Source organism: Sphingomonas sp. ABOLG (assembly GCF_003950435.1).
GTDB classification, from domain to species: domain Bacteria; phylum Pseudomonadota; class Alphaproteobacteria; order Sphingomonadales; family Sphingomonadaceae; genus Sphingomonas; species Sphingomonas panaciterrae.
In genome coordinates, this window is sequence record NZ_QQWW01000001.1 from 168,111 (window position 1) to 223,590 (window position 55,480).

Below are 55,480 nucleotides of genomic sequence, written 5' to 3' on the forward strand. Positions count from 1 at the left end.
GCCGCCTTGATCCTGCGGAAGGACTGATCGCATGGGTGGGCATTGCTTCGTCGGCCGCAGCCGGAAGCGACCTTATGGCGGCTGCGCCGATCGTCATGACCAGCAACGACTGGCCAATGAAGATGATCGGCCGGATCGAGATGATCCGCGACGCGCTGGACGCTGTGGATACCAGCATCCGGCTGGTGCCCGACAAGCTCGGCGCGATCGACGTGTCGCTGCGCCGCGAGGGTGATGCGGTCGCGGTGCAGATGATCGCACAGAGCCCCGAAACCCGGCAGATCCTAGCCGAGGCACAGCCGCGGCTCGTCGAGCTTGCGGAGGCGCGCGGGCTGAAGCTGTCGGCGCATCTCGGCGATGGCAGCAGCACCGGGCAGCAGCATCAGCAGCAGCCACAGGCGCAGCGCACGCCGACCGGCGCGCCAGCCACATCCAACCGTTCGACCCATCTCGCCACCAGCGATGCCGGTGGCGGGGACGACGACCGAATCGCGTGAACACCAGGGACGTTTGACCAATGAGTGACAAGGAACAGGCCGAGGGCGCGCCCAAGAAGAAGGGCAAGCTGGGCAAGATCATTGTGATGGCAGTCGGCGGCCTCGTGCTGGTCGGCGGGGGGGTCGGTGCCGGCCTCTATGCGGCCGGATCCGGCCTCGTCGGCGCTGCACATGCGGAAGATCCGAACAAGCCCAAGCTGGTGCCCAAGGGTGCCCAGCCCGCGCCAGAGGGCGACGAAGGCGGGCATGGCGGTGGCGAGGAAAAGCCGACGCCGGAAGGCGCGGCGGGCCCCTACGCGTCCAATTATTACGCGTTGGAAAAGGAGTTTACCGCCAATCTCCAGGATTCGGTGCATTTCATCCAGGTCGGCATCGCCATCTCGACGCCGTATGATGAGAAGGTCATCCAGAACCTGAAGGCGAACGATATCGCGATCCGCTCCGCGATCCTGATGACGCTGGGCGACACCACCGAGGACCAGGTCTTTTCGTCCGCCGGGAAGATGGCGCTGGCCAAGCGGCTGGAGGGCGCAATCAACACGACGCTGAAGCAAAAGGAAGGCTTTGGCGGCGTTGGTAACGTCTACTTTACCAATTTCGTTGTTCAGTGAACGTGCATGGTTAACGCCACGTCCTCTCCTCCGCGCGAACGGCGCGAGCGATCCCGCGCACGGCCGGTTCAGGCCGGCGTGCTCGGGCAAGCAAAGCTCAATCCGTTCGGCGACCTGCACACGCTGCAGCATCTCTCGGCGCGTCTCGCCCGGGGGATGCGCGGCGTGTTCGAGCCGTTGCTGCGCGAAGAGGTGCGGGCCTGGGCGGAGCCGCTCGCGGTGCAGCGGTTCGCCGATTATCGCGCGGAGCGCCCTGACCGGCTGACTGCGTGGCTGCCGATGGGGATGGACGATCGCACCGCGCTGCTGGTGCTGGACGGCGAGTTCGTGCTGGAGCTGCTCGACCTGTTCTTCGGTGGCACGGGCGCCGCGCCGGCCGACATGCCGCGCGAATTCTCACCCGCGGCGGAGGCGATGGTCGCGCGGCTGGGCGACATGATCGCGCGCCCGCTGACCGCCGCCTGGGAGCCGCTGGCCCGCGTGTCATTCTCGATCGGGCGGTGCGAGGCCAATGCCTCAATGCTCGCCGATTTCGACGGCGATGACGCGATGATCGTCACCCGGTTCGGTATCGCGCCGGGACAGGACAAGCCGGCCTTTGTCGACATCGTCTATCCCGTCAGTGCTCTGAAGCCGCACGGCACCGCGCTGACCGGCAAGGTCGTGGCGAAGGCGGCGGCCGAGGATGCCCTGTGGCAGACGGCGCTGACCCGCGCGGCAATGAACATCCGCTTCCCGGTGCGCTCGGTCCTCGCGGAACCGACGATTCGCCTGTCCAAGCTGATGTCGCTTCAGCCCGGTGACGTGATCCCGATCAGCTTCGGCCAGGACGTGCCGGTGATGGTCGGCAACGATCGCCTCGGCACCGGCACGGTGGGGACGTCGAACGGCCATGCGGCGATCAAACTGACCTCGCTCGCTTCTCTCGAAGGATTGACCCAGTGAACGACATGAGCGGCGGCTTCCCGCCAAAGGACATGGGCGATGGCGCCCTCGCCGCGAATTTCCGCCTGCTGCAGGACGTCGACGTCAAGCTGACGGTCGAGATCGGCTCCACCCAGCTGACGCTGCGCGAGCTGCTGGCACTGGGTGAATCGAGCGTGATCGAGCTGGATCGGCAGGCGAACGAGTTGCTCGACGTGTTCGTCAACGGAACGCTGATCGGCCGGGGCGAAGTGGTGACGGTCGGTGACCGCTTCGGCGTGCGCATGACCGAGCTCGTCAATCCCGACAAGCGCGGCTGATCATCTGCGATGATGTGGTCCTATATCCTGAAGCTGATCGTGTTGCTGCCGCTCGTCTGCGGCCTGATGATCGGTTGCCTGTACCTGTGGCGGCGGCTGGAAAGCCGCATGCCCGGTCGTACCGACACGCGGCTCATCAACGTCAAGGAGACGATGATGATCTCGCCGGGGCTGCGGCTCGCGGTGGTGGAGTTCGAGGGCAAGCGGCTGCTGGTGTCGGTCGGCCGCGGCGGGGTGACGCTGGTCGATCGTGCCGACGCGCCGAGGACCTTTTCGTGAGCGTGACCCGCGTCGGCAACGGCCCGGCCCTGTTCCGCGATGTCGAGCACCGCCGCCCGGTGCCGTTCCCGTGGGGCAAGGTGCTGTTGATCGCCTTTGCCTTCCTGGTTGCGGTGCTGGTCGCCATGCCTGCGCTGGCACAGGGCGCGCCGGTCGCGCCGGCACCTGCCGCACCGGGAGCAGGGGATGCGGTGGATCGCGCGCTGGGGCAGCTTGGCGGCGGGCCGAACGGCTCGGGCTCGATGTCGCTGTCGCTGCAGGTCCTTATCATCATGGGCCTGCTCAGCATTCTGCCGGGCATCCTGCTGATGATGACCAGCTTCACCCGGATCATCATCGTGCTGTCGATCCTGCGCCAGGCGATGGGCCTGCAGCAGACGCCGCCCAACCAGGTGCTGATCGGCCTCAGCCTGTTCCTGTCGCTGTTCGTGATGGCGCCCGTGATCAGCCAGATCAACACCACTGCGATCCAGCCTTATGCCGCCGGGCAGATGGGCGGCACCGACCTGATCAAGACCGCCGGCGCACCGCTCCACGCGTTCATGGTGAAGCAGACGCGGGTGAAGGACGTGACGATGTTTGCCGAAATGGCGAAATCGGGCCCGTATGCGACGCCCAACGACATTCCCTATTCGGTGCTGCTGCCCGCGTTCGTAACCAGCGAATTGAAGACTGCGTTCCAGATCGGCTTCCTGATCTTCCTGCCCTTCCTGGTTATCGATCTGGTCGTTGCCACCGTGCTGATGGCGCTGGGCATGGCGATGCTCAGCCCGACGATCATCTCGTTGCCGTTCAAGCTGCTGTTGTTCGTGCTGGTCGATGGCTGGGCGCTAACGATGGGCAGTCTGGCCAACAGCTTCGCCACGTAGCGCGATCACGCAAGCCGCGCCGACCGAGCGCATGGTGCAGGTGAGAAGTCGGACATTCAGCATGGTAGACGCAGATTATTTCCTCACCGTGGCGAACCAGACGCTCTGGGTGCTGGCGCTCGCCGCGGCGCCGATCCTGATCCCTGCGCTGGTTTCCGGCCTGATCCTGGGCATGATCCAGGCTGCGACCTCGATCCAGGAACAGACGTTGAGCTTCGTGCCCAAGCTGATCGTGGTCGGCCTGTCGCTGGTGATCTTCGGCGCGATGATCCTGGGGCTGCTCAGCGATTTCACCGTCTCGATCTTCGAACGCATTCCCGACTTGGTTCGATAGGCCGGTGACGAGGGTTCTCGATCTGCACGCGGCGGCAATGGCCGGCGAGGCGGCGCGGCGATGCTAGGGCTGGGCCTGTCGATCGAGCCGCAATTGTGGGCGCTGATCTTCGTCATGGTGCGCGTCGGCGCGGCCTTTGTCGCGGCGCCGGTGTTCGGCAATGTCTCGGTTCCGGTACAGGTGCGCGTCGTCCTAGCGGGCGCGGTCGGCGTGCTGGTGCTGGGGATGCATGACGTGACACCGCCGCCGCAGGTGTTCGCGGTCGCGACCTTTCTGGCGATCGCGGCCGAGGCGCTGGTCGGGCTGGCGCTCGGCTTCATCCTCCAGATCGCCTTTGCGGCGCCGCTGATTGCCGGCGAAGTCATTGGCGGATCTATGGGCATCGGCTTTGCCAACATGGTCGATCCCAATACGGGCCGCTCCTCGCCCGCCATCGGCCAGTTTCTGTCGATCCTGCTGACGCTGCTGTTCCTGTCAGTCGACGGGCACCTCGTCCTCGTCGACACGGTGGCGCGCAGCTATACCGCGCTGCCGCCCGGTGCTGCCTGGCTCGCGCCCGCCCAGCTGCGCGATATTGCGCTGTTTGGCGGTTATGCGTTCTTTGCCGGCCTGCTCCTCGCGCTGCCGGTCGGCTTCCTTTTACTCTGCCTTAATCTGGTGGTCGGTATGATCTCGCGGTCGGCCCCGGCCCTGAACCTGTTCTCGATCGGTCTGCCGGCGAGCCTCGCTGTTGGCGTCATCGCGATGGCGGCGGCCTTCCCGGCGATGGGGGATTACATGCTGGTCGTCGTGCGCGAGGGCCTGGAAGCGGCACGGAGCCTGGTACTTGGCTGACGAGTTCGGCGAAAAGACAGAAGCCCCGACACCCAAGCGTCTGAAGGACGCGCGGAAAAAGGGTGACGTCCTCAAATCACGTGAGTTCGCAACGGCGCTCGTCGCGCTGGCGGGGGTGGCGTGGCTCGTCTTCTTCGGGCCGATGCTGATCACCGCGTGCAAGGGCGTGATGGCGGAAAGCTTCCAGTTCACGCGCGGCGACGTGGAGGATTTCCAGCCGTTTCGCCCGCTTGCCGCGGCCGGGTGGAAGCTGCTGCCTGCGTTCGGGACGCTCTTCGCGATCGTGATGGCGGCTGGCGTTGCCAGTTCCGCGGCACTCGGCTCGCTCCAGTTCAACGCCGGATTGCTGGCGCCCAAGGGCAATCGCATCAATCCCGCCTCCGGGCTGAAGCGCATTTTCGGCATGAATGGCTGGATCGAGCTGGGCAAGTCGCTGCTCAAGGTGGCGCTGCTGGGATCGATCGGCGTGTGGCTGCTGATGAGCAGTGCGCGCACGACGCTGGGGCTTGCCCGATCGGACCTTGGCGCTGCGGTTGATGCGCTGGGCGGTACGCTCACCACCTTGATGATCGTCATGTCCATGGGGCTGGTCGCGATCGCGCTGCTCGACGTACCGCTGCAGATGTTCCAGCGCATGAAGAAGCTGCGCATGTCGAAGCAGGAACAGAAGGACGAGCACAAGGAGAGCGAGGGCAATCCCGAGGTGAAGGCGCAGATCCGCTCGCGCCAGCACGCGATGCTGTCCCGCTCCACCCGCGGTGCGGTTGCCGAGGCGCATGTCGTGCTGACCAACCCGACGCATTTTGCGGTGGCGCTGCGTTACGATCGCGGACGCGACCAGGTGCCGGTGGTGGTCGCCAAGGGCCGCGGCGCGACCGCGCTGGCGATCCGCGAGCTGGCGAGCGAGATGGCGGTGCCGATCCTCGAATATCCGATGCTCGCGCGTGCGGTGTATTATACCAGCCGCGAGAACCAGGAAGTGCGCGATGACCTTTATATGGCGATCGCGACGGTGCTGGCGTTCGTCTTCAATCTGAACGCTGCCGCTGGCGGTGCGCCGCTGCCGCCGATCGACGTTCCGGTCGGCGCGCGCTTCGACGAGAATGGCGTCGCGCTGCACTAGGGCAGGGAACAGCCGCTGGTCCGGCGCAAAACGCTAAATCTTCGCGGCGCGCGGCCGTTTAATCCGACGTCATGACCACCGTCTCCAGCAGCGGCGCCACGCCGACCCCGACCCCGACGCCCAGCACGACGAGCGTGACCAAGTCGGCGGCGAGCGCGCTGCTGACCTCGCTCAACACCGGATCTGGCGTCGATACCGACACGCTGGTCACCAGTCTGGTTCAGGCGCAGTTCGCCGCCAAGAATGCGGCGATTACCGCCCGGACCGATAAACTGACCGCGCAATTGTCCGGCGTATCGACGCTGAAGAACATGATCACCGATTTCACCACGGCGCTCGAGACGCTGGTGAAGAGCGGGACGCTCCAGTCGCAGCCGGTCAGCTCCAGCCCGGGCGTGTTGACCGCCACACCGATCACCGGTGCGAAGCTGACGGGGTTCAGCGCCAGCATCGGGGTGGAGCGGCTGGCGACCGGCCAGGCGGCGGTGTCCAAGGCGAGCGTGGCCAGCAAGACCGAGGTCCTGGGATCGGGCACCTTCGTGCTGAAGGTCGGCAGTGCGGTGCTCGATCCTGTCACCGGCGAGATGACGAGTGTGGACGCGGTGGGCGATCCGATCGAGATCGAGGTGAAGGACGCGTCGATCACCACCATCGCCGCCGCGATCAACGCGCGCAAGGCGGGCGTCACTGCGTCCGTCGTCACCGATGCCGATGGCCGCGCCTATCTATCGCTGAAGGGGGACACGGGCAGCGCCAAGGCGTTCACGCTGGAAACGTCGATCGACCCGTCGACCAAGCTGTCGCAGTTCGCGGTCGGCCCGACCGGCAGCGGCATGCAGATCACCAGCACGGCCGGCAACGCCGTGCTGACGGTTGATGGCATTCGGGTGGAGCGCGCGTCCAACACCATCACGGACCTGGTCGAGGGCGTGAAGCTGGACCTGCTGTCGACCTCGACCGCGCCGGTGTCGCTCACCTCGTCCACGCCGACCGCGGCGCTGACCAACGCCGTCGAGGACTTCGTCTTCACCTACAATCAGGTGTTCGCCGAGTTGAAGAAGCAGACGGACCCGATCACGGGCGAACTGCGCAGCGACACCGGCGCCAAGAACATGCTGAGCAGCCTGAAGTCGCTGTCGCTGCGTGACCTCCTGCCGAACGCCGCGCCGGGTACGCCGCGCACGCTCGCCGAGATTGGAGTCGGGACCAACCGCGACGGCACCCTGTCGGTCAGCACCGACCGGCTGACGCAGGCGATCAACCAGTTTCCCGGCGCGCTGGAGGCGATGTTCTCCAACTCGTCCGACGGTACCGGCGCGCTTGCGGCGATGAACTCGATCAAGCTCAATGCCACCAGCACCCTCTATGGCCTGGGTGCGTCGACGACGCGCTACAATCAGGCGAAGAGCGACCTGGTCGATCAGCAGGACAAGCTGACGCTGCAGCAGGAAAAGATGACGACGCGGCTGACCCAGCAATTCGCGTCGATGAACGCGCGCGTTGCCGCCTACAAATCGACGCAGACGTTCATGGAAAACCAGATCAAGGCGTGGACCAAGAGCGATAATTGATGGCCTATGCGTCCGCCCTGTTGCGCGATCCGGCGCAGACGTACCGTCGCATCGACCTGGCCGGCCGTACCGCCAACGCGGATGGCCCCGCGCTGGTGCAGCTGCTCTACGACGAATTGTGCCAGGCGCTGCGCGTGGCGGCTTGGGCGGCGGAGAACCGCAAGTTCGCGGTCAAGAGCGAGCGGGTGACGCGCGCCACCGCGATCCTGTTCGCGTTGGAGGCGAACCTGGATTTCGAGCGTGGCGGCGAGGTGTCCGTGACGCTCGCCCGCCTTTATGGCGGCGCGCGAAAGCAGGTGATCGAGGCGAGCCTTGGCCAGGACGGCAAGCCGTTCCGCGACGTAGCGGATACCCTGTCGGAGATCGCAGAAGCGTGGCGGGCGGCACGCGCGGCCTGACCGGCAGGGGGTGGCCTAGCGCAGCCAGTGCCGTCCGGCGAACCAGGCGACGACCGCGATCGAGATTGCCGCGCACAGCGCGACGATAGCGTTGAAGGCCCAAGGCTCCTTGGCGAGCCACAGACCCTCCACGTTCATGCCGTATAGACCGGTGATGAACGTGAGCGGCAGGAACACCATCGCCGCGATCGAGATCATCAAGCTGCGCTGATCGAGCTGCTCGGCGCGCAGATCGGTCAGCGCCTCGTGCATCAGGCTTGATCGTTCGCGGATTGCCTCCACCTCCTCCGCCATCCGCGCGGCACGATCGGCGGCAGCGAGCAGGTGGGCGCGGTCATCGGGCTGCAACCAGTCGCCGTCCATCTTCGCCATCTGCTCCAGCGCGGCGCGCTGCGGGTTGAGGAAGCGCCGGTAATTGATCGCTTCCACCCGGACCCGCGTGACGTTGCGGCGGAGGGCGAACACCTTCTTGGCGTCGAGCTGCTGCTCGCAATCGTCGAGATCGTCGCCGAGATCGGCGACTACCGGGTCGAGATCGCCAGTGATGGCCGTTGCGAAGGCTGCGATCAGGTCACCGGGGTCGCGCACCCGGCCGCCCGCCACGTCGCGTTCGACCACGTCGGTCGCCAAGAGATGCTTTCGCGTGACCGAGATCACACGCCCCCTGGTGGCCCAGATCCGAACCGAGGCCAGCATGTCGGAGGAATCGAGCTCCTCGTCGGTGCGGCCGCGCAGGTTCAGGAAGGCGCCCTCGTCGATCGCATCGCACCGCGGACGCGTTTCCTGCGCCGTCAGCGGATCGACGATATAGTCGGGCAGCCTTGCCTCATCACGCAGCCACGCCTGCGCATGTTCCGCCGTATCAGTAAGGTGCACCCACACCATCGGGGCATCGCTGGCCAGCGCGTCGCGGACCGAAACCTTCTCCGCCTTGTCAGCACCGACGCGATAGCCAAAGCCGCTCACGCCATTCTCACATCGACGGTAAGGCCGGGAAGATCGATCGGCGGGACGGCGCACGGCAGCCGGTCGGCATCGGCGCGGGCACGATCGAGAATCGCCGACGGCACGTTCGCGCCGTGAGTCACCCGATCGGCATTGGCCAGCAGCCGCGCCTGGCGTAGCGTCAGATCGTCGGGTTCGGGGGAGGTGAGGACCATGCGCTCGACACGACGTTCCCCGCCATCGGAAGGTTCCCGCGTGGGTGGTAGTGCCTGATCATCGGCGAAGTCGCGCAGCACATCGAGCGTTCCGCCGGGCGCGAGTGCCGCAGCGATGGCCCGGCGCCGGGCGGTGGCATCCGGAAAGCGCCCGCGCCACACGCCGCGCGCCGCGTACAGGGCGTCCGCCAGCCGGCCAAGGTTCATCGGTAGCAGCGCCTCCAGCCGCTGGCGCAGCGCCGCCGCCAGCCCGGCCGATGCGCCGCCCGTCCCGATCGCCACCAGGACCGGGTTGCGATCGACGATCGCCGGCAGGGTGAAGTCGCACAGCTCGGGGCGATCCACCGCGTTGACCAGGATGCCGCGCGCCTTCAGCCGCGCGACGGCCGGCTCATCATCCACGACGATGGCCAGTCGCGGATCGTCGCCAGGCGATGCCGGACGCTCGTTCTCGGTCAGAATGACGGCGCCGGCACGCTCCAGCAGCCGCCTTTTGGCCGCTGCGGCCTCCCCATCGCCCACCAGAATCACCGCCCGGCCGTTCAGCCGGACGAAGATCGGCAGGCTGTGGAGCGTCACAGCCAGTCCGGCACGCGCTCGGCAGCGAGGATCGTCTCGGCCGAAATCCGGTCCGCCACGACGGCGTACCGATCGCCGTCGACCAGCACCTCGGGCACCAGCGGGCGCGAATTGTAGGTCGACGCCATGGTCGCGCCATAAGCGCCCGCCGTGCGGAAAACGGCCAGAGCGCCGGACTTTACCAGATCGATCTCGCGGTCGCGGGCGAACGTGTCACCCGTCTCGCATACGGGCCCCGCGATATTGGCGACCATCCGCTCACCCGTGGGATGAACGGCCGCGAAATCATGCCAGGCATCGTAGAGGGCCGGGCGGGCCAGATCGTTCATCGCCGCATCGACGATGACATAAGGGTTGGTGACACCCGGCTTCACCCAGATGACTTCGGTCAACAGCACGCCGGCATTGCCCGCGATGACACGGCCAGGCTCGAACATCAGCGTCACGTCCCAGTCGCGCGTGATGCGTGCGACCATCGCGCCGAAATCGGCCGGGTCGGGCGGCACGTCGCCGTCCTTGTAGGTGACGCCCAGGCCGCCACCGAGATCGACATGAGTGATCGTGTGCCCGGCGGCGCGCAGCTCGGCGACGAAGGCGCCGATCCGCTCAAAGGCCGCCTCGAGCGGTGCGAGGTTCAGCAGCTGCGAGCCGATGTGGATCGCGACGCCGCGCAGGTTCAGCCCGTCGAGCTGCGACAGCCGGCCGAAGATGCCCGCGGCCTCGTCGATCGCGACGCCGAACTTGTTCTCGCGCTTGCCGGTCGAGATCTTGGCGTGGGTGCCAGCGTCGACGTCTGGATTGACGCGCAGCACCGCGCTGGCCGTCTTGCCGCGCGCTGCCGCCAACTCTGCCAGGACGACGCCTTCCTCTTCCAGCTCGATATTGAACTGGCCGATGCCGGCCTCGATCCCCTTGACCAGCTCCGCACGTGTCTTGCCGACGCCGGAGAAGACGATGTCCTTTGCCGGCATCCCCGCGGCGAGCGCGCGCGCCATTTCACCGCCGGACACCACGTCGGCGCCATAGCCTTCACTCGCCAGTACCTTCAGCACGGCGATGTTCGGGTTCGCCTTGATGGCGTAGGCGAGATGGACCCTCGCCACGTCTTTCAGGCCATCACGGAAGCGGCGGGCCTGGGTGCGCAGGGTGTTGGCGGAATAGACATAGACCGGCGTGCCCACCTCTGCAGCAATGCGCGAGAGCGGGACGGCTTCACAGTGAAGCTCGCCGTTGACGAGTGCGAAATGATCCATTGCTTACCTTGGCGGGAGGTCGAATTCGTCGCTGCGGCGCTGTTCTGAATTGCGCAGCACTTCGTCGCTGCGGCCGGGACGGGCTTGCGGCGAGGGGGTGAGAAGGTCGGCCGGGGTTGGCGTGGCGGTCGCGCCATAAGGAGCGACGGGCAGATGTTCTCCCTCCGCCGGCCGCAACCCGCGCGACGAGCCACAGGCCGCCAGCAGGAGTGTGCCGGCGAGGAGAACGACTGCCTTCATGCCAATGCCTCGCGTGCTTCACGGATCGCGGCGCGCACATCGTCGGGTGCGGTGCCGCCGAAACTGGTTCGGCTGGCCACCGACGCATCGACCGACAGCACGTCATAGACGCGCGCGTCGATCCGCGGATCGATGGCGGTGAGATCCTCGATTGGCAGCTGGTCGAGCCGGACGCCCGTCGCTTCCGCCCGGGCGACCGCGCGGCCGGTGATGTGGTGCGCCTCGCGGAAGGGAATACCCGCCTCGCGCACCAGCCAGTCGGCAAGATCGGTGGCGGTGGCAAAGCCGCTTTCCGCCAGCGCGCGCATGCGATCGGTGCGGAAGGTCGCGCTTTCGACCATGCCGGTCATCGCCGCGAGGCAGAGGCCGAGCAGGTCGTGGCATTCGAACACCGGCGGCTTGTCGTCCTGCATGTCCTTTGAATAGGCCAGCGGGAGCCCCTTCATCGTCACCATCAGGCTGACGAGGCAGCCGGTGATCCGCCCAGCATGGCCGCGCACCAGCTCGGCCGCGTCGGGATTGCGCTTCTGCGGCATGATCGAGCTGCCGGTCGACCATTGGTCGCTGAGCGCGACGAAGCCGAACGGCTGCGAGGCCCAGAGGACGAACTCCTCCGCCAGCCGCGACAGGTGAAGCGCGCATTGCGCCGCGCAGGTCAGGTACTCGATTGCGAAATCGCGATCCGAGACGGCGTCGAGCGAGTTGCGCGTCGGCCCATCGAAGCCGAGCACCGCCGCGGTGGCATGACGATCCACCGGGAAGCCGGTGCCGGCAAGCGCGGCCGAGCCGAGCGGCGACAGGTTCATCCGCACCCGCGCGTCTGCAAAGCGGCTGACGTCGCGGCGCGCCATTTCGACATAGGCCATCAGATGATGGCCCAACGTCACCGGCTGCGCCGACTGAAGGTGCGTGAAGCCAGGCATCACGCTGGCTGCATGTTCCTCGGCGCGGTCGAGCAAGGCGCGCTGGAAGGCAGTGAGCGCGGCGAGCGTCTGATCGATCGCGTCGCGCACCCACAGGCGGAAATCGGTCGCCACCTGATCGTTACGGCTGCGCGCGGTGTGCAGCCGCCCGGCGGTGGGGCCGATCGCGTCGGCCAGCCGCGCCTCGGTCTGCATGTGGATGTCTTCGAGCGCGAGATCCTCGGCAACGCCAGCCTGTTCGTAATGTGCCTCGACCGTCTCGAGCCCGCGCGCGATCGCCGCGGCGTCATCGGCGCCGATGATGCCCTGTTTCGCGAGCATCGCGACATGCGCCTGGCTGCCGCGGATGTCCTGCCGCCACATTCGCTTGTCGAAGGGTATGGAGGCATTTATCTCGCGCATGACCGCGGCCGGCCCTTCGGCAAATCGTCCGCCCCACATCTGGTTGGAACCGCTCATGTCATCGCGCTCGGGAACTGTCTTTCTCCTTGCGGCTGCGCTCGCAGCCTCGGCTTGCGATAAGCAAACGCCCGCCGGTGAGCAAGCGAACGTCGCAGGGGCGAGCAACGCCAGTCCCGACGAAGTTTCCCCGGACGGAGCGGTCGGCAGCAAGTCAGCCGCCAGCGTCGCCGGTAAGATCGACCGCACGCATCAGGGCGAAGCAGCCCCGTCGGTGACCTTCTTCGATGCCGCGGGCAAGAAGACGAGCCTCGCCGATTTCCGCGGCAAGCCGGTGCTGCTGAACCTGTGGGCGACGTGGTGTGCGCCGTGCATCAAGGAGATGCCGAGTCTGAATGCCGCCGCCGCGATCGCCGGAGACAAGGTGCATGTGCTCGCGGTCAGCCAGGACATGCAGCGCGAGAAGGTCGCCCCCTTCTTCGCCGAGCAGCGGCTGACGCGGCTGGTGCCCTATGTCGATCCCGAGCTCGGCCTGAGCCTGGCCTACAAGGCGAACCTGCCGATGACGATCATGCTCGACGCTAACGGGCGCGAGCTGTGGCGGGTCAGTGGCGCGCGTGACTGGGCCGATGCGGAATCGACGGCGTTGATCGCGGCGAGCTGATCCGACCTGCGGTCAGGGCAGGAGCAGCGAGGCGTCACCGTAGGAATAGAAGCGGTAATCGTGCGCGATGGCATGCGCATAGGCCGCCTGCATCCGCTCCAGCCCCATCAGCGCCGATACCAGCATGAACAGGGTCGAGCGCGGGAGGTGGAAGTTGGTCAGGAGGCCGTCGATCCCGCGGAAGCGGTAGCCGGGCGTGATGAAGATCGATGTGTCGCCTTCGAACGGCCGGATCGTGCCGTCCGCATCGGTGGCGCTTTCGATCAGGCGAAGCGACGTGGTGCCTACGGCGATTACTCGCCCGCCGGACGCGCGGACCGCGTTCAACCGATCGGCGGTCGGCGCGTCGATCCTGCCCCATTCCGCATGCATCTGGTGATCGGCGGTGTCCTGCGCCTTCACCGGAAGGAAGGTGCCCGCGCCGACATGCAGCGTGAGCGTGGTGTGGGCGATCTTTGCTGCGTCCAGCGCCGCGATCAGGTCAGGCGTGAAATGCAGCGCGGCGGTGGGCGCGGCGACGGCGCCGGCTTCGCGCGCAAACATCGTCTGGTAATCATCGGCATCGCGCGCATCGGTGGGTCGCTTGGCCGCAATATAGGGTGGCAGCGGCATTCGGCCGGCACGTTCCAGCAGCAGTTCGACCGGCTCCTCGCCGGCGAAGTCGAGCGCGAAGCTTCCGTCCTGCGCGCGATCGCTCGCGGTGGCCGAAACGTCTGCGCCGAAATCGATCGTGTCGCCGGGGCGAAGCCGCTTGGCGTTGCGGATGAAGGCGCGCCAGCGACGCGGCCCCTCGCGCTTGTGCAGCGTGGCGCCGATCCGCGCCTCGCCGCGCGTTCCTTCGAGCTGGGCCGGGATCACGCGCGTATCGTTGAAGACCAGAATGTCGTTGGCGCGCAATTCGCTGGGCAGATCCGCCACGATCCGGTCGCGGGTTGCGGCGCCGTCTAGCACGAGCAGGCGCGCGGAATCGCGCGGTGCCGCCGGCCGAAGCGCGATCCGTTCCGGTGGAAGATCGAAATCAAAAAGGTCGACGTTCATATCTGGCGGCGCTGTCCAACATGGCGGGTGGCGGCGATCATGGCCGCCTGACGAGCCGCACGCCGGCGCGGCATGGCCGGCAGCAGCTTCGCCGCCCGCCTATGCCGGCCATCGGCCAGAAGGCAAGGGGCGGCGGCTCAGCTCAGGCTGCGGGCGCCGCGCACCAGCCGGCCGGGTGTGCGGCCGGTCCATTCGCCGCGGGCGAAGGTCGGCACGCCGGACTTCACCGTCCATTTGTAGCCGCGCGGCTGTTGCAGGAGGCGGGTGCCGCCGGCGGGCAGATCCTGCACGATCTCGGGCGGGGCGAGCGCGAGGTCGTCGAGCGCGATGACGTTCAGATCGGCGAGATAGCCGGGTGCCAGAACCCCGCGATCGTGCCAGCCGACGTGCGCGGCGTTCTTCTGCGTGTAGCCGTGGACCAGCGATTCGATCGGCGTGCTGAGGCCGGCCTTGTTGCCACGTGACCAGAGCGCGAGCGTGGTGGTGGGGAAGCTGCCGTCGCAGATCGTGCCGCAATGCGCGCCGCCGTCGGACAGGCCGTAGAGCACATGATTGCCGGTCATCATGCCGTGTACGTCGTCGAGGTTGCCGCGGGCATAGTTGATCAGCGGCATGTAGAGGAGGCGGCGGCCGCCTTCCTCCATCAGTGCGTCATAGACATAGGCGGCGGGATCGACGCCGGCGCGGGCGGCCTCGGCGGCGATCGACTGGCTTTCGTGCGGTTCGTAATCGACCGGATCGGTCATCCGGAACATGCGCGAAAAACCGCGTGTGATCAGCGCGAGAAAGCCTTCGCTGGCGTGGAAGCCGGCATGTTCGGCGAGGATTGCCGAGCGCACGTCCGGATCGGCCAGCGCCTCCAGCCGCGCGTCGACGCTGGCGCTTTGCGCGGCGATGCGGCGGTAGGTGGGGGCGACGACGAAGGGGTTGGTGGTGGAGGCGAAGGAGAGGATCGCGCCGATCGGGCGGGGGGCGACCTGTGCGCTGACGGGGAGGCCGTCGGCGACCATCTGATCGATCTCGCGATAGATGCTTTTCCACCGGTCGGGCGCGTCGTCGGTCTGCTGCACGGTGAAGGAGACTCGGCGGCCGCTGGTGGTGGCGAGGCGGCGGATCAGCTGGAGTTCGGCGGCGGCGAAATCATCGTCGGCGGTGAGATAAGCGTCGGAAATCAACTGGATGACGCCCTTCCCCGTCTGCCGCAGCGCGGCGGCGATGCCGAGCAGTTCGGGATCCTCCGCGGTCAGCGTGCCGATGTTGAGGCCATCGCGGCTGCGGTGCGCATGGGTGCGCGAGGTGGAGAAACCGAGCGCGCCGGCCTCCATCGCCTCGGCGGTGAGGGTGGCCATGCGATCGACCTCGCCCTGCGTCGGGCGGGCCAGATGGTCGCCGCCGCGGTCGCCCATGACGTATGCGCGAAGTGCTGCATGGGGCATGTGGGCGCCGAGATCGATGGTATATTCACGCTCGCTCAAGGCATTGAGATAATCGGGAAAACTTTCCCAATTCCACGTCAGCCCCTCCGCCAGAGCGGTGCCGGGAATGTCCTCCACCCCCTCCAGAAGCTGGATCAGCCAGTCGTGCTTGTCGGCGCGGGCGGGGGCGAATCCGACGCCGCAATTTCCCATCGCGGCGGAGGTGACGCCGTTGATCGAGGAGGGGGCGAGAATCTGGTCCCAGGAGACCTGGCCGTCGTAATGGGTGTGGATATCGACAAAGCCGGGGGTGACGATGCAGCCGTCGGCGTCGATGGTTTCGCGTGCCGTTCCAGACACTTGGCCGACCGCGACGATCCGGTCGCCCTGCACCGCGACATCGCCGCGGAAGCGAGGGGCGCCGGTGCCATCGACGACCGTGCCGTTCTTCACCAACAGATCGAACATATGGCCTCTCCTGGAATTGTAATGGGGTCAGTCCGGCCTGTTGCCGGAGAACATTGGCCTGTCTGCGGAGACGATTGGCCACGTCTGACACGGGGCCGGCCTCATCGCGGCAGACCGAGAAGAGTGGCTGCCTGTTCGGGCGTGGCGATCGGGCGGTCGGCCTGTTTCGCCAACGCAAAGACCTCTGCGATCAGCTCGAGATTGCTTGGGCGACGCTCGCCGCCGAAATCCTCCAGCCCGACGCGGACATGGCCGCCGCGTTCGATCGCCAGCTTCGCCAGACCGGTTTCGACGACGCAATCGCCGATCGCGGCGACGGCCCAGGGAAGCGACGAGCCCTCCAACATTTCGAGATAGGCATCGAGCGCCTTCTCCGTCGGCGGAAGCCCGAATGTGACGTTGCTGCGCTTGCCGTCGAGGAAATTGTAGCGGCCGCCGAAATAGAGCTTCACGAAGGTGCCGGCGGGGAGGCGGCCGGCCTGTTCATAGGCCAGCGTGGTGCGCAGCCAGCCGGGTTCGTAGATGGCGATCGCCGGGCCGAGGCGCTCCTGTTCGTGGAGATCGGCGAGCCAGGCGATGTCGCGATAGGTGGTGGCGTAAAGGACCGAGGCACCGGGCAGGCCGTCGGGGCCGTGGGTGCCGAGGTTGACCGAGCCGGGATCGAACGCGCCCATGCGAACGCCGGCGCGGGCGAGGCCGCGGTAATGGCCGAAGCGCGCCTCCACATCGGGGCCGGTGGCGACGGTGCCCCAGAGGATCGCGTCGGGGCGCGCGGCCAGCACGGGGGCATAGGCCGCCATATAGCGATCGACCGCGGCGTCGCCGGTCATGTCCATCCGCTCGATATGCGTGTGGACGATCGCGGCGCCCGCCTCCATCGCAGCCAGCGCCTCGCTGGCGAGTTCGGCCGGGCTGACCGGCACGTTGGGATTGCGCGATTTCGGCGTCGCGCCGTTCAGCGCGGCCTCGATGATGAGCGGCGGCATGTCAGGCGGCGACCGCCTCTTGCAAGGGGGCAGGCGCCGGCTGGCGTCCGCGGATCAGCTTGCCGGGAAGGGCGTCGGTGGGTTCGCCATCCCGGTAGATCACCTGGCCCGACTTGATCGTCGCAACATAGCCCTTCGCCTTTTGCATCAAGCGGCGGGCGCCGGTGGGCAGGTCGTAGATCATGTACGGCTTGCCGAGTTCGAGCTGGTCGAAATCGATGACATTGACGTCGGCGAGATAGCCGGGCGCGAGCAGGCCGCGGTCCGCAAGCCCGACGGCGAGCGCGGTGTCGCGGGTCTGCTGCTTCACCGTGTCGGCGAGGTCGAGCAGAGGCCCGCGCGTGCGATCGCGGCACCAGTGGGTCAGCATGAAGGTGGGCAGGCTGACGTCGCAGATCGCGCCGACATGCGCGCCGCCGTCCGACAGGCCCGAGAGCGTGTTGGGATTGGTGATCATCGCGTGGACGTTGTCGAGATTGCCCTCGACGTAATTGTGCATCGGGAAGAACAGGAAGGCGCGGCCCTCGTCCTCGAGCAAAGCATCATAGACGAGTTCATCGGGGTGGACGCCGAGCCGCTCTGCCTCCGCCGCGAGGCTGGTCGAGGGATCGGGTTCATAGTCCACGCGGTCGGTGATGCGGAACATCTTGTGCTGCGCGCCGGCGACCGAATTGACGAAGGGATGATCCTTCATCGGTGCCTCGGCGATGAGGCGGGCGCGGAACTCGGGATCGCGCATCCGGGCGACCTTCTGGTCGAGCGGCAGATCGGCGATCTCGCGGTAGCTGGGCCGGCTGATGAAGGGGTGGACCGAGCCTTGCAGGCCGAGCATCAGCCCGACCGGGCGGCCGGCGATCTGCGCCTTCAGCGGATAGCCTTCCGCGACGGCGGCATCGAGGCGCTGGGTCAGTTCGCGCCACTGGTTGGGCACGACATCGGCCTGGACCATCGAGAAGCTCAGCGGCTGGCCGGCGATCTTCGTGAGGTCGCGGACGAGGCTGAACTCCTCGTCCATTTCCTGGAAATCGGAGACCCATTGGAGGACGCCCGAGCCGGCGTCGGCGATGCCGCGGGCGATCGCCTCCATCTCCTCGCGCGCGGCGCGCACGGTGGGGGTGAGATCGCCGTCGGCAGTGCGGTGGACCATCGTGCGGGTGGTGGAGAAGCCAAGCGCGCCGGCGCGGATCGCCTCCGCGGTGAGGCGGCGCATTTCCTCATTCTCCTCCGGCGTCGCGGGATCGCGGTTAGCGCCGCGTTCGCCCATCACGTACACGCGAAGCGCGCCGTGCGGCACCTGGACGGCGACGTCGATGTCGTGCGGCAGCTTGTCGACCGCATCCATATATTCGCCGAAGCTTTCCCACTGCCACGACAGCCCTTCGTGCAGCGCGGCGCCGGGAATGTCCTCCACGCCCTCCATCAGGCGAATCAGCGTGTCGTGATCCTGCGGGCGGACGGGGGCGAAGCCGACGCCGCAATTCCCGACGACGACGGTGGTGGCGCCGAGCGTCGAGGACGGGTCCATCCGCGAGGCCCAGGTGATCTGGCCGTCATAATGGGTGTGGATATCGACCCAGCCGGGGGTGACGAGCTTTCCCGTGGCGTCGATTTCGCGGCGGGCCGGGCCGCTAACCGTTCCGATCGCGACGATGCGATCGCCGGAAATCGCCACATCGCCGCGGGTGGGGGCCGCGCCCGATCCATCGACGATCGTGCCGCCCCGAATGATCAGGTCGTACATCGTGCCTCTCCATTTTTACGTCTTTTGCCGGCGATGGTGACTTCGCGGCGGCGGTGAGGCAAGGAGATTCGAACGAGTGACTTAGGAGTGGGTGATGGCGACGACAGCAGCGGCGGCAAGAAACGAGCAGGCGGGCGCGCAGGCAAATGCCCCGTCCGGCGACAGTGCGACGCTGGAGCGGCTGCTGCGCGAGCGGCGTTCGGTGCGCGGGTTCAAGCCCGATCCGGTGCCCGCCGAACTGCTGGAGCGGGTGATGGAGATGGCGCAGCTGGCGCCGTCCAACTGCAACGTCCAGCCGTGGACCGCGCATGTCGTGTCGGGGGCGTCGGCGGAGCGGATGCGCACCGTGCTGCACGATGCGGCCAAGAGCGGCACCAAGATGACGCCTGATTTTCCGCTGACCGGCGCCTATCCGGGCCATTATCGCGGGCGGCAGATCGATGCGGCCAAATCGCTGTTCGCGGCGACCAATGTGGCGCGCGAGGATGTCGCGGCGCGGACCGAATCGTTCCTGCGCAATTTCCGCTTCTTCGACGCGCCGCACGCCATGTTCCTGTTCATCCCGGCCTGGGCGGGGATGCGCGAGGCGGCCGATTGCGGCATGTATGCGCAGTCGTTCATGCTGGCGCTGACCGCCAATGGCCTGGCATCGTGCGCGCAAGGGGCGCTGAGCCACCATGCCGAGATCGTGCACCGCGAACTGGGGGTCGGCGATGACCACAAGCTCCTGTTCGGCATCGCCTTTGGCTATGAGGATCCGGCGCATCCGGCGAACAGCGCGCGCACCGTGCGCGACAAGGACCATGTGCTGCACGGCTGATCGCCGACAGGATCGCGCGCCGCACGGCTGATCCGCCAGACGTGATCGCCGGCGCTTGCGCGCATCCGCACTTTCCCCAGGCGCGACAAGAGACTATGCCCGCCCCCAGTTCCATGACTCCAGCAAGCCCCCTTTTGCCGCCTGCCGACTGGCGGGACTTCCTCGCGCTGACCAAGCCGCGCGTGCTGACCCTGGTGGTGTTCACCGGGCTGTGCGGCATGCTGGCGGCGCCAGTGACGATCCACCCGGTGCTCGGCTTCACCGCGATCCTGTGCATCGCGCTGGGCGCGGGCGCGGCGGGGGCGCTCAACCAATGGTATGAGGCGGACATCGATGCGGTGATGAAGCGCACGATGGGCCGGCCGCTGCCCGCCGGGCGGATGGATCGCCAGTCGGCGTTGCATTTCGGGGTCGGGCTGGGCGCGTTTTCGGTCATCCTGATGGGGCTGGCGCTGAACGTCGCGGCGGCGGCGATCCTGACCATCTCCATCCTGTTCTATGTCCTGATCTATACCGTCTGGCTGAAGCGTCGGACGCCGCAGAACATCGTCATCGGCGGGGCGGCGGGCGCGTTTCCGCCGCTGATCGGCTGGGCCGCGGCGACGGGCGATGTCGCGCTGCTGCCGCTGCTGTTGTTCATGTTCGTGTTCCTGTGGACGCCGCCGCATTTCTGGGCGCTGGCGCTGTTCGTGAAGACCGACTACGCCAATGCCGGCGTGCCGATGCTGCCCGTGGTGGCGGGCGAGAAGGTGACGCGGCACCAGATCGGCCTCTACACCATCCCGATGGCGATCGTGGCGGTCGCGCCGTGGCCGCTGGGGCTGACCGGCGCGATCTATGGCGTGGTGTCGAGCGTGATGACGGCGTGGTTCGGCGTGCTGGCATGGCGCGTCGCGCGGCGCACCACGGCCGCGGACGACAAGATGCTGCCCGAAAAGGCGCTGTTCAAATTTTCCGTATTGTACCTGTTTGTGGTGTTTGGCGCGCTTGTCGCCGATCGGTGGATTGCATGATTGATGATCGGGATCTGATCCGGCGCCGGCAGAAAAGCCGTGCGGTCGTGATGGCGGTGTTGCTGGGCGCGTTCGTGGTGCTGGTGTTCGCCATTTCCATCGTGAAGATCAGAGAGGGTCTCGCGCACTGATGTTGGCACGTATTTCGGGCAAGGGGCGGACCGCTGCCTTTGCCGTGCTTGGCCTCCTGTTCATGACCGGTCTCGCCTTCGCCAGCGTGCCGCTGTACCGCCTGTTCTGCCAGGTGACCGGGTTCAACGGCACCACGCAGCGCGGGCTGGAGGCGCCGGGCGCCGTCGCTGGCGAGATGAAGATCGACTTCGACGCCAACACCAACGGCAAGCTGCCGTGGCGCTTCACGCCCGAACAGCCCAACCAGCGGGTGGTGATCGGCGCGCGCAACATGGCGTTCTTCACCGCCACCAACCGCGCCGCCGTGCCGACCACCGGCACCGCCACGTTCAACGTGACGCCGGGGCAGGCGGGGCAATATTTCACCAAGATCGAATGTTTCTGCTTCACCGAACAGACGTTGAAGCCCGGCGAGACGATGCGGATGCCCGTCATCTATTTCGTCGATCCGAAAATCCTTGAGGATCCCGACACGCGGGATATCGAGACCATCACGCTCAGCTATACGTTTTACCCGGTAGATTCGGGCAAGCCGTCCAGCTAAGCGAACGCAAAACACAGGGTACCAACAGGGGAAGAGCCCGATGGCCGGCGCCAAGAACCACGATTACCACATTCTCCCACCCGATCCCTGGCCGATCATCAGCTCCTTCTCGGCGCTGGCGATGGCGGCTGGCGGCATCATGTGGATGCACGGAGGCCATGTCGACAAGCCGAACGGCGGCGGCTGGCTGTTCTTCGCCGGCCTGGCGGCCGTGCTGTTCTCGATGTTCTGCTGGTGGCGCAACGTCATCCGCGAAGGCCGCGCGGGCGATCACACGCCGGTCGTGCAGCTGCATTTCCGCTATGGCATGATCCTGTTCATCGCCTCCGAGGTGATGTTCTTCGTCGGCTGGTTCTGGGCCTATTTCGATTTCGCGCTGTTCCCCGATGCGATCGTCTTCGTCGACGGCGCGGTGGAGCGCGTGACCGAGGGTGCGGCGCTGGCCGCGCAGTGGCCGCCCAAGGGCATGGAGGTGATCAACGCCTTCGAACTGCCGCTGCTCAACACGCTGATCCTGCTTTTGTCGGGCACCACCATCACCTGGGCGCACCATGCGCTGATCCACAACCAGCGTGGCGGCGAGAAGACCGGCCTGTGGGGCATGATCGGCGTCGGCAACCGCGACGGCGTGCTGAAGGGCCTGTGGGTCACAGTCGTCCTCGGCCTGATCTTCAGCATGATCCAGGCTTATGAGTACATGCACGCGCCGTTCCCGTTCAAGGGACTGAACTATGGCGCGGCGTTCTTCATGGCGACCGGTTTCCACGGTTTCCACGTCATCGTCGGCACGATCTTCCTGATCGTCTGCCTGATGCGCGCCTATAAGGGCGACTTCACGCCCAAGGCGCATTTCGGGTTCGAAGCGGCCGCCTGGTACTGGCACTTCGTCGACGTGGTGTGGCTGTTCCTGTTCGTCTCGATCTACATCTGGGGCGGCTGGGGCGCACCGGTCCACGGCTGACCGACGACCCGATCCACTGGATCGACAAGCAAGCGGGCGTGGCTCCACCGGAGCCGCGCCCGTTCGCGTTTGGGGATGCCACCAGCCCCGCCATGCGATGTGACCTTGCCAGCGGGGGCGGCGGCAGGGCAGGGCGGGCGGCATGAGGCGGCTGCCAATCCTTCCCACCATCATCGTCGCGCTGGCGGTTGCCACGATGATCGGCCTTGGCCTGTGGCAGTTGCGCGTGCGCCTGCCGCAGAAGGAGGCGCAGCTGGCGCAGCTCGCCGCCAACCCGTCGCGGCCGGCGGTGCCGTTTCCGCGCAGCCCGGACGATTCGCTGCTGTTCCGCGCCAGCGTCGCCGAATGCGCGCAGGTGACCGGGATCACCCGCGCAGGCGCGGGCAATGCGGGCTATCGCCTGATCGCCACTTGCCTGACGCCGGGCGGGGGCGTGCCGATCAAGGTGCAGCTGGGCACGACTCGCGACCCGACGAAGATGGTCGAATGGGGCGGGGGCATGGTGCGCGGCTGGATCAGCCATGCGCCCGACCAGACGCCGCTGATCGCCACGCTGTTCCGCGCAGCGCCCAAGGAAATGCTGCTGGTGGCGGCCGAGCCCGCCGCGGGGCTGACCGCCAACAGCCGGCCGGACATCGGCCTCGTCCCCAATAATCACCTGGCCTATGCCGGGCAATGGTTCTTCTTCGCAGCGGTCGCCGCGTTGATCTACCTCGTCGCGCTGCGCCGGCGGCTGGCGAGCCGCGCCTGACCCGGCCACGCCGCTGACCGACAGCGCGTAGCTGAGCTAGGCGGCCGGCAAGGAGGGCGCGGTTGCGAGGGGGCGGTCGCCGGGCTAACGCGCACGTCCATGCGGTACATCAGCACTCGCGGGGCAGCCCCTACGCTCGACTTTCGCGGCGCGACGCTGGCGGGGCTCGCGTCGGACGGCGGGCTGTACGTGCCCGATCACTGGCCGACGCTGAGCGCCGACGAGATCGCGGGGCTGGCCGGCCTGTCCTATGTCGATACCGCGGTGGCGGTGATGGCGCCGTTCATCGGCGACTCGCTGAGCCGGGACGAGCTGCGCGCGCTGTGTGAGCAGGCCTATGGCCGCTTTTCGCACGCCGCGGTCACGCCGCTGCGCCAGCTGGACCACGACCAATGGGTGCTGGAGCTGTTTCACGGCCCGACGCTGGCGTTCAAGGACGTGGCGCTGCAGCTGCTGGGTCTGTTGTTCGAGCGGTTCCTGAAGGATGACGATGGCGCGCCGCTGACCATCGTCGGCGCGACCAGCGGCGATACCGGGTCGGCGGCGATCGATGCCGTTGCCGGGCGCGAGAAGATCGACATCTTCATGCTCCACCCCGCCGGCCGCGTGAGCGACGTTCAGCGCCGGCAGATGACGACGGTGCGCGCGCCCAACGTCCACAATATCGCGATCCGCGGCGATTTCGACACGGCGCAGGCGCTGGTGAAGGCGATGTTCAACGACCCCGCCTTTTCCGGGCGATTCCGGCTGAGCGCGGTCAATTCGATCAACTGGGCGCGGCTGATGGCGCAGGTGGTCTATTATTTCTACGCCGCCGTTCGCCTGGGCGCGCCGGGGCGGCCGATCGCGTTCAGCGTGCCGACGGGCAATTTCGGCGATGTCTTTGCCGGCTATGTCGCGGCGCGCATGGGCCTGCCGATCGAGCGGCTGATCGTCGCCACCAACGTCAACGACATCCTTCACCGCGCGCTGTCCGCCGGGGATTATTCCTCCGCCACGGTGGTGCCGACCGCCACGCCGTCGATGGATATCCAGGTGTCGTCCAATTTCGAGCGGTTGCTGTTCGACCTGGGCGATCGCGACGGTGCGGCGCTGGCGGCGCAGATGCAGGGGTTCGAGGCGTCCAGGGCGATGCGGCTGACCAATGCGCAGCATGGCGGCGCGGCGGCGCATCTGGCGAGCGCGAGCGTCGATGCCGACGGCATGGCGCTGGCCATGCGCTGGGCGCATGAACATGCCGGCGAGCTGATCGACCCGCATACCGCGATCGCGCTGTCGGCCGCGCGCAGCGCCGCGTTCGATTGCCCGACGGTGACGCTGGCGACCGCGCACCCGGCCAAATTCCCCGAGGCGGTGGAGCGGGCGACGGGCCTCAGCCCCGCATTGCCGGCGCGGGTCGGCGACCTGTTCGAGCGCGAGGAGGCGTTCGTGACGCTGGATGCTACCTTTGACGCGGTGAGTGCCTATATAGCCGAGCGCGCGACTCCGCGTTCCTGACCCTTCTGCCGTTCGCATGTTGAAGGGGCGTGCCAGCCACGCTCCGATCGGCTGCGTGCCACGCGGGGTCTGCCCGAACCGCAAAGTCGAAGCGCGCCCTTACGTTCGCAGGATTCATTGATGCCATCCCCCCGCCGTACCTTCGCGATCATCTCGCACCCTGACGCCGGCAAGACGACGCTGACCGAAAAGCTTCTGTATGTCGGCGGCGCGATCCACCTGGCGGGCGAAGTGAAGGCGCGGGGGCAGAACCGGCGCGCGCGATCGGACTGGATGAAGATCGAGCAGCAGCGCGGCATCTCCGTCACGTCCTCCGTCATGACGTTCGAGAAGGACGGCGTGTTCTTCAACCTGCTCGATACGCCGGGCCACGAGGATTTCAGCGAGGACACGTATCGCACGCTGACCGCGGTCGATTCGGCGGTGATGGTGATCGACGCGGCGCGCGGCATCGAGGCGCAGACGCGCAAGCTGTTCGAGGTGTGCCGCCTGCGCAATGTGCCGATCATCACCTTCGTCAACAAGGTCGATCGCGAGGGGCGGCCGGTGTTCGAGCTGCTCGACGAGATTGCCGACATGCTGGCGCTGGACGTGTGCCCGATGAGCTGGCCGGTCGGCATGGGCGGCACGTTCCAGGGCGTGCTTGACCTGAAGACCAACCGCATCAGCCGCCCGGATGGCGACAGCCGCACGTTCCAGGGGCGGGTCGAGGATGCGCCCGAACTGCCGCCCGAGATCGCCGAGGAGATCGAGCTGGCGCAGGCGGGCTATGCCGCGTTCGACCCCGAGGCGTATCGCGCCGGCGACCTGACGCCGGTCTATTTCGGGTCGGCGCTGAAGGATTTCGGCCCCGCCGAGCTGATCGCCGCGCTGGCCGAATACGCGCCGCCGCCGCGCCCGCAGCCGGCGGAGCCCGCGCCGGTGCAGCCCGACGAGAAGGACGTCACCGGCTTCGTCTTCAAGGTGCAGGCCAATATGGACCCGCAGCACCGCGACCGGATCGCGTTCATGCGGCTGTGCTCGGGCACGTTCAAGCGCGGCATGAAGCTGACCCCGACCGGGCATGGCAAGCCGATCGCGGTCCATTCGCCGATCCTGTTCTTCGCCCAGGATCGCGAGATCGCCGACGAGGCGTTTCCGGGCGACATCATCGGTATTCCGAACCACGGCACGTTGCGCGTCGGCGACACGCTGAGCGAGAAGCCGGGGGTGCGGATCACCGGCCTGCCGAACTTCGCGCCGGAAATCCTGCGCCGCGTGGCGCTGAAGGATCCGACCAAGACCAAGCAGTTGCGCAAGGCGCTAGATGACCTCAGCGAAGAGGGCGTGATCCAGGTGTTCTATCCCGAGATCGGATCGAACTGGATCATCGGCGTGGTCGGGCAGCTTCAGCTGGAAGTGCTGCTGTCGCGGCTGGAGGCGGAATATAAGGTCGCCGCCAATCTGGAGCCCTCGCCGTTCGACACCGCGCGCTGGATATCCTCGGACGATCCCGCCGCGCTGAAGGAATTCACCGATCTGAACCGCGGCGCGCTGGCCAAGGATCGCGACGGCAATCCGGTGTTCCTGGCGAAGAGCGCGTGGGAAGTCGGATATATCGCCGATCGTTATTCCAAGGTCACCTTCGCGGCGACTCGCGAGCGGTGACAGGCGCCGCTCATCCCGCGCGGGATGACGGTGGACGCTGGATAGAGTAGGATATGGCCATGGCCGAACGCTTTGAACGACATCGCCAGCCGTGGAAGCCGGACGAAATCCAGAAGCTGCACACGCTGGCCAAGAAGGGCATGGCGCTGAAGGCGATCGCCAAGGCGCTGACCCGTAGCGAGGAATCGGTGAAGGAGCAGGCGAAGCGCGACGGATTGTCGATCGCCAAGCTGCACTGACCGGACGTGACCGCGCAGGATTATGACGCCATCGTGCTGGGGGCCGGCGCGGCGGGGCTGATGTGTGCCGCGGTCGCCGGGCAGCGCGGGCGGCGCGTGCTGGTGATCGACCATGCCGAAAAGGCCGGGAAGAAGATCCTGATTTCCGGCGGCGGGCGGTGCAATTTCACCAACATCGGTACCGCGCCCGACCGTTTCCTGTCGGCCAACCCGCATTTCGCGCGATCGGCGCTGGCACGCTACACGCCGGCCGACTTCCTGGCGCTGGTCGAGCGATATGGCATCGCCTGGCACGAAAAGACGCTGGGGCAATTGTTCTGCGACGGTTCCGCGCGGCAGATCGTGGCGATGCTGCTGGAGGAATGCGCCAGGGGCGGGGTCGATTTCGCGCTTGGCCGGCCGGTCGGCGGGGTCGAGCATGGGGCTGACGGGTTTCGCGTGGCGATCGGCGGGGGACGGGACGTTCCGGTCACGGCACGCGCGCTGGTGGTGGCGACCGGGGGGCCGTCGATCCCGAAGATGGGCGCGACCGGCTTTGCCTATGACCTGGCGCGGCAGTTCGGGATGAAGGTAGTGGAGCCACGCCCGGCGCTGGTGCCGCTGACGTTGGGCGGGGACGATCCGTTTCGCGCGCTGGCGGGTGTCGCGACCCCGGTCGTGGCGCGCGCGGGCAAGACCGCGTTCCGTGAGGCGATGCTGTTCACGCACCGTGGGCTGTCGGGGCCGGCGATCCTTCAGGTGTCATCCTATTGGCGGCATGGCGACCCGATCATCGTCGACCTCGTCCCCGATCGCGGGGAGGGCTGGCTGCGCGAGGCGAAGCGGGCGACGCCGCGCGCCGGCGTCGGCAAGCTGCTCGCCGGGGCGTTGCCGCAGCGGCTGGCGGATGCGTTGGCGGAGATGCTGGGGCTGCGCGGGGAACTGGCCAATTTGTCCGACGCGAAGCTGGCGGCGGCGGAGCAGGCGCTGGCGGCATGGCGTTTCGAGCCCAATGGCAGCGAGGGGTTCGCCAAGGCGGAGGTGACGGTGGGCGGGGTATCGACCGCGGACCTTTCGTCACAGACGCTGGAATCGCGCAAGGTGCCGGGGCTGTATGTGATCGGTGAGGCGGTGGACGTCACCGGATGGCTGGGCGGGTATAATTTCCAATGGGCCTGGGCGAGCGGCTGGGCGGCGGCGCAGGCGCTTTGACCCTGATGCTGTGATCCTGATGCCGTGATCCGGGACGTTCCGGGCCGGGACGTGGCGCGCGCCCGCTAAGTGCGGGCGCGTATTGCTGATGCCATACACCATCGGCTAGACCGATCGACGATTATCCCGGGAAAACATGATGAAGCTGGTTCGCGGCGCGTGGAAATTGCTGGTCGGCATCAAGGACGCGCTGGTGCTCGTCGCGATGCTGCTGTTCTTTGCGCTGCTGTTCGCGGCGCTGAATTCGCGGCCGAGCGCGCCGTCGATCAAGGACGGCGCGCTGGTGCTGGCGCTGAACGGCCCGATCGTCGAGCAGCCCCAGGAAGTGGACCCGCTGGCATTGGTGTCTGGGCAGCAGATCGGGCAGCAATATCGGCTGCGCGACGTGGTGCGCGCGATCGACGCGGCGAAAGACGACGCGCGGGTCAAGGCGATCGTCCTTGACCTCGACCGGTTCGGTGGCGGCTATCCCGCGACGCTGGCCGAGGTTGCCGATGCGCTGCTGCGCGCGCGGCAGGCGGGGAAGCCGGTGCTGGCATTTGCCACTGCCTATACCGATGGCGGCTATCGCCTGGCGGCGGCGGCGAGCGAGATCTGGACAGCGCCGCTGGGCGGGATCGCGCTGTCCGGTCCGGGCGGCAGCCGGCTGTACTACAAGGGGCTGATCGACAAGGTGGGCGTCGACGTCCACGTGTTCCGCGTCGGCAAGTTCAAGTCGGCGGTCGAGCCCTATACCCGTACCGACGAGAGCGCGGAATCGCGCGCGGCGTCGGAGGCGCTGTACGGATCGCTGCTGGACCAGTGGAAGGACGGCGTCGCCCGCGCCCGGCCAAAGGCGCAGATCGCCCGCTGGCTGGAGCAGCCGGCCGAGCTCGCCCGGGCGGCACAGGGCGACATCAGCAAGGTGGCGCTGGCGACCGGCATGGTCGACAAGATCGGTGATCGCCTGGCGTTCGGCCGCCGCGTCGCCGAGCTGGCGGGTACCGAGAGCGGCAAGCCCGCCGGCTGGTTCAACCAGATCAAATATGCCGCCTATGTCAGCGCCAATCCGGCGCCCAATGGCGGCGAGATCGGCGTCGTGACGGTGGCGGGCGAGATCGTCGACGGCAAGGCCGCGCCGGGCACCGCCGGCGGCGAGACGATTTCCAAGTACATCCTCGACGGGCTGGCGCAGAACAAGCTGAAGGCGCTGGTCGTCCGGGTCGATTCGCCGGGCGGGTCGGTGATGGCGTCCGAGCAGATCCGCGCCGCGGTGCTGCAGGCCAAGCGGCAGGGGCTGCCGATCGTCGTGTCGATGGGCGGGCTGGCTGCGTCGGGCGGATATTGGGTATCGACCCCGGCCGACGTGATCTTTGCCGAGCCGCAGACGATCACCGGATCGATCGGCATTTTCGGCCTCGTCCCGACATTCGAGCAAACGCTGGCCAAGATCGGCATCACCACCGATGGCGTGAAGCTGACGCCGCTGGCCGGGCAGCCGGACCTTCTGGGTGGGTTGAACGAGCAGACCGACATGGTGCTGCAATCGACCATCGAGCATGGCTATCGCGAGTTCGTGCGGCTGGTGTCGCAATCGCGCAAGCTGCCCGTCGCGCGGGTCGACGAAATCGCGCAAGGCCGCGTGTGGGATGGCGGCACGGCGCGGCAGATCGGGCTGGTGGATCGCTTCGGTTCGCTGAACGACGCGATCAAGGAAGCGGCGCGCCGCGCGAAGCTGGACCCCGACACGGCCAAGCCCAATTACCTGGAGAAGAAGCCGACCTGGGCGAGCCAGATCGTGCAGCAGATCGGCAGCCGCGAGGAGGACAGCGGCGCCGCGCCGGCCGACGCCTTTGCGCGCATCGGCTGGGTCCAGCGCCAGGCGATGGCGCAGGCGGCGGGCGACCTGCGGCGGCTGGCCGCGGGCGGCGGCGTGCAGGCGCGCTGCCTGGAGTGCGGCGGGCTGGGGCCGCAGCAGGCGACGGCGAGCGACGCACGGCTGATGGACCTGCTGCTGGCGCGGCTGGGTCTGTGATCGTTGGCCCTGTAACCATGATGGGTGCGGCGCTGTTGCTGGTGCAGGCGGCGGCGCCCGCCGGCGGCGCGCCGGAGCCGGCCGCGGCAGTGACGGTGCAGGCGGCCTCGCCGCGCAGCCTGTCGGGACGGTTCACCTGCGGTACCGTGACCTATGAGTTGCAGCTGACCGCCGCGCCGGCGACGGGCAATCCGGTGATGCTTGACCGGCTGACGGCGGGCGGCAAGCTGGTCGATGCCGGCGTGCTGGCGGAGGTGCGGCGGATGGCGGCGCGACTGGCCGATGCGCAATCGCTGGACGTCCGCTGCCGCAGCGACGGCACCGGCGAGCTCAGCATCTATGGCACGCAAGGCGTCGCCGGTGCCGCACCGCGACGCGCGCGGCTGCGCGGCATCCTGGAGGGTGGGCGGATCAGCGCGCTGACGGTCGCGGTCCAGCGGTGACGCTGGCGATCCGCGCGGCGCGGCCGGGAGACGCCGCTGCGGTCGCCGCCATCTACGCCCCCTTCGTCACCAGTGACGTCGTGTCGTTCGAGACCGAGGCGCCTGACGAAGCGCAGATGGCGCTGCGCATGACGGGCACGGACGGGCTGTATCCCTGGCTGGTGGCGACGGTGGCCGGGCCGGCGGGCGAGACGGTCGCTGGCTATGCCTATGCCGGCCGGTTCCGCGAGCGCGCGGCCTATCGCCATGTGGTGGAAACGTCGATCTACCTGTCACCCGAGGCGCGCGGGCGCGGCATCGGTCGGCGGCTGTACCAGGCGCTGCTGGAGACGCTGCGCGCGCAGCATTTCACCCAGGCGATGGGGGTCATCACGCTGCCCAACGAACGGTCGGTGCGGTTGCACGAGGCGGTCGGATTTCGCCCCGTCGGCGTGCTGGAGGCGGTGGGCCACAAATATGGCCGCTGGATCGACGTCGGCCTGTGGCAATGCGCGCTGGGCGAGCGCGATGCGCCTGCCGCCGACATATTGCCGTTCACCGAGGTCGGGGTGCGGTTGCCGGGGGGCGGCAACTGAGGATCAGCGCCGGCCGCGATAGGCGGGAAGGTGGATCTGCCAGTGGATCGCCGCGGCGCGCAGCGCGAAGCCGGCAGAGGCGGCGATCATCGCCGCTGCCCAACCGGGGAGCGCGACATAGGTGAGGCCGACGTAGAGCGCGGCGGCGAGCGCGGCAGCCGTCACATAGAGTTCCGGCCGCATCAGGATCGAGGGTTCGTTGGCCAGCACGTCGCGGATGATGCCGCCGACGCAGCCGGTGACCACTCCCATCACAAAGGCCGGAACCGGCGGCACGCCATAGCCGATCGCCTTGGCCGCGCCGTAGACGGCATAGGCCGCCAGCCCCACCGCATCGAACCAGTCGAGCGCCTGGCCGCGCCACCAGCGTTCGGGCGTGACCCAGATCAGCAGGCCGACGCCAAGGCAGACGGTGGAGGCGCGGCTGTCGACGATCCAGAACACCGGCGCGCCGATCAGGAGATCGCGCATCGTGCCCCCGCCAACCCCGGTGATGAGGGCAAAGAAGAGCAACGTCACCAGCGTCTGCGCGCGTCGCGCCGCGGCCAGCGCACCCGAGGCGGCGAATACGGCGAGCCCCGCCAGGTCGAACCAGGCGGCAAAGGCGGGAAGGATCGTGTCGCTTTCCATGATCGCGCGGGTGCTAGCAGAGGGCGGGGGTGCGGGTGAGGGGCGACATCGCGGGCGGCCCGGCATCATTGGTCATCATGGCTCGCGCCATTGGTCGAGCGCGGCCTCATACGCCTCCCGCGCGTCGATGCGGCGGCGATCGAGCCGGGTGCGCTCGGCGGCCTGCGCCTTGTCGAGCGCGCGGCGTTTGGCGGCGAGCGCCTGTTCCTCGCGGCGCAGCGCCTCGCGTTCTGCCTTGTGACGCGCCTCGGCCGCGGCGAGGGCGGCTTCGGCCTGGTCGAGTCTGGTGCGCTTTGGCTTGGGTTTCGGTTTTGGCTTAGGCTTGGGCTTGGGCTTGGGCTTGGGTGCTGCCTTGGGCTGCGGCCGGCCCTTGGCCCTTGCGGCGGGGGTTTCCGGCGCGCCCGCTTTCGACGGGGCGCGCGTCGATCGGCGGGGTGGGGGCTCGTCGGCGTCGTCCATCGTGCGGGCGACCCGGATCACCTCACCCGGGTGATCGAGCGGGGCGGCCATCAGCGCGGGGTCGGTCACTTCCTCCGCGATGCCGCGCGCGAAGAGATTGGCATCGCTGCCCCATGCCGCGAGCGCCGCCTTCTGGCTGGTCGCCGCGACATAGGCGTCGTGAAAGCCAGCGGGGGTGCGATAGACCTTCAGCTTCGCCATGCGGCCACTTGTCGCTCGGCGACGGCGGGCGGGCAAGCGGCGTCTCGACACGGTCGCGGTTGATGCCTATCGCATCGGCGAAACAACGATTTTTCTTTGGGGGATTGAATGCCGACACCCAGCAAGGTGCTTGATCGCGTTCTGGTGCTTGAAATGGTTCGCGTGACGGAAGCGGCGGCGATCGGCGCCTCCACCCTGATCGGGCGCGGCGACGAAAAGGCTGCCGACGCAGCCGCGGTCGAGAAGATGCGCGAGGCGCTCAACACGCTCGACATCGACGGCACCGTCGTGATCGGCGAGGGCGAGCGCGACGAGGCGCCGATGCTGTACATTGGCGAAAAGGTCGGCGCGGCGCAGGGCACCGGGCCGAAGATCGACATCGCGCTCGATCCGCTGGAAGGCACCACCATCTGCGCCAAGGCTGGCCCCAACAGCCTGGCCGTGCTGGCGATCGGCGAGGAAGGCTGCCTGCTGAACGCGCCCGACGTGTACATGGAAAAGCTGGCGGTCGGCCCGGGGCTGCCCGAGGGCGTGATCGACCTCGACAAGTCGCCGACCGAGAACGTCAAGGCAGTGGCCGCGGCGAAGGGCGTTGAGCCCAACGAGATCATCGTGTGCGTGCTGGATCGCCCGCGCCACGAGAAGATGATTGCCGAGCTGCGTTCGATCGGGTGCGGCGTGGTGCTGATCGGCGACGGCGACGTCGCGGGCGTGATCGCGACGACCGATCCCGACACGACGATCGACATGTACATGGGGTCGGGGGGCGCGCCGGAAGGCGTGCTGGCCTGCGCGGCGCTGCGCTGCGTCGGTGGCCAGTTCAAGGGCCGGCTCTTGTTCCGCAACGAGGACGAGCGGGCCCGGGCGCGCAAATGGGGCATCACCGACCTCGACAAGCAATATGACCTGACCGAGCTGGCGAAGGGCGACTGCATCTTTGCCGCGACCGGCGTGACCGACGGGTCGCTGCTGGAGGGCGTGAAGCGCAAGGGCAAGATCATGACCACCGAGAGCGTCGTCATGCGCGCCTCGTCGGGCACGGTGCGCTGGGTGCGCGGCGAGCACCGCCTGAACCGCTGATGCGGCGGGCGTGACCGGGCCGCGGTGAACCGGCCGCGCTGATGCTGGCGGGGACGTCGGCGGGGACGTCGGTAGGGGTGCTGCCGGCCCTGGCGCTGCTGATCGGAGCGATCGCGCTGATCGCCCATGCGCTGCGCAGCCGGCGAAGCATCGCCGCGCGGATCGCCGACGCGGTGCGCGGCGCTTCCCCCTCGCGGCCGCGCGCCTCGCTTGGCTGGGCGGCGGGGATCGCGGGCATGTATGGCGCGACCTCGCTGGTGGCGCTGGCGCTGATCGGGCGGGTCGAGGCGGTGGCGGTGTTGCCGCCCGAGCTGCACGGCGCCTTTGGTATCCTTCCCCTTGATGGCGTGGCGCTGCGCGAGACGGCGCTGGCGATCGGCGGCGGCTTCCTGCTGGGGGCGGGGCTGCTGGCGGTATCGCTATGGCGCAAATGGCGCGTGATCGGGCCGACGTACCGCTCACCCGCGATCGCGCGCACGCGTCAGGAGACCGGCGCCGCGTTCGTGCTGGCGGTGACCGCAGGGGTGGCGGAGGAAATGTTCTTCCGGCTGACGGTGCCGCTGCTGGCGGCGATCGTGACGGGGAGCGCGGCGATCGGCTGCGTGCTGGGCTGGGCGCTGTTCACGCTGGCGCATCGCTACCAGGGGCGCGGCGGGATGATCGCGGTGAGCCTGGTCGGCGCCGGGCTGGGGTGGCTGTATCTGTCGACCGGCTTGTTATGGGCCGCGATGCTGCTGCATGCTGTGGTCGACGTGAATGCGCTGATCGTCAGGCCGTGGCTGGAGCGGCGCTTTGGCCGCGGCCGATGACGGCGGTGGCGGCAGGGCAATGATCGCCGCTGCGTGACGGCGCTCTCCCTCCCGGCCGGATGGCGGGAAGGAGAGCGAAGCCGTGCGATTACTTGCTGCGTTCGACCTGTTCGAAGTCGAGTTCGACCGGGGTGGCGCGGCCGAAGATCGACACCGACACCTTGACCTTCGCCTTGTCGAAATCGAGTTCCTCGACGGTGCCGTTGAAGCTCGCGAACGGGCCGTCGAGCACCTTGACCGAATCGCCGATCTCGAAATCGACCTTGATCTTGGTCTTCGGCGCGGCGGCGGCCTCTTCCTTGCTGTTGAGCATGCGCGCGGCTTCCGCCTCGCTCACCGCCTGCGGCTTGCCGGACGAACCGAGGAAGCCGGTGACCTTGGGCGTGTTCTTGACGAGGTGATAGACCTGGTCAGTCATCTCGAGCTTGGCGAGCACATAGCCCGGCATGAACTTGCGCTCGACCTGGACCTTCTTGCCGCGACGCGCTTCCTGCACCGTCTCGGTGGGCACTTCGATCCGCTCGACCAGCTGTTCGAGGCCCATGCGGCTGGCCTCGGCCATGATCGCGTCGCGAACCTTGCCCTCGAAGCCCGAATAAGCGTGGATAATGTACCAGCGTGGCATGTTGCGGGCGCGTCCTTTTTCTTACTTGGCCAGGCTGAGCAGGGCGTTGACGATCGCGTTGAAGACCGTGTCGACGCCAAGGAAGAAGAGCGCCAGGATGGTCGTCATGATCATCACCATGACGCCGGTCATGATCGTTTCGCGCCGGCTCGGCCACACGACCTTCCTGGTCTCGGCACGAACCTGGTTGATGAACTCGATCGGGGACGTCTTCGCCACGTGCGTTAGCCTTTTAATCGTTCGATACCGCGAGCGGGGCATGTGCCTTCTACCGCGTCCCCGGGGGGAAACGGTGGTAAAAGCCGTCCGCGCTGTCGGATGCGTCCAGCGAAATAGCGATGCGCGCCGTCAAGAGCAAGGGCGCACCGCATGCCGCGCAAAAGGGACGGGTCGTGAGGGGCGGCAGGGCGCGCGGGAGATCGTGGCGCCGGATATGTCCGCCGGATCGTGCGGCCTGGCCGCACCGGATGCTTGGCAGGGGAGCTCGGATTCGAACCGAGGGCCTTCGGTTTTGGAGACCGACGCTCTAACCAGCTGAGCTACACCCCTGCAGCGACACGGCCCTTAGCGGCCCTGGCGCAAAGGTTCAAGCGGCACGAAACGCGGGGCCCGTCCGGCCGGCCAGGGCGCGTGCCTCGCTCACCGGCAGCGGGCGGCCGAAGTAGAAGCCCTGGATCTTGGAGACGCCGAGCGCGCGAACGAGCGTCAGTTCGTCGGAGGTTTCCACCCCCTCCGCCGTCGTCGCCATGCCGAGGCTGCCGGCGAGCGCGACGACCGCGCGGATGATCGCCAGCGCCTCCGGCACGCCCTTGGCCGCGGCGGTCACGAAGCTGCGGTCGATCTTGATCGAGGAAAAGCGCGTGCGCGACAGATAGCCGAGCGAAGAATAGCCAGTGCCGAAATCGTCGAGGCTGAGCCGGACGCCCAGTTCGAGGATGCGGTCCAGCACCTTCACCGCGCCAGTCCCCTCGCGCATGAACACGCTTTCGGTGACCTCAAGCTCCAGCCGGTGCGGCGCGAGCTTCGTGCTGGCGAGCGTGCGAGCGACGACCGCGACGAAATTGGGATTGTGCAGCTGTTCGGGCGAGACGTTGATCGCGACGCGCACGTCGTCGGGCCAGCGGGTCGCCTCCTCGCAGGCGGTGCGCACGACCCATTCGCCGATCGGCCCGATCAGCCGGGTCTCCTCCGCCAGCGGGATGAATTTCGCCGGTGAGATCGTGCCGAATTCGGGATTGTGCCAGCGCAGCAGCGCCTCGAAGCCGGACAGGCGCTCGCTCGTCGCATCGACGACGGGCTGATAGTCGAGCTGCAGCTCGCCGCGGTCGAGCGCCTTGCGCAGCGCCATTTCGAGCACCCGCCGCTCCTCCGCATCGACATGAAGCTGCGGCTCATAGGCGTGGAAGACGCCGCCGCCGGCGTCCTTCGAGCGATAGAGCGCAAGATCGGCCGAGCGGATCAGCGTTTCCGCGGCGCGGCCGTCACGCGGCGAGGTGGCGACGCCGACCGAGGCGCCGATGTAGAGCGTGTGCTGATCGACCTCGTAGGGTTGCGACAGCGTGTCGATGATTGTGCGGGCGAGCGACTCGACCCGCGCCGGATCGGTCGCATCGTTGACGACGACGGCGAACTCGTCGCCGCCGAGCCGGCCGATCAGCTCGTTTTCGGTGATGAGCTGGCCGAGCCGCTCGGCAACGCGGCCCAGCAGGCGATCGCCGATCGGATGGCCGAGCGTGTCGTTGACCGCCTTGAAGCGATCAAGGTCGATCATCATGAACGCGGCGCGGCTGCCCCAGCGTTCCGCCTCCGCCAGCGCGCGGGCCAGCGCCTCGTTGACGTAGAGCCGGTTGGGAAGGCCGGTGAGCGCGTCGAAGCGGGCCAGCCGGTTGATCTTGTCGGCCGACGTGCGTTGTTCGGTGACGTCGGAGCCGACGCCGCGGAAGCCGACGAAACGGCCGCTTTCGTCGTGGCGCGGGCTGGCGGTGATTTCCCACCAATGCTGCTTGCCGCCGACGATCACCGGCAGCACGAGGTCGCGGAACGGCTCGCGCCGTTTCAGCTTGTCGGCGAGCAGGCGGAGCCCGGGGCTGAAATCGCCGGTGTCCCAGCTGGGGCCAGCGAGCGCCTGGAGCAGCGACATGCCCTCCAGCTGATCGGGGGTGTAGCCGAGCGCACTGGCAACCCGAGTGCTGACGCGGCAGAGCCGCCGCTGCGCATCGGTTTCCCACAGCCAGTCGGCGCGCGAATCCTCGAACTCGCCGAGCAGCAGGCTGACGGTTTCATTGCTGTCGGAGAGGTTCAGCTCGATCGCGCGCAGCATGACATGGAACCGGGCGCGCGTGATGCAGGCGGCGACCAGCAGCGCGGCGAAGATCAAGGTCGCGAGCGCCGGGATGATCGCTTGCTGGAGCAGTAGCAGGAGGATCGCAGAGGCCGCGACGCCGCCGATGAAGCTGAGCGCGGCAAGAACCAGCGGTGCCATGGCGAAGGCAGCCGCGGTCATCAGCACCGACAGGATCATCCACAGGTCGAAGGTCGCCGCCGGCGCGGTGGCGGCGAAGACGAGCGGCGGGAAGCTCCAGATCGCGGCGAGCGCGAGCCCTTCGAGCGCGGTGTCCCGCATCTCCTGCAGCGAGGCCTGCCCCTCCGCCAGATGCCGTGTGTTGAGGCGGCGAAGCGTGATGAGGGTCGATACCGCGACCAGCCCGACGAACCAGGTCGCGAGCCACCAATGCGGTACGCGCCCGTTGAACAGAATCGAGACGGCAACCGCGCCCGACAGGTTGGCGGCGAGCAGGAACAGCGCGAGTCGGCGGCCGACAAACAGCTGAGTCGCGCGCAACCGCCCCCACAATTCCGGGTCGTCACCATTCCGGATACCCAGCAGCTGCCATAAAGGCACGGGGACCGGACCAGGGCTGAACGGCAGTTTCACGACACCCGGATGACACGATCAGGGTTTATTTATCGTTTCCATCGCCGTGATGCGCGCATCCTTTCCGCTGTGTATCAGGGAAATGGCGCAACAATCAGTGGGCCGGTGTTAGCGCGAAGCCGAGCCGGGGCAGGTGGACGACCACCGATCCCGCGCGATCGTCCTCACGCGCGATCGACCAATGGTGCGGCGATGATCCGACGATTCGACCCGTGACCGGATCGCGGCCGTAATCGGTGGCGGCGACGGTGACGGTGCGGCCGGCGAGCGCCTGATCGGCGGGATCGACGCTGGCGGGGGCGGGCGTGGCGTCGCGCGCGGCCGCGATCGCATCCTCCCGCGTGGCCGCGCCGCGATCACCGTGGCCGATCGCCACCACCCGGTCATACCAGGCGGAGAGGCCCGGCAGATCGAGGAAGGCGTCTGCCGCCGGCGCGTGGAAGGAACGCACGAACCACAGATTGTAGAAGGCGTTGGCATCGGCGAGGCCGGGGCGGTCGCCGGTGAGGAAGGCGCGGCCGTCGGCAAGTTGATCGCTCACCAGCGCGGCGTGGCTGCGCAGCTGCGCGGCCATATAGGGGACGGCGGCGGCCATCGCCTCCGGGTTGAAGGGCGCGCCGCTCAATTTCTCGCGATCGGCGCGGAAAGCGGGATCGACCTTGTCACCCAGCCCGCCGAAGATGACGCCGACCGCCGCCTGGAAGAACGACCGGTCGGTCCATTGCGCCAGCGCCTGATCGAGCCCGGTGCTGCCGGTGGGAAAGAGCGAGGGGCTCGGGAAGCGGCGTTCCAGCTCGCGCACGATCAGCACGCTGTCGCAATAGATGTCGGCGCCGATCTGCATCACCGGGATCCGGCGATAGGCGCCGGTGAGCGCCAGCAGATCGGGCTTGGGCATGATCACCGGCTGGTCGACCGCGGCCCAGGCGAGTTGTTTGATGCCGAGGCACACGCGGACCTTTTCGGAAAAGGGCGAGCTGTCATACTGGTGCAGCAGGATGGTCATGGCGGTCCTCTTCCGGTTGCTGCTCGTGGGCGGCAGCATGAGCGGGAGGATTACCGTTGTGCACAACTAAGTCGATCGTTTTCTTTCCGGCGAGCGATCGAGGGGGTGAGGGGGAATGGTGATGCTGCTGATGATGCTGGCCGCTGCGAGTGCGCCGATGGCGAGCGTCCGGGTGGCGTTCGACCGCGACGGCGTGACGACGGTCGACAGCCGCGGGTTGGCAGACGCCGCAAGCGGCCGGGCGGTGACGGCGGATGATCCGGTGCGCATCGCCTCCATCTCCAAGCTGGTGGTGGCGATCGGGGTGATGCGGCTGGTGGAGCAAGGGGTGCTCGACCTTGATGCCGATGTGTCGGAGCGGCTTGGCTGGCGGCTGCGCCATCCGAATTACCCGGACGTGCTGATCACCTTGCGCCTGCTGCTGTCGCACCGTTCGGGCCTGACCGACCATGCCGGCTATCTGATCGCGCTGGACGAAGGCATCCAGGCGGCGGTGGCGGAGCCGAAGGCGTGGGATGACGCCAACCCGCCAGGGCGGTTCTTTCGCTACACCAACCTCAATTTTCCCGTGGTGGCGAGCGTCATGGAGCGGGCGACGGGTGAGCGGTTCGATCGGCTGATGGAGAGGCTGGTGCTCGCGCCGCTGAAGCTCGACGCCTGTTTCAACTGGGCCGCGTGCAGTGCGGAGGCGAAGGCGCGCGCGGTGGTGCTGTATGACGAGGGAAAACCGGTGCGCGACGAACAGGCGTTCATCGCCGGCTGTCCGGTCACGCCCGCAAAGGATGGCAGCTGCGACCTCACGACCTGGCAGGCGGGGCGCAATGGCGCGCTGTTCTCGCCGCAGGGTGGGCTTCGCATCTCGATGCGCGGGCTGGCCAAGATCGGGCGACTGCTGCTGAGCGACGGGTCGGTGGATGGCGTGCGATTGTTGTCGCCGGCGTCGATGCGGGTGCTGACGACGCCCGAATGGACGTTCGACGGTAGTAATGGCGTGCAGAATGAGGAGGCGGAGAGCGGGGTGCGCGCGGGCGGCTTCAACTGCCGCTATGGCCTGGCGGTCAGCTTTACCGCGACGCCGCTGCCGGCCTGCCGTGATGATCCGGTGGGCGACAAGCGGCCACGGATCGGCCATGCGGGCGAGGCCTATGGCCTGCGGTCGGGCCTGTGGGTCGATCGCGCGGCCGTCACCGGAATCGCCTATTTCGCGACCAATGTGACGCCTGAGCCGGGCGCGCGATCGGCGCTGACGCTGACCGAGGAGCGGCTGGCGCGGGGCGAGTGAGGGCCTAGAGCAAAGGCTTGTCGATGCGGCGCAACGCGCGGTCGAACAGCGAGATGGTGTGCGCGTGGAGCGCGTCGCCGATCGGTTTTGGCGTCAGGCCGGCGCAGGCGCGGGCGTGGCTTCCCTCCAGGATCGCACCGAGCTTGAACGGGGCGAGGACGGTGTACCAGCGCGCCTCCGCCGCGGTGCGGCCGGTGGCGGCGAGATAGCGGTCGGCGATCTCGGCCAGCGTGGGGAAGCCGTCCCACGGCGTGACCGACAGCCGCGGATTGGCCTCATCGGGGTCGCGCCAGGTGGCGGTCAGCCAGCCGAGGTCGAGCAACGGATCGCCGCGACTGGCGAGTTCCCAGTCGACGATCGCGGCGAGCGCGGGTGAATCCGGCCGGTACATGACGTTGGAGAGGTGATAGTCGCCGTGGATCAGCCCGGGGCGCATCGTCGTCGGGCGGTTCGACTCCAGCCAGGCGCAGATCGCATCGACATCGGGGAGCGCGTCGAGCCCGGTCCAGCCGTCGAACTTGGCATAGCCATCCAATTGCGCGCGCCAGCGCGGCACCTGGCGTTCGAGCCAGCCGTCGAGCTTGCCCAGATCGTCCAGCCCCGCCTCATGCGGGTCGACCCGCGAAAGCGCAACGGCGCCGTCGACGATCGCCTCGCCCATCCGGCGGCGCACATCGGCGCTTTCGGCATGGAGCGGGGGCAGGCCGACGGTGGCGTTGAAGCCGTCGATCGGCTCCATCAGGTAGAAAGCGGTGCCCAGCACGGCCGGATCGCCCTCGCCGGCGATGAAGCCGGGGTGCGGCACGTCCGATCCGGCGAGCGCGGCGAGCACCTTCATCTCGCGGCGCATCACCTCGTCGCTTTCGGGGCGCGGGCGGCGCGGCGGGCGGCGCAGGACATAGGTGCGGCCGGCCCGGTCGAAGCGCAGCAGGATGTTCTGCGTGCCGCCACCCAGCGTCTGCGCCCCGGTGATCGGCCCGTCGCCGAGCCCCTGGCGATCCATCCAGCGCGCGAGCACGTCGAGATCGATGAGTTCCGCCCATGCCTCACGATCATGCGCCAATGCCGCCATCTCTCTCCCGCTCCGCCGTTGACAGGTCGCCGCTTCTAAGTCGGTCGCCTTAGCATGGCGGCGGGGCCGGGATGCGTCAATCTAAGCCATGTGACTTGAACCGCGGGCGCGCATGGCCGATGGTCCTGCCGCATGAACATGGTGCGTCCCCCCTCCGCCGGCCGTGGCGGCTCCACCCGCAACGAGCTGAAGCGCGCCGCGCGCCGCCTGTTCGCCGAACGCGGCATCGCGGCGGTGGGCATGCGCGAGATCGTGGAAGCCGCAGGGCAGCGCAACGCGGCGGCGGTGCATTATTATTTCGGCAGCAAGGACGACCTGCTGCGCGAGCTGGTGGTCGAGGGCGCGGACCTGATCGACGCATCGCGCATGACCATGCTGGACGAGGCGGAGGCGAAGGGCGAGATGTCCTTGCGCGACGTGGTGCGTGCGCTGGTCGTGCCCAATGCCGAGCTGCAAGGCGAGACGGGGGAAGGCGAGACCTATTTCCGTTTCATGACCAGCATGCAGACCGAGCGGCGGCAGATGTTCGACGAATGGGCGGGCGGCGAACATTCCGAAGGCTATGTCCGCTGCCTGGCGCATTTCCACCGGCTGCTGGCGCATCTGCCGCACGCGCTGGTCAATCAGCGGCTGCTGTTCGCCGGCCTGTCGCTGCGCACCTTGCTGGCGGGGCGCGAGGCGGCGCGTGATGCGGGGGCGGGGCCGGATCATCCCTATTGGGGCGAGCCGGTGGCGCTGGACGGGATGATCGATGCGGTGGAGGCAATATTGATGGGGCCACCGCCAGCCGGGGAGGCATCGCGCCCCGCCGGCGCTAGTGTTTCCGCCACGCCAGCCTGAGGAGCGGCGCGAGCGCGGCGGACGCGCCCGGGCGGACCAGCAGATAATCGCGGATCGCCGGGCCGGGCGCGGCGCCGATCGTCCGTTTGTAGCCGCTGTCGCCGGCGCCCCAATCGACCCGGGTGATGCCGCGGTCGAGCGCGTCGACGAGGTTGCGGTAATAAAGCAGCTTGCCCGGCGAATGTTTGCCGAACGTCGGGTCATAGCTGTTGGCGACGGCATATTTCAGGTTGCCGGCGTCAATATCGAAGGAGAAGGCGGCGGGGCGGCCGTTGACCGTCAGCAGCGCGGCGCGGAACATGCCCGCCAGCACCGGATCGGCGGCGGCGGCACGCCAGAAGGCACCGTGGCCCGCGCGGGTGAACTTCGCGTCGCGCCCATCGGTGCGGCTGGCGATCCAGCTGGACCATTCGATCGCGGCGAGATCGTCGAAGGCGGCGGGCCAGTCAGCACCGGTCAGGAACGACCAGCCGAGCGTGCCATGTTCGGCGAGATGCTTTTCGTGGAAGCGGTTCTTGCGCAGCGTCGAATTGCGTGGCCAGACCCCATCGTCCCGTGCCGCCGCCATGTCGAGCAGGAAGCTGGTGGCGATGGTGCGGTCGATCACGCGCCAGCCACTGGCGCGCGCCGCATCGATCAGCGGCGTTGCGGCAGGATCGCCATCATAGACCGGGCCGATACGCAGCACGCGGACGGTGCGCGCTAGTGTTGAGAGCAGCGTGTCGAAAGCGGCGGGCGGGGTGTCCTCCGCCACCGGAAAGCTGCGGAACGGCCAGAAGCTGCCCGGCACGGCAGCAAGGCGCGCCAGCCTCGGGCCGACGGTGCGCAGCGGCAGCCCGATGACGGGCGTGTCGCCCGCCTCAACGATCATGGTGCGTACCGAGCCGCCATAGGTCTGCATGGCGGCGGCGAACCAGGCGCGGCGCAGAAAGCCATGGCTGGCAGGCGCGGCGGCGGCGACGTGATCGATTGCCGAGGGCAGGCCCTCCGCCAGACGGACATGCCACGGCCCCGGCGCACGGTTGATTCGGGCACGCGCGGCATGGCTGGTCATGCTTCGTTGCCTATCCTGATCCAGGTTACCAAGCCATTGCTGCTTGTTGCGCCGCCCCGAACAGGCCAGACTCCATGACGATGCCCTATTCGCCCGAAGTCCTCACCATCGCGCAGACCATCCAATTGTCGGTAAGCCCGGTGTTCATGCTGGCCGGCATCGGCGCCTTGCTGAACGTGCTGGCGGGGCGACTGTCGCGGGTGGTGGATCGGTCGCGCAGCCTGCAGGCGCTGCATCCGCGCACCACCGGGCCCGAGCATGACCGGCACGTCATGGAATTGCGGCTGCTGGCGCGGCGGATGAACAACATCAACCATGCGCTGTTCCTGGCGGTATCATCCGCGGTGATGACCTGCCTGGTCGTCGCGTTGCTGTTCGTCGCGGTGCTGGCGGGGCTTCATATCGGCCAGTATCTGGCGGTCTGTTTCATCCTGGCGATGGTCCTTCTGATCGCCAGCCTCGTTCTGTTCATGGTCGAAGTTCACATGTCCATCCGCGCGATCCGGGTGCCTGACGAATTGCTGCGCTGAGGAGCCACCGGGTTGAAGACGATTTTGAAGGCGGCGGGGACAGGGTTGCTGTTCCTGGTGATCGGCGGGCTGCTGGCGATCACGATCGTGCCGCGGTTCCTGGACCGGATCTATTATGAGGGGCCGGCGGGCGACCATTTCAATGGCGCGCGATTCTTCAACCCCGATGGCGACGCCGATACCGTGCGGCCACCGACGGGGGGCAGCCGTGGCGGCTTTTTCTGGCGGTACCTGACGGGTGGCGACGGCCGGCCCGCATGGCCGGCGGCGGTGCCGGTGACCCAGACCCGGCCGCTGCCGCAAGTCGAGGGCGAGCGGATGCGCGCCACCTGGATCGGCCATGCCAGCGTGCTGGTGCAGACTCAGGGGCTGAACATCCTGACCGACCCGATCTGGTCGAATCGCGCCGGGCCGTTCGGCTTTGGCCCCGGCCGGGTCACCGCGCCGGGCGTGCGGCTGGAGGACCTGCCCCGGATCGACCTCGTGCTGGTCAGCCACAATCATTACGATCATCTCGACAAGGCGACGCTGAAACGGCTGTGGGAGCGTGACCGGCCGCTGATCGTCACCAGCCTCGGCAATGACAGCGTGATCGGGCAGGCGGGGGTGCCGTCAACGGCGCTCGACTGGGGGCAGTCGGTGACGGTGAAGCCGGGCGTCGCCGTGGCGGTGTCGCGCAACCACCATTGGGGCAGCCGCTGGTTCAGCGATCGCAACCGCGCGCTCTGGTCCGCCTTCACCGTGACGCTGCCGGGGGGCAATCTGTTCTTCGCCGGCGACACGGGGATGGGCGACGGCAACTGGCCGCGCGAGGCGGCGGCGCATGGCCCGGTGCGACTGGCGCTGATCCCGGTCGGCGCATTCCGCTTCGTGCCCGGGCAGATGGGAACGGGCAGCCATATCGGCCCGGCCGATGCGGTGCGGGTGTTCAACCGGCTGGGCGCGGCACATGCCATCCCGATCCACTGGGGGACGTTCCGCCTGAGCTATGAGGGGCGCGAGACACCGGTGCGGATGCTGGAGGCGATCCTGCGGCAGACCGGCGGCGATCCTGCGCGTTTCGCCGCGGTGACGGTCGGCGCGCCGGTGGAGGTGCCGGCCTACACGCCGCCCGCGCGCCAGCCCGACGAGGCGCTGATCGACGCGGCGCTCCGGTCGCCCGAGGTGATGGCGCTGCCGTGATGGTCGACGACCTGCCGATCCACGCCGTCCTCCCCGATCTGCTCGGGGCGCTGCGCACCCGCGCCAATGCGGTGCTGGTCGCGCCGCCGGGGGCGGGCAAGACGACGGCGGTCGCGCCCGCGCTGCTGGGCGAGGAATGGTGCACCGGCGAGGTGCTGCTGCTGTCGCCGCGGCGGCTGGCGGCGCGTGCGGCGGCGGAGCGGATGGCGGCGCTGGCGGGGGAGCCGGTGGGCCAGACGTTCGGCTATGCGACGCGGCTCGACACCAAACGCTCGGCAAAGACGCGGGTGACGGTGGTGACGGAGGGGATCTTCACCGCGCGGATCCAGCGTGACCCCGAACTGGCGGGCGTATCCGCGGTGCTGTTCGACGAAGTGCATGAGCGCAGCCTGGATGGCGATTTCGGGCTGGCGCTGGCGCTCGATGCGCAGGCCGGGCTGCGCGAGGACATCCGGCTGGTGGCGATGTCGGCGACGCTCGACGGGGCGCGCTTTGCCACGTTGATGGGCGGCGCGCCGGTGATCGAGAGCGAGGGGCGAAGCTGGCCGCTGACGCTGCGTCACATCGGGCGGACGCATGACCGGATCGAGGATGCGGTGGCGGCGGCGGTGCGGCTGGCGCTTGGCGAGGCGGAGGGCGGCGTGCTCGCGTTCCTGCCGGGCGTGGCGGAGATCGAGCGGACGGCGGAGCGGCTGGAGGGGCTGCCGGGCGTGGCGCTGCACCGGTTGCACGGCAGCCTTGATCCCGCCGCCCAGCGCGCGGCGATCCGGGCCGAGCCCGACGGGCGGCGCAAGCTGGTGCTGGCGACCTCGATCGCGGAAACCAGCCTGACGCTTGATGGCATTCGCATCGTGGTCGATTCGGGGCTGGCGCGGCGGCCGCGCTATGATCGGGCGGCGGGGATGACCCGGCTGGTCACCGAGCGCGCGAGCCAGGCGTCGGCGACTCAGCGCGCCGGCCGTGCGGCGCGGCAGGGGCCGGGCGTTGCCTATCGCCTGTGGGAGGAAGCGGCGACCGCCGGCCTGCCGCGGTTCGACCCGCCCGAGATAGTGGAGGCGGACCTGTCGGCGCTGGTGCTGGCCAGCGCGATCTGGGGCGTGGCTGACCCGCGCGACCTGTCGTGGATCGATCCGCCGCCCGAGGCAGCGGTCAGCGAGGCGCGGGCGCGGCTCGGCGCGCTGGACGCGATCGATGCGGACGGGCGGCCGACCGCGCATGGCCGCGCCATCGCCGCGCTGCCGATGCCGCCGCGGCTGGCACACATGCTGGTGCGCGCGGGCGAGATGGGGCTGGGCGGCGTGGCGGCGGAGGTCGCGGTGCTGCTTGGCGAGCGCGGGCTGGGGGGCAATGACCCGGATCTCGAGCTTCGGCTGCGGCGCTGGCGCGGCGATCGGTCGCCCAAGGCGCAGGCGGCGCGCAAGCTGGCGGAGCGCTGGGCGCGCTCAATGCCGGCGGCCGTCAGCGCGCCGCCGGCGGGCGGGCATGATGTCGCGGTGGCGGTGGCGCTGGCGTTTCCTGACCGGGTGGCGCGGCGGCGTGATGCGAGTGGCGAACGCTGGGCCTCGGTCGGTGGGCGCGGGTTCAAGCTGGACCCGGCGTCGACGCTGGCGCGCGAGCAATGGCTGGCGGTGGCCGAAACGCAGGGCATGGCGGCGGGGGCGCGGATCCTGTCGGCGGCGGCGATCGACGAGGAAAGCGTCGCGGCCTTGTTCGGCGAGCGGATCGAGACGCGGCATATCGCCGAGTTCGATCCCGCGACGGGGGGCGTGCGGCCGCTGCGCGAGCGGCGGCTGGGCGCGATCCGGCTGAGCAGCGGGCCCGACAGCAGCGCCGATCCGGCGGCGATCGAGGCGGCGCTGGTCGAGGGGGTGCGGACGCATGGGCTGGCGTTGCTGCCGTGGCAGGCGGGGGCCGAGGCCTATCGCCAGCGCGCGATCTATGCCGGGCTGCCGTTCGATGACGAATCGCTGCTGGCGCGGCTGGACGATTGGTTGCCGCCGCTGGTGGCGGGGCGCCGGCGACTGGACGCCATCCCGCCGGGCGCGCTTGGCGATGCGCTGCGCGGCCTGTTGAGCTGGGACGAGCAGCAGCGCGTCGAGCGCGTCGCGCCGTCGCACTTCACCAGCCCGGCGGGGAGCAGCCATGCGATCGATTATGGCGCGGAAGGGGGACCCAAGGTGGAGCTGCGCGTGCAGGCGCTGTTCGGGCTGGCGGAGCATCCGACGGTCGGGACGGCGCGCGTGCCTTTGGTCCTGTCGCTCACCTCGCCTGCGGGCCGCCCGATCCAGACGACGCGCGACTTGCCCGGTTTCTGGGCGGGAAGCTGGGCCGCGGTGGCCAAGGAAATGCGTGGGCGGTATCCGCGCCATCCCTGGCCCGATGACCCGGCCGCGGCGGCGGCGACGCTGCGGACGAAAAATGCCGATGCAAGAGCGCGCGGATCGCGGTAAGGGCACGGCCATGTCGACCGCCCGTATCTTTCAGCGCCCGAAGAACGCCATGCAATCGGGCAAGCACCGCACCGACCTGTGGCAGCTCGAGATCCCGTCCGACGATCCCAAGCGCCCCGATCCGCTGACCGGCTGGGCCGGGGGCGCGGACACGCGCGAGCAGGTGAACCTGTTCTTCCCGACGGTGGAGGCGGCGATCGCCTATGCCGAGCGCGAAGGGCTGGCCTATACGGTCATCCCGGCGCCGAAGAAGACGCTGAAGCTGCAGAGCTACGCCGATAATTTCCGCTGATCCGCGGCGCCGCTGAGCTGAGCGGCGCGCGCCGACCGGCCCGTCAGGGGCGATCGGCGCAGCGCCGCCGGATCAATCCTCTTCCGGCTCCGGCTGCGGCGGGTGCAGCCGCACGCGATTGACGCGTCGTTCGTCGGCGTCGAGCACCTCGATCCGCCAGCCGCTGGGGTGGTCGATGCAATCGCCCGGCTCGGGCACATGGCCGGCCAGTGCGGCGGTGAGGCCGCCGATCGTGTCGACGTCATAACCGGCCTTGTCGAAGCGGGCGTCGACCAGCTCGGCGATATCCTCAAGCTCCGCGCGTGCGTCGGCGTCCCACGCGCCGCCATCGGTCGGCACCAGCAGCGCGGCGGGTGCCTCGTCATGCTCGTCCTCGATCTCGCCGACGATCTCCTCAATCAGATCCTCGATCGTCACCAGCCCCTCGGTGCCGGAATATTCGTCTAGAACCACGGCGAGGTGGACGCGCGTCTGGCGCATGTCGGCAAGCAGATCGAGCGCGCCGCGGCTCATCGGGACGTAGAGCGGCTGGCGAATGAGGCCAGTGATGTCATCCGGCCGCGGGCCATCCCCGGCGAGGATCGCGAACACGTCCTTCACATGGACCATGCCGATGATCGTATCGAGCCGCTCGCGATAAACCGGCACGCGGCTGACGCCGGCATCGGCGAAAACGTGGACCAGCTCGTCGAACGGCGTGCGTTCCTCGATCGCGATAATGTCCGCGCGCGGCACGCCGACGTCGCCGGCATCGCGCTCGCTGAAATGCAGCAGGTTGCGCACCATCTGCCGTTCGAGCGGGGTCAGATCGCCCTTCGTCTCGGGACGATCCTCCTCCTCGTGGCGGTCGATCGCCGCCTCGAGCACTTCGCGGAGCGTGGCCTCTTCGGAATCACCAAAGATCAAGGTGCGCAGGCCGCGCCAGATACTGCCTTCGCCAGGCTCGCCGTTTCCGGCGCTACTTCGGTCCTCGGACACTTAGTCCTCTCGTATAATGTAGGGATCGGCGATACCGAGCGAGGCGAGCGCATCACGCTCGATCGCTTCCATCGCGTCCCCTTCATCGTCGTTGATGTGATCATAGCCGAGCAGATGCAAGGTGCCATGCACGATCAGATGGGTCGCATGGTCGGCGACGCTGATCCCCCGTTCGGCGGCTTCGGCGGTGCAGACGCCGTGTGCGAGCACGATGTCGCCCAACAGCACCTCGCCGTCGTCCGAATTCTGGCTGACGGTGTCGATGAGGTCGGATTGCACCATCGGGAAGGACAGGACGTTGGTCGGCTTGTCCTTGCCGCGATATTGATGATTGAGCGCCTGCACCTCCACGTCGGAGGTCAGGCGGATGCTGACCTCCACCGTCGCGGGGGCGGCAAGCAGGGTGCCGTAGGGCGTCGCACCGACGGCGGCACGCACCGCCGCCAGCGCCAGCGCTTCCCACCGATCCTGAGTCCAGGGGACTTCCTGCGAAAGGGCAATCTCGATCATCGAACCTGTCCGTAGAGCAAAGCGGCGCGTTTGATCAGGCCCAAAAATCCCAATGTGTCAGGCATCGGGCCCTTCATAGGCCTCGACGATGCGCCCGACGATCGGGTGGCGCACCACGTCCGCCGCGCTGAACCGCGCCATCGCGATCCCCTCCACGCCCTCCAGCCGAATGGTGGCGTCGGCCAGCCCGCTCGCCGCGACGCCGCCGGGAAGGTCGGTCTGGTTGGGATCGCCGCAGATCACCATCCGGCTGTTCTGGCCGAAGCGGGTGAGAAACATCTTCATCTGCGCGGGCGTGGTGTTCTGCGCCTCGTCGAGGATCACGAAGGCATCGGCCAGCGTGCGGCCGCGCATGAAGGCGATCGGTGCGATCTCGATCTCGCCGCTCGCGATGCGCCGTTCGACCTGCTCGGCCGGCAGGCAATCGTAGAGCGCGTCGTAGAGCGGGCGCAGATAGGGATCGACCTTTTCCTTCATGTCGCCGGGGAGGAAGCCGAGCCGCTCGCCCGCCTCCACCGCCGGGCGCGACAGGATCAGCCGCTGCACGCTGCCGGTGATGAGCTGCGCCACCGCCTGCGCCACGGCGAGATAGGTCTTGCCGGTGCCAGCGGGGCCGAGCGCGAAGATCATGTCGTTGTTGACCAGTTCGCGCATGTAATGCGCCTGCGCCGGGGTGCGCGGCACGATCGTCTTCTTGCGCGTGCGGATCATGATGGGCGGCGCGCCGCCGCCGGTGCCGCCGGCGCTGCCCCGGTCGGCGGCGAAGATGCCGTCGAGCGTCGGTTCGGCCGCCATCGCGATCGCCGCGTCGACGAGGCCGCCGTCGACCTCCTCGCCGCGCTGGATGCGATGGTAGAGATCGTTCAGCACGTCGCGGGCGAGCGCCACCTGTTCGGCCGACCCCTCCAGCCCGACGCGATTGCCGCGTGCGGTGATGTACACGCCGAGCCGGTTTTCGAGCATCACGAGGTTGCGGTCATATTGACCGAACAGGGCGCTGAGCAGCTGGGGACGATCGAACGTCAGTTCGACGCGACTACGCTCGCCCGGCTGGGCGGCTACGGGCTTGCGGCTCATCGGGCTCCTTGGAAGCGGATCATGTCGCCGCAATGTGGCAGCGCGAGGGGGCGAGTGTAAGCCCCCCTTGTGCTGATTTCGCGCAAGCGCCCTGTTGCTCCCGCCCGTCGCTCCCGCCCGCCGCTCCCGCCAGCGCCTGAGGTGTCAGGCGGCGCGGTCGAGCCGGGGGACGGCGATCAGCGAATTGGGACCGGCCTGAGTCAGCGTGACGGTGACGAGATCGCCGATCGCATGATCGCCGGCCAGCAGCACCGACTGAAGCCAGGGCGACTTGCCTAGCATCTGGCCGGGGAACTTGCCCCGCCGTTCGATCAGCACGTCGCAGGTGCGACCGACGCTGGCGGTGTTGAAGGCGTGCTGATCGCGGTTGAGCGCGGCCTGCAACTGCTGGAGGCGATCGGCCATCACCTCTTCGGGCACCTGGCCCGACAGATCGGCTGCCGGGGTGCCGGGGCGCGGGCTGTATTTGAAGCTGAACGCCTGGGCATAGCCGACCGCATCGACCAGGCTGAGCGTGTCGGCGAACTCGGCATCGGTCTCACCGGGGAAACCGACGATGAAGTCGCCCGACAGCGCGATATCGGGCCGCGCGGCGCGGATGCGGTCGAGCAGGCGAAGGTAGGAATCGCGCGTGTGGCTGCGGTTCATCGCCTTCAGCACGCGATCATTGCCCGCCTGCACCGGCAAATGGAGGAAGGGCATCAGGCTTTCGACGTCGCGATGCGCGTCGATCAGCCCCTGCGCCATGTCGTTCGGGTGGCTGGTGGTGTAGCGGATCCGGGCGAGGCCGGGGATCCGGTCCAGCGTGCGGATCAGGTCATGCAGGCCGCGCCCGTCGGCGTCGGTCCAGGCGTTGACGTTCTGCCCCAGCAGCGTGATTTCCCGCGCGCCGGCATCGACCAGCGCCTTTGCCTCATCGACGATCGCCGCGAACGGCCGGCTGACTTCCGCGCCGCGGGTGTAGGGCACGACGCAATAGGTGCAGAATTTGTCGCACCCTTCCTGCACGGTCAGGAAGGCGGTGGGGCCGACCTTGCGCCGCGCGGGCAACACGCCGAACTTCGATTCGACCGGCATGTCCGTATCGACGCTGGGGGTGCCGGCGGCGGCATCGGCGACCAGGCGGGGCAGGTTGTGATAGGCCTGCGGGCCGACCACCACATCGACCTTGGCGCGGCGGACGATCTCCTCACCCTCGGCCTGGGCGACGCAGCCGGCGACGGCGATCATCGGCGCCTCGGCGCCCTGCAGGCGGCGATCCTTGCGCAGGCGGCCGATGTCCGAAAACACCTTTTCCGTCGCCTTTTCACGGATGTGGCAGGTGTTGAGCACGACCAGATCGGCGTCGGCGGCATCGACCGCGGTCATGCCCTGGCCGGCCATCAGCTCGGCCATCCGCTCGCCATCGTAGACGTTCATCTGGCAGCCGAAGGATTTGACGGCGAAGGTCTTGGGCGCGGGCTTCATGGCGCCGGGCCTATAGCGAAGCTGCGGCCTCCACACCACCGGAGTCCAAATTGGCGGGCTCGACCGTGGGGGAATCCACCCTGGCGGCCTCCATGCCCCCAGCAGCCGCGATCCGCGCGCGCGCTTCGGCGGCGATCGCCTTTCGTCCGCCATGCTCCGCCGGGTCGAAGGGGGGGCAGAAGGTCAGCGTCGCGGTGAAGCTGCCGCGGCGGCGCAGGACGCGTAGCGCATGGGCGGTGCCGGGTTCATCGCCGACCCAGGCGAGTTCGCGGGTCGCCGCGCCATAATCGATGCGCACCGGCTGGACGAGGACGCCGGGCGGGGGCGGATCGAGCACTGCGAGCAAGGGCGCCTTGAACGGCAGCAGCTGCGTGCCGTCGCCGGTGGTCCCTTCGGGGAAGATGGTGATCGCCCATGCCTCTGCCAGCGCGGCGCGCAGCGTGGCGATCTGCTCGGTCACTGCCATGCGATCCTCGCGCCGGACGAAGATCGTGCGGTTGAGCGTGCACAGCCAGCCGACCAGCGGGACGGCGCGAAGCTCCGCCTTGGCCACGAACGCGCTGCCGGTGCGGCCGGCGAGGATGGGAATGTCCATCCAGCTGAGGTGATTGGCGACGAAGACGACGTTGCGCCTCAGCGGCGTGCCGACCGTCCGGCGGCGTGCGCCGATGATCCAGCCCAGCGTGCCAAGGTACCAGCGCGGCCAGGGGGAGGGGAGGCGAAGCAATCGCCACAGCAGGTGGATCGGCAGCGCGATCAGCAGCGCTGCGACGATCCCTGCCAGCCGTGCCGCGACTCGGATCAAACGAGGTCGGGCTCGCCAGCGGCGCGGGCGCGCGCCTCGCGGGTACGTTCCGCCTCCGGCACCAGGCGGAAGGCGGCGATCGCGGCGGCGAGCGTGATCGGCACGGTAACGAGGAGCGAGAGCATGCCGATCGACAGGCTGTCCGTCAGCGAGGAAATACGCCCGGCGAGGTACGGACCCATGGCGAGGCCAAGCAGGGTCGTGCCGATGAAATAGGTCGCCGTCGCCGCGCCGCGCATCCGCGGCAGGACGAGATCCTGCGTCGTCGCGGCGGAATTGCCCAGGCCCCAGCTGGCGGTGAACTGGCCGAGGAACAGGCAGGCGTAGAGCACGATCGGCGTGTCGGTGGTGAAGGCGATGGCGAGGAACGGCGCGGGGACGACTGCGCCCAGCGCGACCATGATGAGCCGCCCGCCGGGATGTTTGGCGCGCAGCCTGTCACCCAGGATGCCGCCGGCGGTGACGCCGAGGAAGCCCGACACGGCGCCAAGGCCGCCCAGGATCAGCCCCGCCTCTGCCGGCGAGATGCCGAGATCGCGCATCGCATAAGGCGCGGCCCAGAAGCCGGCGGCGTAGCTGAGGAAGGCGTTCAGGCCATAAGCGACGACGGTGCACAGGAACGCCGGCGTGCCGATGATCAGCGCAAAGGCCGGCGGATCACGGTGGCGCAGCGCCGTTGCCCAGGAGAAGACGGCATAGCAGCCGATCCCCACCGCCAGCCATTGCGGCAGCGGCTCACCGATGCTGATCAGCGCAAGGATTGCCGCCGCGACCACCGCAAGGCCGATCAGGTTGGTGATGAGCGCGCGGGTGCCCAGCCGCGCCGCACCGATCAGGGTGAATGGGGGCAGGATCGACATGAGTTCGTTGAAGAATTCGCGGAACGGCGCGGGATGCGGCGGCTGCGCCAGCCCTTCCGACAGGCCGCGCACCGGTTCGCGCAAGGTGGCGATCCAGATGGCGAAGATGATGCCGGGCAGGCCCACGGCGAGGAAGGCGGCCTGCCACCCGGCAAGGCCGAACGGGCCGCCATCGGGATAAGCGGCGTTCCAGTTCTGCACGATCAGTCCGCCGATGAAGAGCGAGATGCCCGCGCCGACATAGATGCCCGCGGAATAGATCGACAGCGCGGTGCCGCGCAGCTTCTTGGGGAAATAGTCGGAGATCAGCGAATAGGCCGACGGGCTGGCCGTCGCCTCGCCGATGCCGACGCCGATGCGCGCGACGGCGAGCTGCGTCCCGTTCTTCGACAGGCCCGACAGCGCCGTCATCGTCGACCAGAGCGCGAGGCCGACGCTGATCAGCCGGACGCGGTGCCAGCTGTCCGCCAGCCGCCCCAGCGGGATGCCGAACAGCGCGTAGAAGACGCCGAAGGCGGTGCCGTAGAGGAAGCCGAGATCCTCGTCGCGCAGGTTCAGGTCGCGCTTGATATCCTCCGCCAGGATCGAGATCACCTGCCGGTCGATGAAGTTCAGGATGTAGACAACGAACAGAATGGCCAGGACGTACCAGGCATAGCCAGTGGCGCGATATTCACCATCCGTCTCGGTTTGCATCCTGCCCCCGTGTGATGTTCTTGGATCGTTGCGAGAGGCCTAACAGACGTTCATTCGAGGGGCCAGCGCGCGATTGGCTCATAGGCGGCGCCGGCATGGCCGAGGTGGCTTTCGTACAGGATGAGGTGCGTGAGCGCGAAGGGTTGGCTGGACAGCGCCGCGTGCCGCGCGAGCCAGGCGGCGACCTCCGCCTCCGCGCCGGCGCCACGGCTGAGCCTGGCGAGCGTGATGTGTGGCAGAAACGCGCGATGTTCCGGCTCCAGCCCGACGCGGATCATCGCCTGGTCGACTTTGCGGTGGAGGGCGGCGAGCGCGTCGTGCGGCGTGACGCTGGCCCAGAGTGCGCCGGTCTGCCCGCGCTGATCGAACCGGCCGACCCCCGACAGGGCGACGGTGGGCGCGGGCGCGCTGAGCGAGGACAAGGCGAGCGCCACGTCCTCCGCCACCGGGCGATCAACCGATCCGATGAAGCGCACGGTGAGGTGCAGTTGCTCGTCATCCTGCCAGCGCGCGGGCGCCACGCCGTCCATTACATCGGTCAGCGTGTCGCGGATGGCGGGGGGCGGGCGAAGCGCCACGAACAGGCGGTGCATGGATCGTTTCCCTGTAATCTGAAGGGCTCAGGCGGCGATGCGGCGACGGGCGGGGAGTGGGCGAATGTGACGAACTGTTGCTAGGGGCGGCCAAACTTGAACTTTGCGTTCCCGCACGCAATATTCCGTGGGTATCCGGCCCTTTTGCCGGACGAAGGAGCATATACGAAATGGCCAACTGGTCCGACCCCCGTCCGACCGCGAGCGCGTTCGGCGCGAGCGTACCGGGCACCCGTGGAACGACGTATGACGCGGGTCTCCGCAAGTACATGCTGTCGGTCTACAATTACATGGCTTCGGGCGTCCTGCTGACGGGCATCGTCGCGCTGCTGTTCGCCAGCGGCGGGCGCGAAAGCCTGGCGGCGCAGGTGTTCCTGACCCCGGGGCCGCTGAAATATATCATCATGTTCTCGCCGCTGGCGTTCGTGATGGTGCTGAGCTTCGGCATCAACCGTCTGTCGACCGGCACCGCCCAGCTGCTGTTCTGGGCGTTCGCAGGCATCATGGGCCTGTCGATGTCGACGATCTTCCTCGTCTACACCGGCTCCTCGATCGCCACGACGTTCTTCGCGACCGCGGTCGCCTTCCTGTCGCTGAGCATCTACGGCTATACGACGAAGCGTAACCTGCAGGCGTTCGGCACGTTCCTGATCATGGGCGTCGTCGGCCTGATCGTCGCCTCGCTGCTGAACCTGTGGATGCAGAGCTCGGCGCTTCAGATGGGCATCAGCGCGATCGGCGTGCTGCTGTTCGCTGGCCTGACCGCCTATGACACGCAGCGCATCAAGGAGATGTACGCTCACGTCGCCGGCACCGACATGATGGGCAAGGCCGTGATCATGGGCGCGCTGTCGCTCTACCTCGACTTCATCAACATGTTCCAGTTCCTGCTCTCGTTCCTGGGCAACCGCGAATAAGCGAGCAGCATCCGGATCAACCGGGGCCCGGCGGGGAAACCTGCCGGGCCCTTTTCTTTTGTCCGCTTCCCGGCCGGCCCGACGGGACATGAGGGGGAATGGCCCGATGCGCCTGTCGATCGATGTCCACCTGGATTATGGCTTTGCCGAGCCGGCAGACGTGCTGCTGCAGATCGAGGCGGCGGCGATGCCGGATCAGTGGATCGAGACGGAATCTCTGGTCATTCGGTCCGACCACCCGATCCGTGCGGTGCCGGGCGAGGCGGGGATCGGCCAACGCTGCTGGGCGAGGGGTGAGGGCCGGCTGGTGGCGGACTATCACGCCACCGTCGCGATCGACCGGCCGAGCCTCGAACTGGCGGCGCTGCCGGCAACGATGGTTCGTGCGCTGCCGGCCGAAACCGTTCGCTACCTGCTGCCCAGCCGCTACGTCGAGTCCGACCGGTTCGAGCATTTCGTGCGGGGGCAATTCGCCGGCCTGCGCGGCGGCGCGCTGGCCGCCGCCCTGACCGACTGGGTGCGCGAGAATCTCACGTACAGCGGGGCGGTGAGCGACGGGCACAGCAGTGCGCTGACCACCTTTGCCGAGCGGCGCGGCGTGTGCCGCGATTATGCGCATCTGCTGGTGGCGCTGGCGCGTGCAGCCGAAATTCCCGCGCGCTGCGTCGGCGCCTATG

General features: G+C 68.2%; 59 protein-coding genes and 1 tRNA gene (2 of these 60 only partly in view). 35 read left to right on the forward strand and 25 right to left on the reverse strand.

Translation table 11 applies throughout. The features are described from left to right. From CA236_RS00830 to fliS, 11 genes are all read left to right on the forward strand, one after another. A protein-coding gene (locus CA236_RS00830; protein WP_125944172.1) for a flagellar hook-length control protein FliK crosses the window boundary here: on the forward strand, window positions 1-497 show its final stretch. Its footprint begins 1,279 nt before the window's first position; only the last 497 of its 1,776 coding nucleotides appear in the window; the start codon falls outside the window, past its left edge; its stop codon occupies window positions 495-497. 20 nt (window positions 498-517) lie between these two features. Beyond that, complete coding sequence (locus tag CA236_RS00835) at window positions 518-1,108, forward strand: flagellar basal body-associated FliL family protein (RefSeq protein WP_046407807.1); 591 nt, start codon at window positions 518-520, stop codon at window positions 1,106-1,108. Window positions 1,109-1,114: 6 nt separating this feature from the next. Then, entirely contained in the window at window positions 1,115-2,053 is a 939-nt protein-coding gene (locus tag CA236_RS00840) for a flagellar motor switch protein FliM (RefSeq protein WP_125944173.1), read from the forward strand. Continuing rightward, on the forward strand, window positions 2,050-2,352 hold the full coding sequence (fliN, locus tag CA236_RS00845; RefSeq protein WP_046407812.1) for a flagellar motor switch protein FliN: 303 nt from the start codon (window positions 2,050-2,052) through the stop codon (window positions 2,350-2,352). Before CA236_RS00840 ends, fliN begins: the two co-directional genes overlap by 4 nt. Window positions 2,353-2,361: 9 nt before the next feature. Beyond that, a complete protein-coding gene (locus CA236_RS00850) occupies window positions 2,362-2,631 on the forward strand; it encodes a flagellar biosynthetic protein FliO (protein ID WP_125944174.1) in 270 nt (89 codons plus the stop codon). Next, window positions 2,628-3,500 (forward strand): flagellar type III secretion system pore protein FliP, encoded by an 873-nt coding sequence (fliP, locus tag CA236_RS00855; protein WP_241212446.1) that lies wholly within the window; start codon window positions 2,628-2,630, stop codon window positions 3,498-3,500. The genes CA236_RS00850 and fliP overlap by 4 nt, the downstream gene beginning before the upstream one ends. 61 nt (window positions 3,501-3,561) lie before the next feature. Then, entirely contained in the window at window positions 3,562-3,834 is a 273-nt protein-coding gene (fliQ, locus tag CA236_RS00860; protein WP_046407818.1) for a flagellar biosynthesis protein FliQ, read from the forward strand. Window positions 3,835-3,894: 60 nt separating this feature from the next. Next, complete coding sequence (fliR, locus tag CA236_RS00865; RefSeq protein ID WP_046407820.1) at window positions 3,895-4,668, forward strand: flagellar biosynthetic protein FliR; 774 nt, start codon at window positions 3,895-3,897, stop codon at window positions 4,666-4,668. Beyond that, entirely contained in the window at window positions 4,661-5,791 is a 1,131-nt protein-coding gene (locus tag CA236_RS00870) for a flagellar type III secretion system protein FlhB (RefSeq protein ID WP_125944175.1), read from the forward strand. Before fliR ends, CA236_RS00870 begins: the two co-directional genes overlap by 8 nt. Window positions 5,792-5,862: 71 nt before the next feature. After that, window positions 5,863-7,362, forward strand: coding sequence for a flagellar filament capping protein FliD (fliD, locus tag CA236_RS00875; RefSeq protein WP_125944176.1), 1,500 nt, complete (start codon window positions 5,863-5,865; stop codon window positions 7,360-7,362). Further along, the gene (gene fliS / locus CA236_RS00880) at window positions 7,362-7,760 is read left to right on the forward strand and encodes a flagellar export chaperone FliS (protein WP_125944177.1); all 399 of its coding nucleotides are present in this window, start codon (window positions 7,362-7,364) and stop codon (window positions 7,758-7,760) included. Before fliD ends, fliS begins: the two co-directional genes overlap by 1 nt. A 15-nt stretch (window positions 7,761-7,775) precedes the next feature. Here the strand turns inward: fliS and CA236_RS00885 are convergent, their stop codons facing one another. From CA236_RS00885 to argH, 5 genes are read right to left on the reverse strand one after another with little or no spacing between them, the layout of a single operon-like run. After that, on the reverse strand, window positions 7,776-8,726 hold the full coding sequence (locus CA236_RS00885) for a CorA family divalent cation transporter (RefSeq protein ID WP_125944178.1): 951 nt from the start codon (window positions 8,724-8,726) through the stop codon (window positions 7,776-7,778). Continuing rightward, window positions 8,723-9,499 carry an NAD(P)-dependent oxidoreductase gene (locus tag CA236_RS00890; RefSeq protein ID WP_125944179.1) on the reverse strand — a complete coding sequence of 259 codons (777 nt, stop codon included), beginning with the start codon at window positions 9,497-9,499 and terminating at the stop codon, window positions 8,723-8,725. Before CA236_RS00890 ends, CA236_RS00885 begins: the two co-directional genes overlap by 4 nt. Continuing rightward, the gene (gene lysA, locus CA236_RS00895; RefSeq protein WP_125944180.1) at window positions 9,496-10,752 is read right to left on the reverse strand and encodes a diaminopimelate decarboxylase; all 1,257 of its coding nucleotides are present in this window, start codon (window positions 10,750-10,752) and stop codon (window positions 9,496-9,498) included. Before lysA ends, CA236_RS00890 begins: the two co-directional genes overlap by 4 nt. A gap of 3 nt (window positions 10,753-10,755) precedes the next feature. Next, on the reverse strand, window positions 10,756-10,992 hold the full coding sequence (locus CA236_RS00900; protein ID WP_046407832.1) for a hypothetical protein: 237 nt from the start codon (window positions 10,990-10,992) through the stop codon (window positions 10,756-10,758). After that, entirely contained in the window at window positions 10,989-12,356 is a 1,368-nt protein-coding gene (gene argH / locus CA236_RS00905) for an argininosuccinate lyase (RefSeq protein ID WP_125944338.1), read from the reverse strand. Before argH ends, CA236_RS00900 begins: the two co-directional genes overlap by 4 nt. Window positions 12,357-12,372: 16 nt before the next feature. On the opposite strand from argH, the gene CA236_RS19235 reads away from it, so the two are divergent. Beyond that, window positions 12,373-12,978, forward strand: a complete 606-nt coding sequence (locus CA236_RS19235) for a TlpA disulfide reductase family protein (protein ID WP_046407835.1) — start codon at window positions 12,373-12,375, stop codon at window positions 12,976-12,978. A 12-nt stretch (window positions 12,979-12,990) separates the two neighbouring features. Here CA236_RS19235 and queA read toward each other — a convergent pair whose 3' ends face one another. The 4 genes from queA to CA236_RS00930 all read right to left on the reverse strand — a co-directional run bounded on the left by queA (window position 12,991) and on the right by CA236_RS00930 (window position 18,626). Further along, window positions 12,991-14,016, reverse strand: coding sequence for a tRNA preQ1(34) S-adenosylmethionine ribosyltransferase-isomerase QueA (queA, locus tag CA236_RS00915; protein ID WP_125944181.1), 1,026 nt, complete (start codon window positions 14,014-14,016; stop codon window positions 12,991-12,993). A 137-nt stretch (window positions 14,017-14,153) separates the two neighbouring features. Next, window positions 14,154-15,899, reverse strand: coding sequence for an amidohydrolase family protein (locus CA236_RS00920; RefSeq protein WP_125944182.1), 1,746 nt, complete (start codon window positions 15,897-15,899; stop codon window positions 14,154-14,156). 101 nt (window positions 15,900-16,000) lie between these two features. Then, window positions 16,001-16,885, reverse strand: coding sequence for a 3-keto-5-aminohexanoate cleavage protein (locus tag CA236_RS00925; protein WP_125944183.1), 885 nt, complete (start codon window positions 16,883-16,885; stop codon window positions 16,001-16,003). Between the two features lies 1 nt (window position 16,886). Then, on the reverse strand, window positions 16,887-18,626 hold the full coding sequence (locus tag CA236_RS00930; protein ID WP_125944184.1) for an amidohydrolase family protein: 1,740 nt from the start codon (window positions 18,624-18,626) through the stop codon (window positions 16,887-16,889). 94 nt (window positions 18,627-18,720) lie between these two features. Here CA236_RS00930 and CA236_RS00935 point away from each other — a divergent pair, with 94 nt between their 5' ends. From CA236_RS00935 to CA236_RS00990, 13 genes are all read left to right on the forward strand, one after another. Beyond that, on the forward strand, window positions 18,721-19,446 hold the full coding sequence (locus CA236_RS00935) for a nitroreductase family protein (RefSeq protein ID WP_082102720.1): 726 nt from the start codon (window positions 18,721-18,723) through the stop codon (window positions 19,444-19,446). Window positions 19,447-19,559: 113 nt separating this feature from the next. Beyond that, window positions 19,560-20,459, forward strand: coding sequence for a heme o synthase (locus CA236_RS00940; RefSeq protein WP_125944185.1), 900 nt, complete (start codon window positions 19,560-19,562; stop codon window positions 20,457-20,459). After that, entirely contained in the window at window positions 20,456-20,590 is a 135-nt protein-coding gene (locus CA236_RS19240; RefSeq protein ID WP_269430559.1) for a hypothetical protein, read from the forward strand. Before CA236_RS00940 ends, CA236_RS19240 begins: the two co-directional genes overlap by 4 nt. After that, complete coding sequence (locus tag CA236_RS00945) at window positions 20,590-21,135, forward strand: cytochrome c oxidase assembly protein (RefSeq protein ID WP_046407844.1); 546 nt, start codon at window positions 20,590-20,592, stop codon at window positions 21,133-21,135. Before CA236_RS19240 ends, CA236_RS00945 begins: the two co-directional genes overlap by 1 nt. 40 nt (window positions 21,136-21,175) lie before the next feature. After that, a complete protein-coding gene (locus CA236_RS00950; RefSeq protein ID WP_046407846.1) occupies window positions 21,176-22,096 on the forward strand; it encodes a cytochrome c oxidase subunit 3 in 921 nt (306 codons plus the stop codon). 142 nt (window positions 22,097-22,238) lie between these two features. After that, the gene (locus tag CA236_RS00955) at window positions 22,239-22,847 is read left to right on the forward strand and encodes an SURF1 family cytochrome oxidase biogenesis protein (protein ID WP_125944186.1); all 609 of its coding nucleotides are present in this window, start codon (window positions 22,239-22,241) and stop codon (window positions 22,845-22,847) included. A 99-nt stretch (window positions 22,848-22,946) separates the two neighbouring features. After that, window positions 22,947-24,344 (forward strand): threonine synthase, encoded by a 1,398-nt coding sequence (gene thrC / locus CA236_RS00960; protein WP_046407849.1) that lies wholly within the window; start codon window positions 22,947-22,949, stop codon window positions 24,342-24,344. Window positions 24,345-24,464: 120 nt separating this feature from the next. Continuing rightward, the gene (locus CA236_RS00965; protein ID WP_046407851.1) at window positions 24,465-25,991 is read left to right on the forward strand and encodes a peptide chain release factor 3; all 1,527 of its coding nucleotides are present in this window, start codon (window positions 24,465-24,467) and stop codon (window positions 25,989-25,991) included. Window positions 25,992-26,050: 59 nt separating this feature from the next. Next, on the forward strand, window positions 26,051-26,230 hold the full coding sequence (locus CA236_RS00970) for a hypothetical protein (RefSeq protein ID WP_046407892.1): 180 nt from the start codon (window positions 26,051-26,053) through the stop codon (window positions 26,228-26,230). A 6-nt stretch (window positions 26,231-26,236) separates the two neighbouring features. Further along, a complete protein-coding gene (locus CA236_RS00975) occupies window positions 26,237-27,421 on the forward strand; it encodes an NAD(P)/FAD-dependent oxidoreductase (RefSeq protein ID WP_125944187.1) in 1,185 nt (394 codons plus the stop codon). A 139-nt stretch (window positions 27,422-27,560) separates the two neighbouring features. After that, window positions 27,561-29,435: a signal peptide peptidase SppA gene (gene sppA / locus CA236_RS00980; protein WP_125944339.1), complete on the forward strand. Its 1,875-nt coding sequence runs from the start codon at window positions 27,561-27,563 to the stop codon at window positions 29,433-29,435. Further along, window positions 29,432-29,878, forward strand: coding sequence for a hypothetical protein (locus CA236_RS00985; protein WP_164518808.1), 447 nt, complete (start codon window positions 29,432-29,434; stop codon window positions 29,876-29,878). Before sppA ends, CA236_RS00985 begins: the two co-directional genes overlap by 4 nt. After that, on the forward strand, window positions 29,875-30,453 hold the full coding sequence (locus tag CA236_RS00990; RefSeq protein ID WP_241212447.1) for a GNAT family N-acetyltransferase: 579 nt from the start codon (window positions 29,875-29,877) through the stop codon (window positions 30,451-30,453). The genes CA236_RS00985 and CA236_RS00990 overlap by 4 nt, the downstream gene beginning before the upstream one ends. Window positions 30,454-30,456: 3 nt before the next feature. Here the strand turns inward: CA236_RS00990 and CA236_RS00995 are convergent, their stop codons facing one another. Together CA236_RS00995 and CA236_RS01000 are read right to left on the reverse strand one after the other, a co-directional pair. Further along, window positions 30,457-31,083: a TRIC cation channel family protein gene (locus CA236_RS00995; RefSeq protein ID WP_046407856.1), complete on the reverse strand. Its 627-nt coding sequence runs from the start codon at window positions 31,081-31,083 to the stop codon at window positions 30,457-30,459. Window positions 31,084-31,158: 75 nt separating this feature from the next. Continuing rightward, on the reverse strand, window positions 31,159-31,743 hold the full coding sequence (locus CA236_RS01000) for a hypothetical protein (RefSeq protein WP_125944189.1): 585 nt from the start codon (window positions 31,741-31,743) through the stop codon (window positions 31,159-31,161). A 108-nt stretch (window positions 31,744-31,851) separates the two neighbouring features. Between CA236_RS01000 and glpX the strand changes: the two genes are divergently transcribed. Together glpX and CA236_RS01010 are read left to right on the forward strand one after the other, a co-directional pair. Next, entirely contained in the window at window positions 31,852-32,823 is a 972-nt protein-coding gene (glpX, locus tag CA236_RS01005; RefSeq protein WP_046407859.1) for a class II fructose-bisphosphatase, read from the forward strand. A 41-nt stretch (window positions 32,824-32,864) separates the two neighbouring features. Next, on the forward strand, window positions 32,865-33,632 hold the full coding sequence (locus tag CA236_RS01010) for a CPBP family intramembrane glutamic endopeptidase (RefSeq protein ID WP_125944190.1): 768 nt from the start codon (window positions 32,865-32,867) through the stop codon (window positions 33,630-33,632). Window positions 33,633-33,720: 88 nt separating this feature from the next. Here the strand turns inward: CA236_RS01010 and nusG are convergent, their stop codons facing one another. From nusG to CA236_RS01035, 5 genes are all read right to left on the reverse strand, one after another. After that, a complete protein-coding gene (gene nusG / locus CA236_RS01015; RefSeq protein ID WP_046407860.1) occupies window positions 33,721-34,257 on the reverse strand; it encodes a transcription termination/antitermination protein NusG in 537 nt (178 codons plus the stop codon). 21 nt (window positions 34,258-34,278) lie between these two features. After that, the gene (secE, locus tag CA236_RS01020) at window positions 34,279-34,476 is read right to left on the reverse strand and encodes a preprotein translocase subunit SecE (protein ID WP_046407863.1); all 198 of its coding nucleotides are present in this window, start codon (window positions 34,474-34,476) and stop codon (window positions 34,279-34,281) included. 253 nt (window positions 34,477-34,729) lie between these two features. Continuing rightward, a tRNA-Trp gene (locus CA236_RS01025) sits at window positions 34,730-34,806 on the reverse strand. Between the two features lie 37 nt (window positions 34,807-34,843). Next, complete coding sequence (locus CA236_RS01030; protein ID WP_241212448.1) at window positions 34,844-37,159, reverse strand: GGDEF and EAL domain-containing protein; 2,316 nt, start codon at window positions 37,157-37,159, stop codon at window positions 34,844-34,846. A 127-nt stretch (window positions 37,160-37,286) separates the two neighbouring features. Next, window positions 37,287-38,198: a glutathione S-transferase family protein gene (locus tag CA236_RS01035; protein WP_206430479.1), complete on the reverse strand. Its 912-nt coding sequence runs from the start codon at window positions 38,196-38,198 to the stop codon at window positions 37,287-37,289. Between the two features lie 121 nt (window positions 38,199-38,319). Between CA236_RS01035 and CA236_RS01040 the strand changes: the two genes are divergently transcribed. Further along, a complete protein-coding gene (locus CA236_RS01040; protein ID WP_241212450.1) occupies window positions 38,320-39,480 on the forward strand; it encodes a serine hydrolase in 1,161 nt (386 codons plus the stop codon). A 4-nt stretch (window positions 39,481-39,484) separates the two neighbouring features. On the opposite strand, the gene CA236_RS01045 is transcribed toward CA236_RS01040, so the two are convergent. Further along, complete coding sequence (locus CA236_RS01045) at window positions 39,485-40,552, reverse strand: phosphotransferase family protein (protein WP_125944193.1); 1,068 nt, start codon at window positions 40,550-40,552, stop codon at window positions 39,485-39,487. Between the two features lie 132 nt (window positions 40,553-40,684). Between CA236_RS01045 and CA236_RS18910 the strand changes: the two genes are divergently transcribed. Continuing rightward, window positions 40,685-41,392 carry a TetR/AcrR family transcriptional regulator gene (locus CA236_RS18910; protein WP_206430480.1) on the forward strand — a complete coding sequence of 236 codons (708 nt, stop codon included), beginning with the start codon at window positions 40,685-40,687 and terminating at the stop codon, window positions 41,390-41,392. On the opposite strand, the gene CA236_RS01055 is transcribed toward CA236_RS18910, so the two are convergent. Then, window positions 41,367-42,446, reverse strand: coding sequence for a GNAT family N-acetyltransferase (locus CA236_RS01055; RefSeq protein ID WP_125944194.1), 1,080 nt, complete (start codon window positions 42,444-42,446; stop codon window positions 41,367-41,369). The genes CA236_RS18910 and CA236_RS01055 overlap by 26 nt on opposite strands. Before the next feature lie 80 nt (window positions 42,447-42,526). Here CA236_RS01055 and CA236_RS01060 point away from each other — a divergent pair, with 80 nt between their 5' ends. Genes CA236_RS01060 through CA236_RS01075 form a run of 4 tightly spaced genes read left to right on the forward strand, consistent with a single transcriptional unit; the run spans window position 42,527 to window position 46,900 of the window. Continuing rightward, on the forward strand, window positions 42,527-42,976 hold the full coding sequence (locus CA236_RS01060; protein WP_186314001.1) for a DUF2721 domain-containing protein: 450 nt from the start codon (window positions 42,527-42,529) through the stop codon (window positions 42,974-42,976). Window positions 42,977-42,997: 21 nt separating this feature from the next. Beyond that, window positions 42,998-44,158: an MBL fold metallo-hydrolase gene (locus CA236_RS01065; RefSeq protein WP_125944341.1), complete on the forward strand. Its 1,161-nt coding sequence runs from the start codon at window positions 42,998-43,000 to the stop codon at window positions 44,156-44,158. Beyond that, a complete protein-coding gene (gene hrpB / locus CA236_RS01070; RefSeq protein WP_125944195.1) occupies window positions 44,158-46,608 on the forward strand; it encodes an ATP-dependent helicase HrpB in 2,451 nt (816 codons plus the stop codon). Before CA236_RS01065 ends, hrpB begins: the two co-directional genes overlap by 1 nt. Window positions 46,609-46,618: 10 nt before the next feature. Next, complete coding sequence (locus tag CA236_RS01075) at window positions 46,619-46,900, forward strand: ETC complex I subunit (RefSeq protein WP_046409158.1); 282 nt, start codon at window positions 46,619-46,621, stop codon at window positions 46,898-46,900. Window positions 46,901-46,972: 72 nt separating this feature from the next. Here the strand turns inward: CA236_RS01075 and CA236_RS01080 are convergent, their stop codons facing one another. The 7 genes from CA236_RS01080 to thpR form a co-directional block, all read right to left on the reverse strand. Continuing rightward, on the reverse strand, window positions 46,973-47,878 hold the full coding sequence (locus CA236_RS01080) for a hemolysin family protein (protein ID WP_046409159.1): 906 nt from the start codon (window positions 47,876-47,878) through the stop codon (window positions 46,973-46,975). Beyond that, window positions 47,879-48,388, reverse strand: coding sequence for an rRNA maturation RNase YbeY (gene ybeY / locus CA236_RS01085; RefSeq protein ID WP_046409160.1), 510 nt, complete (start codon window positions 48,386-48,388; stop codon window positions 47,879-47,881). It abuts the gene before it with no gap. 57 nt (window positions 48,389-48,445) lie between these two features. Next, on the reverse strand, window positions 48,446-49,465 hold the full coding sequence (locus CA236_RS01090) for a PhoH family protein (RefSeq protein ID WP_125944196.1): 1,020 nt from the start codon (window positions 49,463-49,465) through the stop codon (window positions 48,446-48,448). Window positions 49,466-49,609: 144 nt separating this feature from the next. Further along, window positions 49,610-50,932: a tRNA (N6-isopentenyl adenosine(37)-C2)-methylthiotransferase MiaB gene (miaB, locus tag CA236_RS01095; RefSeq protein ID WP_125944197.1), complete on the reverse strand. Its 1,323-nt coding sequence runs from the start codon at window positions 50,930-50,932 to the stop codon at window positions 49,610-49,612. 10 nt (window positions 50,933-50,942) lie between these two features. Further along, window positions 50,943-51,737 (reverse strand): lysophospholipid acyltransferase family protein, encoded by a 795-nt coding sequence (locus CA236_RS01100; protein WP_125944198.1) that lies wholly within the window; start codon window positions 51,735-51,737, stop codon window positions 50,943-50,945. Continuing rightward, window positions 51,734-53,293 (reverse strand): MFS transporter, encoded by a 1,560-nt coding sequence (locus CA236_RS01105; protein ID WP_125944199.1) that lies wholly within the window; start codon window positions 53,291-53,293, stop codon window positions 51,734-51,736. Before CA236_RS01105 ends, CA236_RS01100 begins: the two co-directional genes overlap by 4 nt. 50 nt (window positions 53,294-53,343) lie before the next feature. Next, a complete protein-coding gene (gene thpR, locus CA236_RS01110; RefSeq protein WP_125944200.1) occupies window positions 53,344-53,886 on the reverse strand; it encodes an RNA 2',3'-cyclic phosphodiesterase in 543 nt (180 codons plus the stop codon). Between the two features lie 170 nt (window positions 53,887-54,056). Between thpR and CA236_RS01115 the strand changes: the two genes are divergently transcribed. Next, window positions 54,057-54,803 carry a Bax inhibitor-1/YccA family protein gene (locus CA236_RS01115; protein WP_046409164.1) on the forward strand — a complete coding sequence of 249 codons (747 nt, stop codon included), beginning with the start codon at window positions 54,057-54,059 and terminating at the stop codon, window positions 54,801-54,803. A 106-nt stretch (window positions 54,804-54,909) separates the two neighbouring features. Next, a protein-coding gene (locus tag CA236_RS01120; protein WP_125944201.1) for a transglutaminase family protein crosses the window boundary here: on the forward strand, window positions 54,910-55,480 show its 5' portion. The gene runs 224 nt beyond the window's last position; 571 of the gene's 795 nt are visible here — the first part of the coding sequence; it begins with the start codon at window positions 54,910-54,912; the stop codon falls past the right edge of the window.

Coding starts and splice junctions, on each gene's coding strand:
- CA236_RS00835 (WP_046407807.1), top strand. CDS start 518: ATGAGTGACAAGGAACAGGCCGAGGGCGCGCCCAAGAAGAAGGGCAAG.
- CA236_RS00840 (WP_125944173.1), top strand. CDS start 1,115: ATGGTTAACGCCACGTCCTCTCCTCCGCGCGAACGGCGCGAGCGATCC.
- CA236_RS00850 (WP_125944174.1), top strand. CDS start 2,362: ATGATGTGGTCCTATATCCTGAAGCTGATCGTGTTGCTGCCGCTCGTC.
- fliQ (WP_046407818.1), top strand. CDS start 3,562: ATGGTAGACGCAGATTATTTCCTCACCGTGGCGAACCAGACGCTCTGG.
- fliR (WP_046407820.1), top strand. CDS start 3,895: ATGCTAGGGCTGGGCCTGTCGATCGAGCCGCAATTGTGGGCGCTGATC.
- fliD (WP_125944176.1), top strand. CDS start 5,863: ATGACCACCGTCTCCAGCAGCGGCGCCACGCCGACCCCGACCCCGACG.
- fliS (WP_125944177.1), top strand. CDS start 7,362: ATGGCCTATGCGTCCGCCCTGTTGCGCGATCCGGCGCAGACGTACCGT.
- lysA (WP_125944180.1), bottom strand. CDS start 10,752: ATGGATCATTTCGCACTCGTCAACGGCGAGCTTCACTGTGAAGCCGTC.
- CA236_RS00900 (WP_046407832.1), bottom strand. CDS start 10,992: ATGAAGGCAGTCGTTCTCCTCGCCGGCACACTCCTGCTGGCGGCCTGT.
- argH (WP_125944338.1), bottom strand. CDS start 12,356: ATGTGGGGCGGACGATTTGCCGAAGGGCCGGCCGCGGTCATGCGCGAG.
- CA236_RS19235 (WP_046407835.1), top strand. CDS start 12,373: ATGTCATCGCGCTCGGGAACTGTCTTTCTCCTTGCGGCTGCGCTCGCA.
- queA (WP_125944181.1), bottom strand. CDS start 14,016: ATGAACGTCGACCTTTTTGATTTCGATCTTCCACCGGAACGGATCGCG.
- CA236_RS00920 (WP_125944182.1), bottom strand. CDS start 15,899: ATGTTCGATCTGTTGGTGAAGAACGGCACGGTCGTCGATGGCACCGGC.
- CA236_RS00925 (WP_125944183.1), bottom strand. CDS start 16,885: ATGCCGCCGCTCATCATCGAGGCCGCGCTGAACGGCGCGACGCCGAAA.
- CA236_RS00930 (WP_125944184.1), bottom strand. CDS start 18,626: ATGTACGACCTGATCATTCGGGGCGGCACGATCGTCGATGGATCGGGC.
- CA236_RS00935 (WP_082102720.1), top strand. CDS start 18,721: ATGGCGACGACAGCAGCGGCGGCAAGAAACGAGCAGGCGGGCGCGCAG.
- CA236_RS00940 (WP_125944185.1), top strand. CDS start 19,560: ATGACTCCAGCAAGCCCCCTTTTGCCGCCTGCCGACTGGCGGGACTTC.
- CA236_RS19240 (WP_269430559.1), top strand. CDS start 20,456: ATGATTGATGATCGGGATCTGATCCGGCGCCGGCAGAAAAGCCGTGCG.
- CA236_RS00945 (WP_046407844.1), top strand. CDS start 20,590: ATGTTGGCACGTATTTCGGGCAAGGGGCGGACCGCTGCCTTTGCCGTG.
- CA236_RS00950 (WP_046407846.1), top strand. CDS start 21,176: ATGGCCGGCGCCAAGAACCACGATTACCACATTCTCCCACCCGATCCC.
- CA236_RS00955 (WP_125944186.1), top strand. CDS start 22,239: ATGAGGCGGCTGCCAATCCTTCCCACCATCATCGTCGCGCTGGCGGTT.
- thrC (WP_046407849.1), top strand. CDS start 22,947: ATGCGGTACATCAGCACTCGCGGGGCAGCCCCTACGCTCGACTTTCGC.
- CA236_RS00965 (WP_046407851.1), top strand. CDS start 24,465: ATGCCATCCCCCCGCCGTACCTTCGCGATCATCTCGCACCCTGACGCC.
- CA236_RS00970 (WP_046407892.1), top strand. CDS start 26,051: ATGGCCGAACGCTTTGAACGACATCGCCAGCCGTGGAAGCCGGACGAA.
- sppA (WP_125944339.1), top strand. CDS start 27,561: ATGAAGCTGGTTCGCGGCGCGTGGAAATTGCTGGTCGGCATCAAGGAC.
- CA236_RS00995 (WP_046407856.1), bottom strand. CDS start 31,083: ATGGAAAGCGACACGATCCTTCCCGCCTTTGCCGCCTGGTTCGACCTG.
- CA236_RS01000 (WP_125944189.1), bottom strand. CDS start 31,743: ATGGCGAAGCTGAAGGTCTATCGCACCCCCGCTGGCTTTCACGACGCC.
- glpX (WP_046407859.1), top strand. CDS start 31,852: ATGCCGACACCCAGCAAGGTGCTTGATCGCGTTCTGGTGCTTGAAATG.
- CA236_RS01010 (WP_125944190.1), top strand. CDS start 32,865: ATGCTGGCGGGGACGTCGGCGGGGACGTCGGTAGGGGTGCTGCCGGCC.
- nusG (WP_046407860.1), bottom strand. CDS start 34,257: ATGCCACGCTGGTACATTATCCACGCTTATTCGGGCTTCGAGGGCAAG.
- CA236_RS01035 (WP_206430479.1), bottom strand. CDS start 38,198: ATGACCATCCTGCTGCACCAGTATGACAGCTCGCCCTTTTCCGAAAAG.
- CA236_RS01040 (WP_241212450.1), top strand. CDS start 38,320: ATGCTGCTGATGATGCTGGCCGCTGCGAGTGCGCCGATGGCGAGCGTC.
- CA236_RS01045 (WP_125944193.1), bottom strand. CDS start 40,552: ATGGCGGCATTGGCGCATGATCGTGAGGCATGGGCGGAACTCATCGAT.
- CA236_RS18910 (WP_206430480.1), top strand. CDS start 40,685: ATGAACATGGTGCGTCCCCCCTCCGCCGGCCGTGGCGGCTCCACCCGC.
- CA236_RS01055 (WP_125944194.1), bottom strand. CDS start 42,446: ATGACCAGCCATGCCGCGCGTGCCCGAATCAACCGTGCGCCGGGGCCG.
- CA236_RS01060 (WP_186314001.1), top strand. CDS start 42,527: ATGCCCTATTCGCCCGAAGTCCTCACCATCGCGCAGACCATCCAATTG.
- hrpB (WP_125944195.1), top strand. CDS start 44,158: ATGGTCGACGACCTGCCGATCCACGCCGTCCTCCCCGATCTGCTCGGG.
- CA236_RS01075 (WP_046409158.1), top strand. CDS start 46,619: ATGTCGACCGCCCGTATCTTTCAGCGCCCGAAGAACGCCATGCAATCG.
- ybeY (WP_046409160.1), bottom strand. CDS start 48,388: ATGATCGAGATTGCCCTTTCGCAGGAAGTCCCCTGGACTCAGGATCGG.
- CA236_RS01090 (WP_125944196.1), bottom strand. CDS start 49,465: ATGAGCCGCAAGCCCGTAGCCGCCCAGCCGGGCGAGCGTAGTCGCGTC.
- miaB (WP_125944197.1), bottom strand. CDS start 50,932: ATGAAGCCCGCGCCCAAGACCTTCGCCGTCAAATCCTTCGGCTGCCAG.
- CA236_RS01105 (WP_125944199.1), bottom strand. CDS start 53,293: ATGCAAACCGAGACGGATGGTGAATATCGCGCCACTGGCTATGCCTGG.
- thpR (WP_125944200.1), bottom strand. CDS start 53,886: ATGCACCGCCTGTTCGTGGCGCTTCGCCCGCCCCCCGCCATCCGCGAC.
- CA236_RS01115 (WP_046409164.1), top strand. CDS start 54,057: ATGGCCAACTGGTCCGACCCCCGTCCGACCGCGAGCGCGTTCGGCGCG.